The 56,739-nt window shown below is 72.0% G+C and carries 50 protein-coding genes and 2 tRNA genes (2 of these 52 only partly in view); 15 read left to right on the top strand and 37 right to left on the bottom strand.

The features are described 5' to 3' along the window. From mreC to HNR12_RS23730, 7 genes are all read right to left on the bottom strand, one after another. A protein-coding gene (gene mreC, locus HNR12_RS23760) for a rod shape-determining protein MreC (RefSeq protein ID WP_179769645.1) crosses the window boundary here: on the bottom strand, nt 1–908 show its 5' portion. The gene continues 76 nt to the left of window position 1, outside the view; the window shows 908 of its 984 coding nt (coding positions 1–908); its start codon is at nt 906–908; its stop codon lies off the left edge, out of view. Between the two features lies 1 nt (nt 909). Next, nucleotides 910–1,944, bottom strand: coding sequence for a rod shape-determining protein (locus HNR12_RS23755; protein ID WP_179769644.1), 1,035 nt, complete (start codon nt 1,942–1,944; stop codon nt 910–912). A gap of 201 nt (nt 1,945–2,145) precedes the next feature. Further along, complete coding sequence (ndk, locus tag HNR12_RS23750) at nt 2,146–2,556, bottom strand: nucleoside-diphosphate kinase (protein WP_179769643.1); 411 nt, start codon at nt 2,554–2,556, stop codon at nt 2,146–2,148. Nucleotides 2,557–2,690: 134 nt separating this feature from the next. Beyond that, nucleotides 2,691–3,038, bottom strand: coding sequence for a DUF4233 domain-containing protein (locus HNR12_RS23745; protein ID WP_179770862.1), 348 nt, complete (start codon nt 3,036–3,038; stop codon nt 2,691–2,693). A gap of 2 nt (nt 3,039–3,040) precedes the next feature. After that, entirely contained in the window at nt 3,041–4,387 is a 1,347-nt protein-coding gene (locus tag HNR12_RS23740; protein ID WP_179769642.1) for a bifunctional folylpolyglutamate synthase/dihydrofolate synthase, read from the bottom strand. Between the two features lie 211 nt (nt 4,388–4,598). Then, complete coding sequence (locus HNR12_RS23735) at nt 4,599–5,999, bottom strand: LVIVD repeat-containing protein (protein WP_179769641.1); 1,401 nt, start codon at nt 5,997–5,999, stop codon at nt 4,599–4,601. Nucleotides 6,000–6,178: 179 nt separating this feature from the next. Beyond that, the gene (locus tag HNR12_RS23730) at nt 6,179–7,606 is read right to left on the bottom strand and encodes an LVIVD repeat-containing protein (RefSeq protein ID WP_179769640.1); all 1,428 of its coding nucleotides are present in this window, start codon (nt 7,604–7,606) and stop codon (nt 6,179–6,181) included. 323 nt (nt 7,607–7,929) lie between these two features. Here HNR12_RS23730 and HNR12_RS23725 point away from each other — a divergent pair, with 323 nt between their 5' ends. Further along, entirely contained in the window at nt 7,930–8,634 is a 705-nt protein-coding gene (locus HNR12_RS23725; protein WP_179769639.1) for a DUF305 domain-containing protein, read from the top strand. 159 nt (nt 8,635–8,793) lie between these two features. Here HNR12_RS23725 and clpX read toward each other — a convergent pair whose 3' ends face one another. The 5 genes from clpX to HNR12_RS23700 form a co-directional block, all read right to left on the bottom strand. Then, entirely contained in the window at nt 8,794–10,062 is a 1,269-nt protein-coding gene (clpX, locus tag HNR12_RS23720; protein ID WP_179769638.1) for an ATP-dependent Clp protease ATP-binding subunit ClpX, read from the bottom strand. Between the two features lie 261 nt (nt 10,063–10,323). Next, nucleotides 10,324–10,992: an ATP-dependent Clp protease proteolytic subunit gene (locus HNR12_RS23715; protein ID WP_179769637.1), complete on the bottom strand. Its 669-nt coding sequence runs from the start codon at nt 10,990–10,992 to the stop codon at nt 10,324–10,326. 49 nt (nt 10,993–11,041) lie between these two features. Then, a complete protein-coding gene (locus HNR12_RS23710) occupies nt 11,042–11,647 on the bottom strand; it encodes an ATP-dependent Clp protease proteolytic subunit (RefSeq protein ID WP_179769636.1) in 606 nt (201 codons plus the stop codon). A gap of 243 nt (nt 11,648–11,890) precedes the next feature. After that, nucleotides 11,891–13,363, bottom strand: a complete 1,473-nt coding sequence (tig, locus tag HNR12_RS23705; RefSeq protein WP_179769635.1) for a trigger factor — start codon at nt 13,361–13,363, stop codon at nt 11,891–11,893. Between the two features lie 211 nt (nt 13,364–13,574). Then, nucleotides 13,575–13,649: transfer RNA gene (locus HNR12_RS23700), tRNA-Pro, on the bottom strand. A 112-nt stretch (nt 13,650–13,761) separates the two neighbouring features. On the opposite strand from HNR12_RS23700, the gene HNR12_RS23695 reads away from it, so the two are divergent. Continuing rightward, nucleotides 13,762–13,835: transfer RNA gene (locus HNR12_RS23695), tRNA-Gly, on the top strand. Nucleotides 13,836–13,939: 104 nt separating this feature from the next. Here the strand turns inward: HNR12_RS23695 and HNR12_RS23690 are convergent. The 11 genes from HNR12_RS23690 to HNR12_RS23640 form a co-directional block, all read right to left on the bottom strand. Further along, nucleotides 13,940–15,103 (bottom strand): site-specific integrase, encoded by a 1,164-nt coding sequence (locus tag HNR12_RS23690; protein ID WP_179769634.1) that lies wholly within the window; start codon nt 15,101–15,103, stop codon nt 13,940–13,942. Beyond that, the gene (locus HNR12_RS23685) at nt 15,103–15,327 is read right to left on the bottom strand and encodes a helix-turn-helix domain-containing protein (protein WP_179769633.1); all 225 of its coding nucleotides are present in this window, start codon (nt 15,325–15,327) and stop codon (nt 15,103–15,105) included. The genes HNR12_RS23690 and HNR12_RS23685 overlap by 1 nt, the downstream gene beginning before the upstream one ends. Then, entirely contained in the window at nt 15,327–17,000 is a 1,674-nt protein-coding gene (locus HNR12_RS23680) for a replication initiator (protein WP_179769632.1), read from the bottom strand. Before HNR12_RS23680 ends, HNR12_RS23685 begins: the two co-directional genes overlap by 1 nt. Then, nucleotides 17,000–18,418, bottom strand: coding sequence for an FtsK/SpoIIIE domain-containing protein (locus HNR12_RS23675; RefSeq protein WP_179769631.1), 1,419 nt, complete (start codon nt 18,416–18,418; stop codon nt 17,000–17,002). Before HNR12_RS23675 ends, HNR12_RS23680 begins: the two co-directional genes overlap by 1 nt. Further along, the gene (locus HNR12_RS23670) at nt 18,418–18,648 is read right to left on the bottom strand and encodes a hypothetical protein (RefSeq protein WP_179769630.1); all 231 of its coding nucleotides are present in this window, start codon (nt 18,646–18,648) and stop codon (nt 18,418–18,420) included. Before HNR12_RS23670 ends, HNR12_RS23675 begins: the two co-directional genes overlap by 1 nt. Before the next feature lie 114 nt (nt 18,649–18,762). Then, a complete protein-coding gene (locus tag HNR12_RS23665) occupies nt 18,763–19,179 on the bottom strand; it encodes a plasmid replication, integration and excision activator (RefSeq protein ID WP_179769629.1) in 417 nt (138 codons plus the stop codon). A 124-nt stretch (nt 19,180–19,303) separates the two neighbouring features. Then, on the bottom strand, nt 19,304–20,125 hold the full coding sequence (locus HNR12_RS23660) for a protein phosphatase 2C domain-containing protein (RefSeq protein WP_179769628.1): 822 nt from the start codon (nt 20,123–20,125) through the stop codon (nt 19,304–19,306). Continuing rightward, nucleotides 20,122–20,970, bottom strand: coding sequence for a sigma-70 family RNA polymerase sigma factor (locus HNR12_RS23655; protein WP_179769627.1), 849 nt, complete (start codon nt 20,968–20,970; stop codon nt 20,122–20,124). The genes HNR12_RS23660 and HNR12_RS23655 overlap by 4 nt, the downstream gene beginning before the upstream one ends. Before the next feature lie 134 nt (nt 20,971–21,104). After that, nucleotides 21,105–21,506, bottom strand: a complete 402-nt coding sequence (locus HNR12_RS23650; protein WP_179769626.1) for an ATP-binding protein — start codon at nt 21,504–21,506, stop codon at nt 21,105–21,107. A gap of 87 nt (nt 21,507–21,593) precedes the next feature. Beyond that, entirely contained in the window at nt 21,594–22,379 is a 786-nt protein-coding gene (locus tag HNR12_RS23645) for a Scr1 family TA system antitoxin-like transcriptional regulator (protein ID WP_179769625.1), read from the bottom strand. Between the two features lie 1,324 nt (nt 22,380–23,703). Further along, complete coding sequence (locus HNR12_RS23640) at nt 23,704–24,210, bottom strand: DNA-binding protein (RefSeq protein ID WP_179769624.1); 507 nt, start codon at nt 24,208–24,210, stop codon at nt 23,704–23,706. A gap of 166 nt (nt 24,211–24,376) precedes the next feature. Between HNR12_RS23640 and HNR12_RS23635 the strand changes: the two genes are divergently transcribed. The 4 genes from HNR12_RS23635 to HNR12_RS23620 all read left to right on the top strand — a co-directional run bounded on the left by HNR12_RS23635 (nt 24,377) and on the right by HNR12_RS23620 (nt 29,687). Further along, the gene (locus tag HNR12_RS23635) at nt 24,377–24,874 is read left to right on the top strand and encodes an adenylyltransferase/cytidyltransferase family protein (RefSeq protein ID WP_179769623.1); all 498 of its coding nucleotides are present in this window, start codon (nt 24,377–24,379) and stop codon (nt 24,872–24,874) included. 319 nt (nt 24,875–25,193) lie between these two features. After that, nucleotides 25,194–27,095, top strand: coding sequence for an ABC transporter ATP-binding protein (locus HNR12_RS23630; protein WP_179770861.1), 1,902 nt, complete (start codon nt 25,194–25,196; stop codon nt 27,093–27,095). A gap of 233 nt (nt 27,096–27,328) precedes the next feature. Continuing rightward, nucleotides 27,329–27,976, top strand: coding sequence for a TetR family transcriptional regulator (locus HNR12_RS23625; protein WP_179769622.1), 648 nt, complete (start codon nt 27,329–27,331; stop codon nt 27,974–27,976). Nucleotides 27,977–28,046: 70 nt separating this feature from the next. Next, nucleotides 28,047–29,687 (top strand): MDR family MFS transporter, encoded by a 1,641-nt coding sequence (locus HNR12_RS23620; RefSeq protein WP_179769621.1) that lies wholly within the window; start codon nt 28,047–28,049, stop codon nt 29,685–29,687. Between the two features lie 150 nt (nt 29,688–29,837). Here the strand turns inward: HNR12_RS23620 and HNR12_RS23615 are convergent, their stop codons facing one another. Continuing rightward, entirely contained in the window at nt 29,838–30,404 is a 567-nt protein-coding gene (locus HNR12_RS23615) for a (2Fe-2S) ferredoxin domain-containing protein (protein ID WP_308118948.1), read from the bottom strand. A 159-nt stretch (nt 30,405–30,563) separates the two neighbouring features. Here HNR12_RS23615 and HNR12_RS23610 point away from each other — a divergent pair, with 159 nt between their 5' ends. Then, nucleotides 30,564–31,382 (top strand): ABC transporter ATP-binding protein, encoded by an 819-nt coding sequence (locus HNR12_RS23610; RefSeq protein ID WP_308118949.1) that lies wholly within the window; start codon nt 30,564–30,566, stop codon nt 31,380–31,382. On the opposite strand, the gene HNR12_RS23605 is transcribed toward HNR12_RS23610, so the two are convergent. The 4 genes from HNR12_RS23605 to HNR12_RS23590 form a co-directional block, all read right to left on the bottom strand. Then, the gene (locus tag HNR12_RS23605) at nt 31,383–32,216 is read right to left on the bottom strand and encodes a peptidoglycan DD-metalloendopeptidase family protein (protein ID WP_308251249.1); all 834 of its coding nucleotides are present in this window, start codon (nt 32,214–32,216) and stop codon (nt 31,383–31,385) included. It lies immediately after the preceding gene. A 93-nt stretch (nt 32,217–32,309) separates the two neighbouring features. Beyond that, nucleotides 32,310–32,534 (bottom strand): antitoxin, encoded by a 225-nt coding sequence (locus tag HNR12_RS23600; protein WP_179769619.1) that lies wholly within the window; start codon nt 32,532–32,534, stop codon nt 32,310–32,312. A 119-nt stretch (nt 32,535–32,653) separates the two neighbouring features. Then, nucleotides 32,654–34,000: a magnesium transporter gene (gene mgtE, locus HNR12_RS23595; RefSeq protein ID WP_179770858.1), complete on the bottom strand. Its 1,347-nt coding sequence runs from the start codon at nt 33,998–34,000 to the stop codon at nt 32,654–32,656. Nucleotides 34,001–34,141: 141 nt separating this feature from the next. Beyond that, nucleotides 34,142–35,245, bottom strand: coding sequence for a PP2C family protein-serine/threonine phosphatase (locus tag HNR12_RS23590; protein WP_179769618.1), 1,104 nt, complete (start codon nt 35,243–35,245; stop codon nt 34,142–34,144). Between the two features lie 305 nt (nt 35,246–35,550). Here HNR12_RS23590 and HNR12_RS23585 point away from each other — a divergent pair, with 305 nt between their 5' ends. Then, on the top strand, nt 35,551–36,816 hold the full coding sequence (locus HNR12_RS23585; RefSeq protein ID WP_179769617.1) for a GNAT family N-acetyltransferase: 1,266 nt from the start codon (nt 35,551–35,553) through the stop codon (nt 36,814–36,816). 332 nt (nt 36,817–37,148) lie between these two features. Here HNR12_RS23585 and HNR12_RS23580 read toward each other — a convergent pair whose 3' ends face one another. The 5 genes from HNR12_RS23580 to HNR12_RS23560 form a co-directional block, all read right to left on the bottom strand. Further along, nucleotides 37,149–37,616: a ribose-5-phosphate isomerase gene (locus tag HNR12_RS23580; RefSeq protein WP_179769616.1), complete on the bottom strand. Its 468-nt coding sequence runs from the start codon at nt 37,614–37,616 to the stop codon at nt 37,149–37,151. A 91-nt stretch (nt 37,617–37,707) separates the two neighbouring features. Further along, nucleotides 37,708–37,860, bottom strand: a complete 153-nt coding sequence (locus HNR12_RS23575) for a hypothetical protein (RefSeq protein WP_179769615.1) — start codon at nt 37,858–37,860, stop codon at nt 37,708–37,710. A 101-nt stretch (nt 37,861–37,961) separates the two neighbouring features. Then, nucleotides 37,962–39,383: an aldehyde dehydrogenase family protein gene (locus tag HNR12_RS23570; RefSeq protein ID WP_179769614.1), complete on the bottom strand. Its 1,422-nt coding sequence runs from the start codon at nt 39,381–39,383 to the stop codon at nt 37,962–37,964. Between the two features lie 210 nt (nt 39,384–39,593). Continuing rightward, nucleotides 39,594–39,752: a hypothetical protein gene (locus tag HNR12_RS23565; protein WP_179769613.1), complete on the bottom strand. Its 159-nt coding sequence runs from the start codon at nt 39,750–39,752 to the stop codon at nt 39,594–39,596. 161 nt (nt 39,753–39,913) lie between these two features. Beyond that, complete coding sequence (locus tag HNR12_RS23560; protein ID WP_179769612.1) at nt 39,914–40,561, bottom strand: mycothiol-dependent nitroreductase Rv2466c family protein; 648 nt, start codon at nt 40,559–40,561, stop codon at nt 39,914–39,916. 280 nt (nt 40,562–40,841) lie between these two features. On the opposite strand from HNR12_RS23560, the gene pepN reads away from it, so the two are divergent. Then, nucleotides 40,842–43,391 (top strand): aminopeptidase N, encoded by a 2,550-nt coding sequence (pepN, locus tag HNR12_RS23555; RefSeq protein ID WP_179769611.1) that lies wholly within the window; start codon nt 40,842–40,844, stop codon nt 43,389–43,391. A gap of 797 nt (nt 43,392–44,188) precedes the next feature. Here pepN and malQ read toward each other — a convergent pair. Further along, a complete protein-coding gene (malQ, locus tag HNR12_RS23550; protein WP_179769610.1) occupies nt 44,189–46,393 on the bottom strand; it encodes a 4-alpha-glucanotransferase in 2,205 nt (734 codons plus the stop codon). A 157-nt stretch (nt 46,394–46,550) separates the two neighbouring features. Between malQ and HNR12_RS23545 the strand changes: the two genes are divergently transcribed. Next, nucleotides 46,551–48,005, top strand: a complete 1,455-nt coding sequence (locus HNR12_RS23545; protein ID WP_218902028.1) for an MFS transporter — start codon at nt 46,551–46,553, stop codon at nt 48,003–48,005. On the opposite strand, the gene HNR12_RS23540 is transcribed toward HNR12_RS23545, so the two are convergent. After that, entirely contained in the window at nt 47,926–49,350 is a 1,425-nt protein-coding gene (locus HNR12_RS23540) for an amidase (protein WP_179769609.1), read from the bottom strand. The two genes, HNR12_RS23545 and HNR12_RS23540, sit on opposite strands and share 80 nt — an antisense overlap. A 363-nt stretch (nt 49,351–49,713) precedes the next feature. Between HNR12_RS23540 and HNR12_RS23535 the strand changes: the two genes are divergently transcribed. Continuing rightward, nucleotides 49,714–50,358 carry a nuclease-related domain-containing protein gene (locus HNR12_RS23535; protein ID WP_246425161.1) on the top strand — a complete coding sequence of 215 codons (645 nt, stop codon included), beginning with the start codon at nt 49,714–49,716 and terminating at the stop codon, nt 50,356–50,358. Between the two features lie 236 nt (nt 50,359–50,594). Continuing rightward, the gene (gene ilvD / locus HNR12_RS23530) at nt 50,595–52,457 is read left to right on the top strand and encodes a dihydroxy-acid dehydratase (RefSeq protein WP_179769607.1); all 1,863 of its coding nucleotides are present in this window, start codon (nt 50,595–50,597) and stop codon (nt 52,455–52,457) included. Between the two features lie 112 nt (nt 52,458–52,569). On the opposite strand, the gene HNR12_RS23525 is transcribed toward ilvD, so the two are convergent. Then, on the bottom strand, nt 52,570–52,773 hold the full coding sequence (locus HNR12_RS23525; protein WP_179769606.1) for an FmdB family zinc ribbon protein: 204 nt from the start codon (nt 52,771–52,773) through the stop codon (nt 52,570–52,572). Between the two features lie 79 nt (nt 52,774–52,852). Further along, entirely contained in the window at nt 52,853–53,353 is a 501-nt protein-coding gene (locus HNR12_RS23520; RefSeq protein ID WP_179770856.1) for an HNH endonuclease, read from the bottom strand. Nucleotides 53,354–53,697: 344 nt separating this feature from the next. Between HNR12_RS23520 and HNR12_RS23515 the strand changes: the two genes are divergently transcribed. The 3 genes from HNR12_RS23515 to HNR12_RS29610 form a co-directional block, all read left to right on the top strand. Further along, nucleotides 53,698–55,794 carry a prolyl oligopeptidase family serine peptidase gene (locus HNR12_RS23515; protein ID WP_179769605.1) on the top strand — a complete coding sequence of 699 codons (2,097 nt, stop codon included), beginning with the start codon at nt 53,698–53,700 and terminating at the stop codon, nt 55,792–55,794. Nucleotides 55,795–56,044: 250 nt separating this feature from the next. Further along, complete coding sequence (locus tag HNR12_RS28750) at nt 56,045–56,716, top strand: hypothetical protein (protein WP_246425849.1); 672 nt, start codon at nt 56,045–56,047, stop codon at nt 56,714–56,716. Then, a protein-coding gene (locus tag HNR12_RS29610) for a DNA/RNA non-specific endonuclease (RefSeq protein WP_338119851.1) crosses the window boundary here: on the top strand, nt 56,686–56,739 show its 5' end (the start). 1,914 nt of this gene lie beyond the right edge of the window; the window shows 54 of its 1,968 coding nt (coding positions 1–54); its start codon is at nt 56,686–56,688; its stop codon lies off the right edge, out of view. Before HNR12_RS28750 ends, HNR12_RS29610 begins: the two co-directional genes overlap by 31 nt.

The following is a 56,739-nucleotide window of genomic DNA, read 5'->3' as shown; positions in this document are numbered from 1 at the left end:
TCGCCGGCCTTTTCGGGTTCCGGTGCCTCGCGGGGCGGGCCCGGAAGGAGGGAGTCGCGGGGGTCGTCCTGCGGTCCGGCCACAATGACCCCCACGACGTCGAGAGAACCGAAGTCAACGGCGGGCCGGGCGTGACCGGTGCGGGTCAGCGAGCCCGGGGTTTCGTTGACGGAGGTGATGGTGCCCACCGGCACCCCGGGGACGAACGGCGCGTTGTCGTGCGAGCCCAGGGTGACGATGCGCTGGCCGGGCTTCATCCGGGCGTCGGCGCTCATCAGCTCGAAGCTCATCGGCTTGGCGCCGCCGACGGCGCCGGTGCCCTCGGCCACGCCGATCTCCTGGGAGCCCTCCAGCCGGGCGCCCACCGCCGAGGCGCGGTCGACGGCCGGCAGCACGGTGGAGGTGTGCCGGCCGGCGTGGGTGACGCGGCCGACCAGGCCGTCGCCGTTGATGACGGTCATGTCCTCGCGGACGCCGTCCTCGCGGCCGACGTCGAGGGTGACGGCGTCGGAGAACCCGCGCGCGGTCACCCGGGTGACGGCCTGGGCGGGAACGATCTCGTAGCCGCCCATGCCCGAGAGCTGGAGGAGGTCGTCGAGCTTCTCGGCGCGGCGGGCGTCGCGGTCGCGCGCCGCCAGCTCGGTGCGCAGCTCGCGGTTGCGCTCCTCCAGTTCGGCGATGCGGTCGCGGGCGGCGGGCGCGGCGGCCAGCGCGGCGTAGGCGTCGTGCACCGGGGCGGTCGCGGCGCTCACCCCGGCCGACACCGGGCCGAAGGCGAGTTCGCCGGCGCCGCGGGCGGCGGCGGTGACGGGATCGGCGCCCTCGCGGGAGTCGAGCACGATCAGCGCGAGGGCGGCGGCGACGAGCAGCCCGACGACCAGCCGCGACCGGGAACTGTCGCGCCGCATGTCAGCGCCGCCGATCCGGGACGAGGACCTGGCTGAGCCGTTCGTAGTTCTCGACGCAGGTGCCCGAGCCCACGGCGACGGAGTCCAGGGCGTTCTCGGCGACGTGGATGGGCATGCCGGTCTCGTGGCGCAGGCGGTCGTCGAGCCCGTGCAGCAGGGCGCCGCCGCCGGTGACGGCGATGCCGCGGTCCATGATGTCGCCCGACAGCTCGGGCGGGCACTTGTCCAGGGTGGTGCGCACCGCGTCGATGATGGCGGTGACAGGCTCCTCGATGGCCTGGCGGACGTCGGCCGCCGACATGACCACGGTCTTGGGCAGGCCGCTGATGAGGTCGCGCCCGCGCACCTCGGCGTGCAGCTCCTCGCCGCCGGTGGGGTAGGCCGACCCGATGGCGACCTTCAGCTCCTCGGCGGTGCGCTCCCCGATCATCAGGGAGTACTCCTTCTTGACGAAGGTCATGACCGCCTGGTCGAGTTCGTCGCCGCCCACCCGGATGGACTGGGAGGTCACGATGCCGCCCATGGAGATCACCGCGACCTCGGTGGTGCCGCCGCCGATGTCGACCACCATGTTGCCGGTGGGCTCGTGCACGGGCAGGCCGGCGCCGATGGCCGCGGCCATGGGCTCCTCGATGATGTAGACCCGCCGCGCGCCGGCCTGGTAGCCGGCCTCCTTGACGGCGCGGTGCTCCACCGAGGTGATGCCGCTGGGCACGGCGACGATGATGCGGGGCTTGGCGAAGTGGCGGCGCCGGTGGATCTTCTGGATGAAGTAGCGCAGCATGCGCTCGGTGATCTCGAAGTCGGCGATGACGCCGTCCTTGAGGGGGCGCACGGCCGTGATGTTGCTGGGCGTGCGGCCGATCATCTGCTTGGCGTCGAGGCCGACCGCGACGATCTTTCCGGTGGAGGAGTTGAGCGCGACCACCGAGGGCTCGTTCAGCACGATGCCGCGACCGCGCACGTAGACCAGGGTGTTGGCGGTGCCGAGGTCGACCGCCATGTCGCGGCCCAGGAAGGCGAGGTTATTGGTCATAAAGCATCCTCAGCGGCCCCAAACGGGTGAGGCCCTCGCGGGGCGGTCAATACGGACTCGTTCCAGCACGGATGTGGATCCAGTACCCGTATCGTAACGCTGAGTGGCCGCCTGGCTACGCAAACACACCGGATCGATCCGGCGTGGGATGACCAAAAAAAGCGCCGGGCACAGCCCGGCGCGGCGGTGGGGCCCGGGGCCTCAGGCGGCGAGGTCCGGGAAGAACAGCTTGATCTCGCGCTCGGCGGAGTAGGTGGAGTCCGAGCCGTGCACGATGTTCTGCTGGACCTCCAGCGCGAAGTCGCCGCGGATGGTGCCCGGCGACGCCGAGACCGGGTCGGTGGCGCCGGCCAGCGCGCGGAACGCCTCGACGGCGCGCTCGCCCTCGACCACCATCGCCACCAGCGGGCCGCCGGTGATGAACTCCACCAGCGAGTCGAAGAACGGCCGCTGGGCGTGCTCCTCGTAGTGGGTCTTGGCGGTGTCGGCGTCGAGCGTGCGCAGGTCCATCGCGACGATCTTCAGGCCGCGCCGCTCGATGCGGGAGATGACCTCCCCGATGATGTTGCGCCGCACGCCGTCAGGCTTGATCAGGACAAGGGTGCGCTCCACGGTGCTGTGCTCCTCGGGAGTCGGGGCTGGTTGACGACCGGGGTCGGCACCGGGCGGCGCCCGACGCGCGGCGCAGGCCGCCCCTGGCCGAGGTAACTGTATCGCCTGCCATCGCCCCGGGTGGAACCGCCGGCTCAGGCCCCGCCCTCGGCGGCCGCCCGCTCCCGCTGGGCCTGCATGGCGTCGGTGCGCCGGCCCAGCACCACCGCCCACACCCACAGCCCGAAGAACACCACGCCCATCAGCGCCAGCCCCGGAACCAGGAACCCGGTGGCCACGAACGCCGCCTGCAGCGCCCAGCCGGCGTAGTAGGCCCAGCGGAACCGCTGGAGCGCGGCCAGCACGAGCGCGGCGGCGGCCAGGCCGCCCCACACCGCCCCGGCCACGGCCGGGGGGATCTGCACGATCTGCACGGCCACCGGTACGGCGAGGCCGATCACGACGACCTCGATGGCCAGGACCACGGCGCACAGCCTGCGCACGGTCACTCCCCCTTGATGAGATGGACGGCGTCGCCGGCGGTGACGACCGAGCCGGTGATGATGACGCCCGTTCCGGTGGGCTCCCCGTCGGCCTCGGCCAGGGCGATCGCCTGGTCGATGGCGTCGTCCAGGCGGTCGGCCCGGTGCACGCGCTCGGGACCGAACACCGGCTCGGCCACGGCGGCCAGCTCGGCCGGCGCGAGGCTGCGCGGCGAGGAGTTGCGGGTGACCACGACCTCGGTGAGCACCGGCTCCAGCGGCTCCAGGATGCCCTCGACGTCCTTGTCGCCCATGATCGCCACGACCCCGATCAGCCGGACGAACCCGAACTCCTCCTGGAGGGTCTCGACGGCCGCGCGCATGCCGGCGGGGTTGTGCGCGGCGTCCACGAGCACGGTGGGCGTGGTGCGCAGGATCTCCATCCGGCCCGGCGACTCCACCCCGGCCAGGGCCGTGGCCACGAGTTCCGGGTCGAGCCGGTCGTCGTTCTCGCCGGGGGCGGCGAACGCCTCGACGGCGGCGACCGCCACGGCGGCGTTGCCCGCCTGGTGGGCGCCGAACATGGGCAGGAAGAGGTCGTCGTAGCCGCCGCGCAGGCCCTTGAGCGAGAGCTGCTGGCCGCCCACGGCCAGGTCGCGGTGGACCACGCCGAACTCCAGGCCCTCGCGGGCCACCCGCGCGCCGACCTCGGCGACGCGGCGCATCAGCGCCTCGGCGGCGGGCAGCTGCTGCTGGGCGAGCACGGCGATGGAGCCGGGCTTGATGATGCCGCCCTTCTCCTCGGCGATGCCCTCGACGGTGTCGGGCAGGAACTCGGTGTGGTCGATGGCGATCGGGGTGATCACCGCGACGTCGGCGTCGACCACGTTGGTGGCGTCCCAGGTGCCGCCGATGCCGACCTCGACCACGGCGACGTCCACCGGGGTGTCGGCGAACAGGGCGTAGGCCATGCCGGTCAGCACCTCGAAGAACGACATCGGCACGCCGTGGGAGGCGTCCACCATCTCCAGGTAGGGCCGGATGTCGTTGTAGGCGGCGACGAACCGCTCCTCCGACACCGGCTCGCCGTCGATGACGATGCGCTCGCGCGCGGTGCGCAGGTGCGGGCTGGTGTAGCGGCCCACACGCAGCTGGCGCTCGCGCAGCAGCGCGTCGATCATGCGCGCGGTGGAGGTCTTGCCGTTGGTGCCGGTGATGTGGATGACCCGGAAGCCCCGCTGGGGCTGCCCGAGCAGGTCCATCAGCGCGCTGATCCGCTCGGTGGAGGGGTCGATGTCGGTCTCGACCCGGCGGGCGGTGATCTCCGCGACGACCTGGGCGTAGGCGTCGTGGATACCGGGGTCACTCACGGGCGTCCTTCACTTGCACGGCGGGACGTGGGCAGCGGGTGGGCACCTCGGCGCGGCGACGGGCGTCGCCCGACGGCGCGGCGCTGGGTTCGCACCCGATTCCACCCTACTCACCGCCGCGCGCGGCCCGTCCCCGGCACACGCGCGGCGGCCCGCCCGCCCCCTGGCCTGCGGGGACGGACGGGCCGCCGGTTCGGCGCGGGTCGACCGGTCAGCGGCGCCCGGGCCGGTAGAAGGGCTGGCTCTGCGGGTTGAACTCGTCGTAGGTGACGCGCTCGGCCGGTTCGAGCCTGGGGTCGTTGAGCTTCAGCACGTCCAGGCCCCGCACGATGTCGGAGGAGTAGACGTAGCCGTTGTAGTAGTAGGTCGACCAGGTGTCGTTGCCGGTGACACCGGCCTCCTCGTCGGCGGAGATGTCGAAGTAGCCGATCTCGCGGGGCTTGCGCGGGTTGTTGAAGTCGATCACCGACACGCCGCCCTCGTACCAGGACTGCACGAAGTAGTCCTTGCCGGGCACCGGGATCAGCGAGCCGTTGTGCGCGACGCAGACCTGCTCGCCCTGGTGGCGCGGCAGCTTGTAGTAGCTGGCGAAGTCGAGGTCGGGGTTCTTCTTGCCGCCCTTGAGGGTGTAGATGGCGTTGGCGCCGTGCTCGGGGCCGATCTCCTCGGTGCAGGTCGGCGCGCCGCCGCCGCCCAGCTCGTCGGTGAACAGCACCGCGTTGGCCTCGTTGGTGAAGGTGGCCGAGTGCCAGAACGCGAAATTCTCGTCGCGGACGGTCTCGGTGATGCGCGGCTTGACCGGGTTGCTGATGTCCATGATCACGCCGTCGCCCATGCACGCGCCGGCGGCGATGTCGCGCTTGGGGTAGACGGTGATGTCGTGGCAGCCCTCGGTCGGGCGCAGCAGGTTCTCCTGGTCGTGGTTGCCGCCCCGCGGGAACAGCACCGGCTCGCTGACGACCGCGGCCGAGGCGGGGTCGTCCTTGGGGACCTCGATGATCGAGATCTTGTCGTGCGGCGGCCGGCAGTTGGGGTAGTTCTCCGAGGGCGCGTAGGAGGACACGTAGACGTAGTCGGTGTCGCGGTCGCCGGGCACCAGGGTGTTGGTGTGGGAGCCGCAGTCGGTGGGCACCGCGGCCACGTACTCCGGAGCCGACTTGTCGGAGATGTCGAAAATCCGGATGCCCTCGAACGCGTTCGCGTCGGCCGGGGTGCTGGCCGGGGCGCCGCACTCGTCACTGGCGCGCGGGGAGTCCACGGAGTAGTACAGCAGGTCGCCGCTGACGCTGACGTCGCCCTGCCCGCCGGGGCACAGCACCTGGCTGACGACCTTCGGCGACTCCGGCTCGGAGATGTCGTAGACGATGAAGCCGTTGTAGTTGCCGTCGATGGCGTAGTCGCCGCTGAAGGCGAGGTCGGTGCCCGTGCCGTCGAGCGGGGCGCTCAGCGGCACGTTGGCGACGTGCTCGACGTTGGGGCTGGTGTCGGCGACGGCCGCGGGGCTGAGCGCCGTGCCGGCGACCAGGGCCGCCAGCAGCGCGCCGGTGACGGCGGCGAGGCGGCGGCGCAGGGCGGTTCTGCGCCGGGTCGGGGGTGCGGGGGACTTCGGCATGTATCACTCCTCGGTAGCACACCGAATGAACCCGCCGGGCGGTTGCCCGTCGGGGGTGCGGGGGCGGGGGCGGGGTGGCGCGGTGCGGCCGGGTCAGCCCCCGCTACGGCGAGCGCGGCCCGCCGGGTGGGCGGGCCGCGCTGGGGGTGGTGGGTGGGGTGCGGCGGGGCCGGTGGCCGCTAGCCGCGTCCGGGCCGGTAGACGGGCTGGCTCTGCGGGTTGAACTCGTCGTAGGTGACGCGCTCGGCGGGCCGCAGGCGGCGGTCGTCCAGCTTCAGGACGTCGAAGCCCTGCTGGATGTCAGAGGAGTAGACGTAGCCGTTGTAGTAGTAGGCCGACCAGGAGCCGCCCAGCACCAGCTCCTCCTCGCTGAGGGGGCCGCGGTCGAAGTAGCCGATCTCGCGGGGCTTGCGCGGGTTGTTGAAGTCGATCACCGACACGCCGCCCTGGTACCAGGACTGCACGAAGTAGTCCTTGCCGGGCACCGGGATCAGCGAGCCGTTGTGCGCGACGCAGTTCTCGGTGTCGCCCTGGTGGCGCGGGAGCTTGAAGTAGCTCGCGAAGTCCAGGTCGGGGTGCTTCTTGCCGCCCGAGAGGGAGTAGACCGCGTTGGCGCCGCGCTCGGGGCCGATCTCCTCGTTGCAGGTGGCGGCTCCGCCGCCGCCCAGCTCGTCGGTGAAGATGACGGTGCGGGCGGTGTTGCTGAAAGTCGCCGAGTGCCAGAACGCGAAATTCTCGTCGCGGACGGTCTCGGTCACCCGCGGCTTGGCCGGGTCGCTGATGTCCATGATCACGCCGTCACCCATGCAGGCGCCGGCCGCGATGTCGCGGTGCGGCAGCACGGTGATGTCGTGGCAGCCCTCGGTCGGGCGCAGCAGGCCGCCGCCCTCGTTGCCGCCGTCGGGGAAGAGCACCGGCTCGCTGACCACCGAGGCCGAGGCGGGGTCGTCCTTGGGGACCTCGATGATCGAGATCTTGTCGTGCGGGGTCTGGCAGTTGGGGTAGTTGTCCGACGGCGCGTAGGACGAGACGTAGACGTACTCGGTGTCGCGGTCGCCGGGCACCAGGGTGTTGGTGTGGGAGCCGCAGTCGGTGGGCACCGCGGCCACGTACTCCGGAGCCGACTTGTCGGAGATGTCGAAGATCCGGATGCCCTCGAACGCGTCGGCGTCGGCCGGGGTGCTGGCCGGGGCGCCGCACTCGTCGCTCTCGCGGGGGTAGTCCACGGAGAAGTAGAGCAGGTCGCCGCTGACGCTGACGTCGCCCTGCCCGCCCTGGCACAGCACCTGGCTCACGACCTGCGGCGACTCCGGGTCGGAGATGTCGTAGATGACGAAGCCGTTGTAGTTGCCGTCGATGGCGTAGTCGCCGATGAAAGCCAGGTCGGAATTGTAGGCGCTGGTGTTGGCGAACGGGCCTTCCTTGGGGAGATTGGCCACGTGCTCGACATTGCTGCTGGTCATCACGTCGCCGTCGGCCGAGTCCGCGAGCGCCGCCGGCGCGAGGGCGGTGGCGGCCAGGAGGGCCGCCGCGGCGCCCGCCAGGGACGCGGCGATTCCTCGGAGCCGGAAGTGTCTCGACCGGAAAGGCCCGGGGGATGTCGACATGTGGACTCCTTATCCGAAGCACCCGAAACAGGAGAAAACTACCGACATCCCCCCGCGATTGTACAGGGGAGTTTCTCGAAGAAACGCAAGCTCAACATTCCGTGACGAAGTTGGGCCTTTCACTACACACCATGACAATGAAGTCTGGGAATTCTGGGCTGACGTCGGTGAACACCGGAGTCCGGGCGTCCGCCGCGCCCGCGCCCGCGCCCGCGGAGGAGCGGGCGCACTCGGGCCGATACTGGACAAACCGTCACCACAGTGAGTAGACAGGCCCCCAGAGCGGCCCCCGAGGCCGCCTCCCCCGTTGGAAGGAGCCCCCTGTGCGGAAGTGGGTCGTGGCGGTCGGAGCCGCCATCATGCTGACCGGTGTCTCCGCCTGCAGCGGAGACGGAGCCGACTCAGCCGACGGCCCGCCCGTGCTCGCCCCCGGGGCGCCCGGGGAGTCGGCGTCGCCGGCCTCCCAGGAGCAGATCGACGAGGCCGTCGAGGCCACCGAGCACAACGAGGCCGACGTCGAGTACATCCTGAAGATGATCGAGCACCACGGCCAGGCGCTGGTCATGACCGACCTCGCCGAGGACCGCATGGCCAACGACGACCTGGCCAAGATCGCCGACCGCATCGCCGCGGCGCAGGGCCCCGAGGTCGAGGCCATGGAGGCGTGGATGGAGGAGAACGTCTACGGCCCGGCCGAGGAGAACCCCAACCACCAGGGCTTTTGCGCCAACGGCCCCGACAGCGGCGGCGGCCACCACGGCGGCGGGGGCGAGTGCCCGGTCAACCTCGACCACTCCGACATGCCCGGCATGGCGTCGGAGGCGCAGCTGGACGAGTTGCGCGCCGCCGAGGGCGAGGAGTTCGACGAGCTGTTCGTGGAGCTGATGACCGCTCACCACGAGGGCGCCATCGAGATGGCCGAGGAGGCCACGATGGAGGGCAAGGACCCCACGGTGCTGAAGATGGCCAACGACGTGATCGCCGAGCAGCGGGCCGACATCGAGCGCATGGAAGAGGTCATGGGCTAGCCACGGTCCGGCGGCGGGCGGTCCCCGGCGCCGGGCGCCCTGCGGCCGCCCCGGCCCCGCGCCCCTTCCGCCCTCGGACCCCGGCGTAAACCGCCGCGGGCCGCACCCTGGGGGTGCGGCCCGCGGCGGTGTGCTGTCCGGGTGCGGGAGGGGCGCCGCTCAGGCGCTCTTCTCCTCGCGCTCGGGCCCGCGCTTGGTGCGCGGCACGATCGTGGGGTTGACGTGCTCCAGGACGGCCTCGCGGGTGATGATGACCTGGCCGACGTCCTCGCGGCTGGGGACCTCGTACATCACCGACAGCAGGACCTCCTCGATGATGGCGCGCAGCCCGCGCGCGCCGGTACCGCGGATGATGCCCTGCTCGGCGATGGCGTCGAGGGCGTCGTCGGTGAAGTGCAGCTCGACGTTGTCCAGCTCGAACAGCCGCTGGTACTGCTTGACCAGCGCGTTGCGCGGCTCGGTCAGGATGCGGATCAGCGCCTCGCGGTCGAGGTTGTGCACGCTGGTGATGACCGGCAGCCGGCCCACGAACTCCGGGATCATGCCGAACTTCAGCAGGTCCTCGGGCATGACCTCGGCGAAGCCCTCGGGGGTCTCGCCGGCCGGCCGCAGCACGGCGTTGAAGCCCATGCCCTGGCGGCCGGTGCGGGACTCGATGATCTTCTCCAGGCCGGCGAACGCGCCGCCGCAGATGAACAGCACGTTGGTGGTGTCGATCTGGATGAACTCCTGGTGGGGGTGCTTGCGCCCGCCCTGCGGCGGCACGCTGGCGGTGGTGCCCTCCAGGATCTTCAGCAGGGCCTGCTGCACGCCCTCGCCGGAGACGTCGCGGGTGATCGAGGGGTTCTCGCTCTTGCGCGCGACCTTGTCGACCTCGTCGATGTAGATGATCCCGGTCTCGGCCTTCTTGACGTCGTAGTCGGCCGCCTGGATCAGCTTCAGCAGGATGTTCTCGACGTCCTCGCCCACGTAGCCGGCCTCGGTCAGCGCGGTGGCGTCGGCGATGGCGAAGGGCACGTTGAGGATGCGGGCGAGGGTCTGGGCGAGCAGGGTCTTGCCCGAGCCCGTGGGGCCCAGCAGCAGGATGTTGGACTTGGCGATCTCCACGTCCTCCTCGCGCGGGCGGTCGTTCTCGGAGCGCACGCGCTTGTAGTGGTTGTAGACCGCCACCGACAGCGCCTTCTTGGCCTGCTCCTGCCCGATCACGTAGGAGTCGAGGAACTCGTAGATCTCCCGGGGCTTGGGCAGGCTGTCCCACTTCAGCTCGGTGGAGTCGGCGAGTTCCTCTTCGATGATCTCGTTGCACAGATCAATGCACTCGTCGCAGATGTAGACGCCGGGGCCGGCAATGAGCTTCTTCACCTGCTTCTGGCTCTTGCCGCAGAACGAGCACTTCAGCAGGTCTCCACCGTCGCCGATGCGTGCCACCCAGCCACTCCTTAAAACGTAGGCCACCCCGTCATCGGCCACCCGGCGGCGCCGCGAAGGCGGATGACGTGCCCCTGTGTCGAGCAAGCTACCGCTTCTGCAGGATATGCGCTCCCGGGAGGCCGTGGGCGGAGCGATCTGTGCGTCGTTCCTCCGAGACTAAGCGAAGTTGCGGACCGGCTTCACCACACCGTCGGGGACGGCGTGTGGTGCGGCCGGTCCGCCGATTCGACGCCTCGGTCGACCGCCCTGCTCAGGGATTCAGGACGAGGTCTTGAGGGAGGTCTTGCGGTACGGGAGGACGTAGTCGACGATCCCGTACTCCTTGGCGCCCTCGGCCGTCAGGATCTTGTCGCGCTCGATGTCGCGCGAGATCTGCTCCTGGCTCTGGCCGGTGTGGCGGGCGAGCGTGACCTCCATCTGCTCGCGGATGCGCATGATCTCGTTGGCCTGGATCTCGATGTCGCTGGCCTGGCCGTGGGTGCCCTCGGTCGCGGGCTGGTGGATCAGCACGCGGGCGTTGGGCAGGCAGCCGCGCTTGCCCTTGGTGCCGCCGGCCAGGAGCACGGCGGCGGCCGAGGCGGCCTGGCCGATGCACACCGTCTGGATGTCGGGGCGCACGAACTGCATGGTGTCGTAGATCGCCATCAGCGAGGTGAAGGAGCCGCCCGGGGAGTTGATGTACATCTGGATGTCCCGGTCGGCGTCGATCTGCTCAAGGGTGATGAGCTGCGCCATGATGTCGTTGGCGGAGGTGTCGTCGATCTGCACCCCCACGAAGATGATCCGCTCCTCGAAGAGCTTGTTGTACGGATTCATCTCCTTGACGCCGTAGGACGTGCGCTCGACGTAGGAGGGCAGGATGTAGCGGCTCTGGGGGCTCATCGGCGCCATACCGCCGCCATAGGGGCTGGGGTTGTACTCGGTCATGTTCTGGCCTTCCACACTGCACCTGTCGACACGGACGGGAGGACTCCGGCTACCTGCTCTGCTCGCCGGTCACGTCGAGAGTGCCTTCGAGCACCTCGTCGATGAAGCCGTAGTCCTTGGCCTCCTGCGCGGTGAACCAGCGGTCGCGGTCGGCGTCCTTCTCGATCTGCTCCTGGGCCTGGCCCGTGTGCAGCGAGACGCGCTCGAAGAACATCCGCTTCACGTAGAGGAGCTGGTCGGCCAGGATGCGGATGTCGGAGGCGGTTCCCCCGATCCCGCCCGAGGGCTGGTGCATCATGACGCGGGTGTGCGGCAGCGCGTAGCGCTTGCCGGCGGCGCCGGCGCACAGCAGGAGCTGGCCCATGGAGGCGGCCATGCCCATGCCCACGGTGCGGACGTCGTTGGGGATGTACTGCATGACGTCATAGATCGCCATGCCGGCGGTCACCGAACCACCGGGGGAGTTGATGTAGAGCGTGATGTCCCTGTTGCGGTCCTCGGCGGACAGCAGCAGCAGCTCACCCACGATGCGGTTGGCGATCTCGTCGTCGACCTGCTGGCCGAGGAAGACGATGCGCTGGCGCAGCAGGCGCTGCGACGTCTGCTCGTACATCGAGGGAATAGGCGACTCGGCCGTACGGGCATCGATTCGCATGGACTCGTTGAAGGTCGGCGGCACTCTCGTCACCTGCTCCGGAATCGAAACGGTTGCGACGCTTGCGACACTAACGCGCGGCGGGGACCTGCTCGCACGGAACAACGGCCTGTTCGCTTTGAGCGCAGGTCCACCGGCCCCGACCAGGGGCGCCGTGAGCACGCGAGCCCCGCACCCGGAAAGCCGGGGGTGCGGGGCTCGGTCGGGGCCGTCGCGGCGCGCGGCCGCGGACGTCCTGGCGTGCTACTTGCGGTCGGCCTCGGCGGACTCCGCCTCGGCGGCGGGGGCGTCGGCGGCGGCCGGCTCGGCGGCGGTGTCGTCGCCGTCCAGCTCCTCGGCGCCCGCGGCGGTGGCGGCCTCGACGTCCTCGACGGTCTCGGCCTCCTCGCCGTCCTCGGCGTCGGAGTCGGCCTTCGGCGACTCGATCACGTTGCCGGACTCGTCGGTGATGACGGCCTTGCTGAGCACGAGGTCCATGGCCTTGGAGCGCACGACCTCGGTGTAGGCCACCCGGATCTGGTTGGTCTCAACCAGGTGCTGGGCGAGCTGGTCGGGCGAGACGCCCATGCGCTGGGCCTGCTCGACCACGTACTGGCTCAGCTCGCTGTTGTCGGCCGACAGCTCCTCCTGGATGGCGAGCTGGTCGAGGATGAAGCCGGCCTTCACGGCCGAGGCGGCGCCCTTGGCGAGCTCCTCCTCGAACTCCTCCTCGGTCTGCTCCTGGGTCTCCAGGTAGGCCTCCTTGGTCAGCCCGCTCTGGGCGAGCTGCTGCTCCAGGCTGTCGCGGCGGCGCTTCAGCTCCTCCTCGACGACCGACTCCGGCAGCGGGATGTCGATGGAGTCGACGAGCTTCTCCAGCGCGCGGTCGCGGCCCTGGGCGAGCTGCTGGAGGCGGCGCACCTGCTCCATGCGCGAGCGGATGTCGGCGCGCAGCTCCTCGATGGTGTCGAACTCGCTCGCCAGCTGGGCGAACTCGTCGTCGAGCTCGGGAAGCTCCTTGACCTTGACGCTGTGCACGGTGACGGTGACGTCGGCCTCGCGGCCCTCGTACTCGCCGCCGACCAGCTTGGTGGCGAAGGTGGCGGAGTCGCCCGCGGACATCCCCTGGAGGGTGTCGTCGAGCCCTTCGAGGACGGTGTTGGTGCCGACCTCGTAGGACAGGCCGCTGGTCTGGACGTCCTCCAGCGGCTCGCCGTCGGCGGCGGCGGAGAGGTCGATCGAGACGTGGTCGCCGACCTCGACCGGGCGGTCCACGCCCACGAGGGTGGAGAAGCGCTCGCGCAGGTTGTTGACCTGGTCCTCGACCTGCTCCTCGGTGGGCTCGGCGTCGTCGACCGTGACCTCGAGGCCCTCGTACCCGGTGACCTCGAACTTGGGGCGGACGTCGACCTCGGCCGTGAAGGCGAGTTCGGCGTTGTCCTCCAGCTTGGTGACCTCCACGTCGGGCTGGCCGAGCGCGAAGATCTCCTCCTTCTGGATGGCCTCGTTGTACAGCTCGGGAACGGCGTGGTTCACCGCTTCGCTGATCACCGCTCCGCGCCCGACGTGCCGATCGATCAGCCGAGCCGGCGCCTTACCCGGGCGGAAGCCCTTGATCCGGACCTGCTTGGCGAGCGACTTGTAGGTCACGTCGAAGGCATGCTCAAGTTCCTCGAAGGGAACCTCGATGGTCAGCTTGACCCGGGTCGGGCTGAGCTCCTCGACATCGGTCTTCACGGGGCGGTACTCCTAGATTTCCGGCAGTTTTCCGGGACGACCCGGCACGCATGGCGCACTCCCGACCCGTACGCGGAGGTACCGGCGGGCCGGCGCAGGCTGAGGCACCGAGCTGTGGGCCTGACACTGGCTTTGACGTTTTCCTGCTGATCGTGCCAAGTCTAGGGCAGTCAGCCGGACCATGACCGCGCACAGCCGCCCGGGCATCTCGTCGGGGAGGCGGGATTCGAACCCGCGGCCTCATGCTCCCAAAGCATGCGCGCTAACCAAGCTGCGCTACTCCCCGTGGACCTGGCGCCGATACCCGCGAAATCAGTGCACAACCCGCGCTGCGGAGACTGTAGTCTGTCCCTGTCGGCCCCAAGAGTCTAGAGGAAACTCCGGGCCGTCGGCGCCATGCGGGCGTAGTTCAATGGTAGAACTCCAGCCTTCCAAGCTGGCCGTGCGGGTTCGATTCCCGTCGCCCGCTCCACAGAGCAAGGGGCCAGGTCAGCCCGGAGCATCCGGAGACCTGGCCCTCATTCATGCCGGGAGGCGGCGCACCCGCCGTGCCACACACGTGCCACAACCGCCGGTTCAGCCCCCGCCTGAGGCCGCTTCCGGCCCTCCGGAGCCCTCTCGTTGCTCCCGCTCACGCGCCTCTGCCAACTCCCGCGCCGCCCGTTCGCCGAGACTGTCCGCCAGCGCGCGGGCGCGGTCGTCCCTAGCGTGCAGGTAGATGAGCGCGGCACGGGTGCTGGAGTGGCCCATCCTGGTCATCAACTCCCGCAGCGAGGCCCCCGCTTCGGCGGAGTACGTGTTGCCCGCGTGCCGGAGGTCGTGGAAGCGGACTCCCGCGAGCCCGACCGACGCACGTGCCCTCACCCACAACTGTGAGAAGTTCGACCGCAGCAGCGGGTTGCCCCGCTCTCCCACAAAGACGAGTCCGTCCGGTCCCGGAGCGGCGAAGGTGTCGAGATGTGCGCGGAGGTCGGCCACGATCAGCTTGGGGAGCTGTACGGTCCGCCGACTGGCCTTCGACTTGGGCGGCCCGAAGCGCACGCCCTTGAGCTCATAGGCCACCTCACGGACGGTGACGGTACGCCCGTCGAGATCGAGACAGCGACGCCGCAGCCCGGCCAGCTCGCCCCACCGCAGACTGCCGAACGCGGCGAGGAGCACGAGCGCGCGGTAGCGCGGTGGAACGGCGTCGGCGAGTTTGTACACCTCGGCCACGGACAGTGCCGGGCGCTCCTCGCTCTCCTCCTGACCGGCGCCCTCGATCCGACAGGGATTGTCCTTGACCAGGCGGTCGCGGACGGCGGTGTTCATCACAGCCCGCATCAGGCGGTACGCCTTGGCCACCGTCACTTTTCCGACGTTGGCCCGGCGGCGGGAGGCCCGCCACGCGCGGACGTGCGACTCCCGGATGTCCTTGAGGAGCGCGTCTCCGAAGGTCGGGTCCAGATGGAGGCGAAGAAGACTTCGGTAGAGGTCCGCCGTGCGCGGAGCGAGGTCCCGTTCCGCCACCCATTGCTCGGCGTACTCGGCGAAGCGGACGGCCCCGGCGTCCGGATCGAACCAGTCGCCTTGGACGATCTCGGCTTCCTTGAGCGTCAGCCAACGTTCCGCCGCCTTCTTCGTGGCGAACGTCATCGGAGCGTTACGGAGGCGTCCGTCCGGCCCGCGATACCGTGCCTGGAAGCGCCCTGAGGCGAGCACCCGCACGTTGCCGAAAGACCGCTTTTTCTCCCCTGGCATTACGCTGCCCTCCTCATCCGCAGCCGCACCGGCTCAACCAGACCGGCGGCTATGAACTCGTCCAGCGCCGTTTCAGGGATGCGCACGTGGCGCCCCAGCTTGACAAAGGTGATGCGTCGCTCCTCAATGAGGCGGCGGGGATAGCGCTCACTGGTGTTGAGCCGTTCGGCCACCTGCGCCACCGTCAGCAGCCGCCCAGAAGGGTGCTTGTCTTTGCCGGTCATCACGCTGCCCTCTCAGTTGCCGAAAGACTGCCGTGCCGTGCCGCGTCGAGTTGGGCGCGGCGTTTGAGGGCTTCTCCGACCGCGCGCAGCAGGCGGTGTTCGCGGGGCGGGACGTCGGGGTCGGTGGGCCGTGCCAGCTCCCAGGCGTGGTTGCCCGAGGCCACCGGCGCGAGCGCCGGCGGTTGGGCGGCATGGTCCTGGCCCTCCTCGCCGGGACGGACGCCCAGCGCGTTCAGCACCCAGGTCAGGCGGTCGGCCTTGTGGTCGGCCATGGTCTTTCCCGACCACTTGCGCGAGACCAGCACCCGGCGCCCGGCGTAGCCGAGGTGTTCGCGGCGATGCGCCTTGGACCGGCAGAACCCCGGCACCATCCCCGGCTTGGGGTTGTCGGGCTGGACGCCGTAGCGCAGCCAGTTCGCGCAGCGGGGCGAGCAGGGCTCGAACCGCAGGGTTTCGACGAGCCGTTCGATGTGGCGCTCTTGTGCGTCGGTCTCCACGGCGTGGCATTCGGCGATGTCCTTGGTCAGGTACTTCGCCAGGTAGCGAACACACCGATCGGCGTCGGGAGAACCGGCGAGCACGCCTTTGGCTTCCACCTGCGGCCCGAAGCGGACCACGTGCAGGGGTTGGGCGTGGGGGTCGGCGTCGAGGGCGTCCAGCGCCTCATCCCAGGTGGGCAGCACCTCCCCCGTGCGGGGATCGACGTAGGTGGTGGCGTCTTCGTCCCAGACGGGCAGGTTCGCGCCGTCGTAGGCCACGGTGTCGGCCGGGGGCCACCAGACCTGGTGGTAGGTGGCGGCGGCGATCTGGCGCAGCTCCGCGCGCGGAATCGTGCCGCGCGTGGCCATGTGCAGGTGCGGCGCGAGACGCCGTTGGGGTTCGACGGTGGCGAAGTACTGGATGTCGAACCCCGCCACCCGGCGGAGGTTCTGCACGAAGCGGTCGATGAGCTTGGAGAAGTGCAGTGCGTCGCGCGCGGCACGCCGGTAGTCATACGTCGAGGGATCGACCGGGGTACCGTCCGAGCGCACGCGGCCGTAGGTGTCGCAGGTCAGGGTGATGAACAGCGACGGCCGGAACGTCTTGCCCGTGGCCGGGTCCTCGAAGGTCCGGCCCACGGTGGTGGGTGCCTTTTGCCGCTTGGGCAGCTCGGGGGCGTCCTGGCGGCGTCTGGTGGAGCGCACCCGCCGGGAGCGCCCCGAGGCCGAGGTGTTCCGGGTGACCGAGCCGCGCAGGCCGGAGGCGGTGATCTCGGCGTCCAGGTCGGCGATGGCCGCATCCAGCGCGGCCACCTCATTGGGAGTGGCGCGGCCGGCCGCCACGAGGCGGTCCCGCTCGGCGGTGACCATCGCCCGGCGTTCGACCCAGGCGCGTTGCACCTCGCTGGCGGGATCGGGAGCGATGGTCGGGTCTTCGGTGAGGTGCCAGCCCTCTTCGCACTGGGTGCGGCGGATCGATCGCTTCCGGCGGGCACACGCCGGGCACCGCGACTCCAGCGTGGAGTTGCAGGGCACGTCGATGATCTCGGTCCGGCCGGTGGTGATGTCGGTGCGGCGCAGCGCCACCGGCCGGATGCACACCCCCTTCTCGGCCGCGATGGTCTCGGCTACCTCCCGCGCGAGCGGCTGTGCGAGGCGTTCGGCCCGCGTGCTCTTACCGGTCGGGGTGGGCATCAGCCCTCCACCCCGGTCGGTGCCGCCTCAGCGGTCATGTGGTCGATATCGGCATCGGAGACGAACGCGGCACGTACCCGGACGGGGACCGGTGAGCCCTCCAGCTTCACAAACCCCACCCCGGGTAGTTCGGGGTCGATGAGGTGGGCGTTGGCGCCCCGGTCGCGGGCTCCCTCACCGAGCACCATGTCCACCTGGGAAGCTTCGTCCAGACGCAGGGCGATCTTGTCGGGGAACAGGTTGCGCAGGTTCAACACCTCCTTTCGGGGGTCCTGGAGCGCGGCCAGGACGCAGAACCCCACCGACCGGCCCTGGCTGGTCAGGGTGGCGATGGCGTTCTCGGCGCGGCGGCGGATGTCGCGGTCGGGGTGGTAGGCGGTCAGGAACGCCACCTCATCCAGCACCACCACCGTGAACGGGTCGCGGACGGTCGGCACGTGCACGCGTTGGCGTCCGGCGTAGCGTTCGGCCCGCTCCTGCATGGCGGCGACCGCCGCTTCCAGGAGGGCCACCGCGGTCTCGGCGTCGGCCGCGTAGTGGGCGAACAGGGCAAGCCCGTATGACAGCTCCATGCGCTTGGGGTCGATGGCCCACACCTCGGCGATACCGGCCGTGATCGCTGAGGACATCGCCCGGATGGCCGACCACAGCACCGACCCCTTGCCCGCCCCGGTGACACCCACGGTTAGGACGTGGGTTCCGTGCAGCCGCAGCAGCCAGGGTTCCCCGTCCTCACAGATCCCCACGGGCAGGGCCGCCAGGTCCGGGACCTCGGGGATCGGGAGGGCGTCGATGGGGTCGGCGAGGGTGTCATAGCGAGGGAACTCCAACACCACATCCCTGGGTCCGCGCACCTCGATGCGGCAGGAGGGGGCGCCGAAGCCGTGCGCCAGCTCGGTCACGCGCTTTTCGAAGTCGGCCGGGGACGTGCCGGCCACGATCCTCACCCGCACCCGATCGGCCCACGCCGAGCAGGACACCCCGCGAATCTGGGGCAGGTACTGGCGTTCGAGGTAGCTCTCGGCCAGGCCCGACACGACGAGGACGGGTTGCCAGTGGCGGCGGTAGACCCACAGTCGGCGCCAGGTCGCCAGCGCCCGCAGCGCCACCACCTCGCGGAACGAGCGCGGCCAGCGCCGCCACCACACCAGCAGCACCACGTCAACGACCGACCAGAGCACGGCGAGGCTGATCCAGCCGCCGAAGTGGTAGGCCGCGATCGAGGCGCCCAGGGCGCTCACCGCGACGGGGAACTGGGCGGGCAGCAGCATCAGGGCGCGCAGGAAGCGCCAGAGCCACCCGGTGAGGATGAAGATCCCCGGCGTCTCAACGACCGGGGTGGTGAAGCGGATGGTGCGCGCCGGAACCGGCGCGGTCGGCTGCACCTGCGCGGCGCCAGCACTCTTGCGGCCCAGCATCAGAAACCACCCGCCTCAACATCGTCGGTGGAGCGGGCGGCGGCCAGTTCGGCGCGCGCCGCCTCAGCAACCGCGTGCGTCTCCGGATCGGCCGTGGACTGGGCGATGCGGTCGAGCAGGGAGGACTTCCAGGCCAGCAGCGCCACGCCGTCACCGGTCGAGCGGGAGCGCAGCGCGGCCAGGAAGTCGGCGATCTCACGCGGACTCACCCGCGCGGTTCGGTCGGACATACTGAAGACACCTCTTCTGCCATCACGTGATTGGGAAGTCGCGGATCAGAGGGGTTGAAGGGGCGGCCGGGTGCGCCAACACCAACGGCCGCCCCGCTTGGGTTCAGCGGCTGGTTAGGCGGCGTCCTTGGCGCCCGCAGCCGCCGGGGCCTTGCGCGGGGCCGGGGTGCCGGGGGTCTTCACGCCCCGCGCCCGCAGCGAGTACGCCACCCGAGGACGGCGGCCGGACTCGTCCACGTAGGGCATGACCGACATGGCCTCGAACTCGATCGGGCGGAACGGCAGACCCGGCACCTCCGCAGGCAGCACCGGGCAGTGCTCGGCGGCCACCTTGACCTTCACCGACTTGGCCTTGCCACGCGCGTCCGGATCGGCGTCGATCACGTCCACCGCCCACAGCGGCAGCCCCGTCGCCTTGTCGAGCTGCGGGCGCTTGGTCTCGAAGTCGGTCACCGGCTCCACCCCCAGCGCGTAGGCACCACGCGGGAACACCGTCCCGAACTCGATCGGCAGCGCACCCTGAATCGCCATCTCATAGCCCTTTCACTCGGCTGTACACCCCCCTAGACAATGTGGACCGGCCGCCACAGCAAGTGCTGTCTAGGGGTATGGACAGAAGATAGCTTGCGGCGCCCGCGATTGTCTAGGGGGGTACTCAGTCTTCGGCGTGTCCGTAGACCACGGTGGCGTCGTCATGTGCCTTACCGCGCGGCCAGCGGAGCCCGTCCGGATCGCTGTCTTCGGCGCGGCGCACCTGGCGGATCAGACCGGCCGGACCCTCAGCGGAGAGGGTGTCGAGAGTGTCACGCCAGGTGGCCAGGCCGAACCGGTCGGCCAGGCGGCTCGCGCCGTCGCTGAGCAGCGCCATTGAGGCCACCTCGTCACGGCGCACGCGGCCGGTGATCGCCTCGTCAGCGGCGGCCGGATCGGTGTTGGCGACCCAGAACCCGCCCGGCCGGTTGCGGTGGTCGGCCAGCGCGGCGACGTAGTCGCGAAGGGCGCGCGCGTGCTCGGGCGTACCGGTCGCGAGCGCGTCCATGGGCTTGCGCAGCTCCCGGCCGACCATGGCCTCCCGGTCGTCGGTGACCACCTCGGGGGCGTCGCCGACGCGGTCGAAGACCAGCACGGAATCGGCGAGCACCAGGTACTCGATGTCGGTCGTACCCCACCGCACGGCGACCACGGTCGCCGATGGGGTGTCGGAGTGCTTCAAGTCGCAGGTGTCGGCGTGCAGGCGGTTCACCCGCTCGATGCTGGCGCCCAGCGCCCCGGACAAGGTGGCATCGGCGCCAAGGGCACCCAGCAGCAGCCCGCCCAGCGTCCGCGCGAACCAGGCGACGCCGTGAAGGCATCCGGATTCCGTGCCCGGAGGAGTACCGGCGCCGTCCAGGAGCACGGCGGCGTTCGCCCCCACGGCGGCGAAGTCCTCGTTGGGGCGGTCGGGCTTGCCGGGGACGGTGGCCAGGCGGAAGCTCACGCCGTGTCCCCGTCGTGGCGGTACAGCGGGGTCGCCATCTCGGTTTTCACTGGTTCGTTGGTGTCGGGGTCGTACTCGGTGCGGATCAGGACGGAGAACCGCCCGTCGCCGACCTGGCCCCACAGGGTCGCGATGTCGGTCGTCAGCCAGTGCGCCACGCCCAGCGACCCGGCCGGGTGGATGCCCGCGATCGCCAGCAGCGAGCCCGCGCCGTCCGGCCGGGGAAGGCGGCCGAGATAGCCGAGGTCGCTGGGCGAGGGCGGTGTCTCATCAGAGCCCGCGAAGTGCACTTCCCCGGTGCGGGTGTCGCGAAGGCACCAGGGGCGGCCTTCCTCACGCTCCCACCGGAACACCGGGTCCTGGGCGTAGGTGTCGCGCATGGCTTCCGACATCCGAGGCCCGCACACGACCACGAGCCCGGGACGGTTCAGGTCCACCGAGCCGTCAACGCCGACGTGGTCGTCCCGCACAGTGAGGTCGTAGGAGCGCGCGAGGTCTTCCAGCCGCTTGCCGGTGTTGACGTCGTCCAACGACACGGCCGCGCGAGGCTTGCCCGGCTCGGGCCGCAGTGGCGTGATGACCGTGACGGTCCCCGAGCCGAAGAACGCGCCTTCGGGCGCCGGGCCGGTGTGGCGGATCTGGTGGATGCGCCCCCGGCTTAGACCCGCCTGCGCGGCGATCTGGGCATAGGACAGGCCTTGCGCGTGCAGCTCCTGAATCGTGCGGCGGCGCAGCCGGGCGAGGTCGGTCACCTCCTGCTGGGCTTCCCCCAGGCGTTCGGTGGCGGCGCGTAGCAGAGCGAACGGATCCTCGATCGCGGCGATACGTTCATACTCGCTGGACATCGGCCCTCTTTCATCGTCTGCGCCAGGCGCTGACAACGAGTCTAGGTCCCTAGACAAAGAGGGCTCTATGACCTGGCCGGACGTTGAGCTGACGGCGTTGAACAGCCGTCGGCGCCGAGGAATGCGCGGTCCGGTCATGAAGGCGCGTCAGTGACCAGCTTCGCCCAGACGCGCAGCCCGAACGTATCCGGCTCAAAGCCCCATTCCTTGGATACGGCGGCGACGATGCCCAGCCCGCGCCCGCTGTCGTCGCGGATGTCGATGGTGCCCAGCGGGCGGGCGTAGGGCTTGGTGTCCGAGGAGCCGAGATCGACCACGGCCACGTGCGCCATGTCGGGTTCGCTGTCCACGAAGACGATGAAGGGTCCGCACCACGCCCCGCTGAGGGAGTGCCGGACGGCGTTACTCGCCAGCTCGCTCACGACCAGTTCGGCGTCTTCGGCAAGAGGGTGGTCGTCCAAGACCGCGCGGGTGAACGCCCGCGCCTGAGCCACCTCGGCGGGCATGCCGGGGAACATGCGGGACCAGCTGACCATCGCAACCACCACCGTCTAGAGGGCTATACACCGCAGTGATGTGCAGAGTAAGCCACCAGTGGCCGTCTATTCAACGCATACGGAAAATCATCCTGTCAGCTTTGCCAGGTCCCGGCGGATCCGGCGCAGCAGTTCGCGCATTGGCTCTCCCGTGATCGCCGCCTCTTCGAGCCGGGCGTGGGCGTCGCGGTAGGAGGCAACGACACCGGGTTTGGTGAGGGTCATCACGGCCGTGTAGGTCTCCACCACCACCGCTTCGTCGCCGAAGACGGTGAAGCCGTGCGGTGGAACGACGGGGACCGGTGCCTGCCACGGGATGACGCCCAGGTGGACGCTGGGCAGGTCGTCGGCCGCAAGGATCCGATCAAGCTGTCCCGGCATCGCGGTCCCGGAATCCGGCCAGGTGCGCAGAGCGCCTTCCGTGATGACGCAGCGGAATACGCGCGTGGAACCCGGGGCCGGTTGCGCCAACGGCGACTCGGCCAGGCCCGCGGCGCGGGCGTACTCCGGTGAGCGCAGCGCGCGGGGGATCACCGCCGACTGGAACTCCCGCACGGGCGCCGTGCCCCGCTCCCACCGCCGGGGAGCGTTCGGCTTCAAGGAGACACCGACGTCAACACGGTGGTCGGCCAATGCCGCATAGGCGTCCCGCACGCGCGTGCGGAGTCCGTCAGCGACCTCGGGAGCGATCGGCAGCGCGGCCACGAACTTCTCAACGATCGCCGGAGTGCCCACACGCTGGCCGTTCTCCACGCGAGACACCGCCGACTGCGCGATCCCAGCGCGGCGCGCCAGCTCCCGACCGGACAGACCCGCAGCCGTCCGCATCGCGCGCAGTTCGCCACCAAGTTCCCGAAGCCGTTCGTCACCCATACTCGACGGTTCTACAGGATCGCCCGGCTCACTCGCTCCGCGTGGCAGCACGTCATGATCATTGCCGAATTGGGCTGTACGGGATCAAGGCGACGGCGCTTCGCGCCGTCGCTCCCGGCGCGCCGCCCGCCGCTCGGGCTGCGGGCTGCCGCCCGGTCCCGAGCGGCGGGCGGGGCCAACGGAAGCCCACCCGCGTGTAAGCTGATTTCGCAGGGCCTTGTGCAGCCCTGCACAATTGCTCAGAACACAAACTAAAGCGGGTACAGCCCCGACATCCGGCACCGAACCAGCGTCGGGGCTGCACCCATCCCACAGCTAGACCGGCCTCCTTAAGGCCGGTCTAGCCATTTCTGATGGCGTCCACCAGGATTTTGATCAGTGTCTCGAGGAACCTCCAGAAAACTGGCGATTCCCAGAACTGACCCTGGCGCTTGCGACTCACCCCGGCCCCTCTCTGTGGTTACTACCCAGCCCCGGCAGATCGCCGGGACAGGGCAGCAGCCACCGCCAGGACCTAGACCTCACAGCGCCTGTACAAATCTAGCGCCTCCGCACCTCTACCGAATTTCTGAATCTGAAATTACCTGGTCAGAGATTCTGGGCCGCAAAACTTGCAACTTCGAAAGGGCCACGTCATCGAGCATGAAGGAGGAGAACACCGACACTTTGGATAGAACCACTGTGCCCTTAGTCACACATGGACGATTCCCGCCGCGTCGACCTCACCTTGTGGCCCTGGCGTCCTCGGTCCCGAGGCACTTGGTCGCGCGACCCTGACTGTCTGGGGTGCCGGCCCCGGCGCGACCAAGCACCTCGGACCGGGACCGTGGTTTCTCACCCCTCGGGTGGCCGTGTAGTGGCCGAGGAAGCCCTGTCAGGCTGAGGCCGACCCGGCCCTCACCACCCTCTCGCTGCATCGTCAGGACGTGCCACACTCGTGCCACACAGGACGGTGACCGAGGGGGAACCACAGGCAACAGCGTCCACCGTGGGTGCTTCCGGCGCAGGTGAGAGGAGCTTGGAAAAGCCCGCTACACCACGCGCGATCTTCCAAGCTGGCCGTGCGGGTTCGATTCCCGTCGCCCGCTCCACAGAGCGAAGGCCCGGGCGGCCGGTGCGGACCGGCCGCCCGGGCCTTTTTCGCGCGCGGAGCCGGAGCCCGCCGTGGCCGTCACACGCACCACGCTCTCTACCGCGATCCCGTCCCGGAATACGTGGTCCGTTCGTGATCGCCGCGGTGTCGGCGTGGCCGGGTGCGGCCGTCTTCCTTTTCCTCTTCTTCCCTCTCATCGGCTTCCGGTCCGCGCCGTGCGCGGGCGGGCCGCTATTCGGTCGGCGGGGTGCGGGTGCTGAGGCGTTCGTGGCGCTGGCGGGCGGCCTGGGGGGTGCCCAGGCCGAGGCCGAAGGCGATCTCCTGCCAGGTCATCTCGCGGCCGCGGGCCATGGTGAGCAGGCCGGACTCCAGGGCGTCGATGTCGGCGCGCATGCGGGGGGCCAGGGTCAGGGCCGCGCTGATGTCGGCGGTGTCGAGCGGGGGTTCGCCGGGTTCGGGCAGGGCGGAGCCGGCGGCGAGGTCGTGGACGCGGCGGACGGCGTCGACCGGTTCGAGGAAGGTGCCGTTCTCGTCCCAGCGCCGGCGGGCCTCGCCCGCGGCGTGGCGTTCGGTGATGCGGTGGAGAGCGGTGTACTCGCGGTGCCGCCGGGCGGTGTCGGGGTCGGGCGGGGTGAAGGGGTCGTCCGCACCCGGGCGGACGCCGGGGCGCTCGGCCGGCTCCTGCCGGGCGTGCCGCTCGGGGGTGCCGGGGGCGGTGGACCGCTGGTTGTCGGGCATGAGCCCAGTGTGCCCGGAAGAACGGGATGTTGCAAACGATTTGTTCAACACGACATGTGTTGAACACGGTGGCGTCCGCTGCGGAATAGTCGAGGCAGGCGGATATGTTGTCCGTGCGGCCGGATACGGCCGACCGAGCGACGCGGGCCGGTTGTGAAGGTGAGTGATGACGAGTCCTGATCCGCTGCACCTGCCCCCCCTGACGATGCGCTGGTACTCGCGGCCGGACTCCTCGGCCGCGCCCGTCGTGGTCACCGGGGCCTTTGACGTCCTCCACGTCGGCCATGTGCGCTTCCTCTCCGACGTGCGCGGCCGCCACTCCCCCCTGATCGTCGGCGTCGAGGACGACACCCGCGTGCGCGGCTGGAAGGGCCCCACCCGGCCGGTGAACCCCGCCGAGGAGCGCGCCGAGATGCTGGCGGCGCTGCGCTGCGTCGACGGCGTGTTCGTCATCTCCGGGCCGGCCGAGGTCGCCGACTGGGACTCCTACGCCGACCTGCTGCGCCCGCTGGGCATGGCCGCGCTGGCCTTCACCACCGGCGACCCCTACACCGAGGAGAAGCGGCGCGGCGCCGAGGCGCTGGGCGCCGACGCGTGGGTGCTGCCCCTCACCGAGGGGCGGTCCACGAGCGCGGCGCTGAACCGCCTGGCGCGCTCCCTCTGATCCGGCCCCGGAGCCGGTACCGGTCGGCTTCGGCCCTCTCCCCTGCGGACCGCGCGCTCCGGCGCGGCGCCGCCCTCCCGCCTCCCGCCGCCGGCGGGTCCGGGCGGATTGTCAGCGGGGCGTGGTTTGCTGGTTCCGCGTCGCCGTGACCGCTCCGTATGCGACCGCCGCGATTTCGCTCTGGGCGTGGAACCCGCGTGTCGGCGGGCCTCGGGGAAGCACGCACCGGGCGGTGGTGTTGAGGCATCCGAACGGGAGGGGTTATGGCAGTGCCTGAGCAGGCCCAGCACATTCACCGGAACGGGGTGGCGCGATGATGATGTCGGGCGGTCCGCCCATCTACAGGTCCCTCGTCAACGACGGCAGCGCCCGCCGGTCCAGTCTCACGCCGGGCACCGTGCGCCGCATCGTCGGTTACGCCCGGCCGCACTGGCGCGCGATCCTGCTGTTCCTGGTCACGACCTCGATCAGTTCGGGGATCGTGATCGCCAACCCGCTGCTGCTCAAGACCATCATCGACGAGGGCGTCGCGCAGCGCGACACCCGGCTCATCGCCGTGCTCGCGGCCGGGGTGGGCCTGCTCGCCGTGGTCGAGGCCGGGTTGGGGCTCACCAGCCGGTGGCTGTCCGCGCGCATCGGCGAGGGCGTCATCTACCTGCTGCGCACCCAGGTGTTCCGGCACGTCCAGCGCATGCCGCTCGCGTTCTTCACCCGCACCCAGACCGGCTCCCTCATCAGCCGGCTCAACACCGACGTCGTGGGCGCCCAGCGCGCCATCACCTCGGTGCTGCAGTCGGTGGTGTCCAACCTCATCAGCGTGGTCGCCGTGGTCACCACCATGGTGGTGCTCTCCTGGCAGATCACGCTGATCGCGCTGGCGCTGGTGCCGCTGTTCGTGCTGCCCGCCAAGTTCATCGGCCGCAAGGTCGCCAACATCTCCCGCGACGGCATGAACGTCAACGCCGACATGAGTTCGCTGATGACCGAGCGGTTCAACGTCGGCGGCGCGATGCTGGTGAAGCTCTACGGCCGCCCCGACGAGGAGGCCGACGGATTCGCCGACCGCGCGGCCCGGGTCCGCGACATCGGCGTCTCCCAGGCGGTGTTCGGCGGGCTGCTGTTCACCATGATCGGGCTCATCACCTCGCTGGCCACGGCCGTGGTCTACGGGGTGGGCGGCACCCTGGTCGTCGGCGGCGCCTTCGAGCTGGGCACGCTCGTGGCCATGACCACCCTGCTCACCCGCCTCTACGCGCCCATCACCGCGCTGTCCAACGTGCACGTGGAGGTCATGACCGCGCTGGTCAGCTTCGACCGGGTCTTCGAGGTCCTCGACCTCAAGCCCATGATCGACGACCGGCCCGACGCCCGCGACCTCCCCGACGGCCCCCTGGAGGTGCGGTTCGACAACGTGTCGTTCCGCTACCCCACCGCCGCCGAGGCGTCGCTGGAATCGCTGGAGCTGACCCCCCAGGCGGAGTCCGCCGACGACACCCAGGTGCTCAGCGACGTCTCGTTCACGGCGCGGCCCGGACAGCTCGTGGCGCTGGTCGGCCCCTCGGGCGCGGGCAAGACCACGCTGACCCACCTGGTGTCGCGCCTGTACGACCCGGTCGAGGGCGAGGTCCGGATCGGCGGTGTGGACCTGCGCGAGACCCGGGGGCAGTCGCTGCGCGACGCCGTGGGGGTCGTCACCCAGGACGCCCAGCTCTTCCACGACACCGTCGGGGCCAACCTCCGCTACGCGCGGCCTGACGCCACCGACGACGAACTCGTGGCGGCCATGCGCGCCGCCCAGCTCGGCTCCCTGCTGGAGAGCCTGCCCGACGGCCTCGACACCATGGTCGGCGACCGCGGCTACCGCCTGTCGGGCGGCGAGAAGCAGCGGCTGGCCATCGCCCGGCTGCTGCTGAAGGCGCCCCGCGTGGTGGTGCTGGACGAGGCGACGGCGCACCTGGACTCCGAGTCCGAGGCAGCGGTCCAGGAGGCGCTGCGCACCGCGCTGGCCGGGCGCACCTCGCTGGTCATCGCGCACCGGCTGGCCACCGTCCGCGAGGCCGACCAGATCCTGGTCCTGGAGGACGGCCGCATTCTGGAGCACGGCACCCACGACCAACTCCTGGCGGCCGGCGGGCTCTACACCGCGCTGTACCGCACCCAGTTCGCCTCCCAGGAGCGCGAGTCCGCCCGGCGCACGCCCGCGGCCGAGGTCGGCGCCTGACCCCGCGCGCCCGGCCGCCGGGCGCGCGGGACCACCCCGCAGCCGCGCCCGCGCGCCCGCGGCGGCGCCGGGCCGTCCGCGCTCCGCGTCGGGCACTCCGACGCACCGAACGGTTGCACGCCGTGAAGAGATTCATGTCACGCATTAATTCGTTTGGTGCATTTTTTCATGGAGTGCAATGATTTGAGCAACGCAGGACGCGACCGGTCGGAGGGGGTGGTGGAGTGGAGCCCATGGGACTGCGCGAGCGCAAGAAACTGGCCACCCGCCGCACCCTCCAGCACGAGGCGCTGCGGCTGGCCATCGAGCACGGCTCGGAGAACGTCACCGTGGACGACATCGCCGCCGCGGCGAACGTCTCCACAAGGACGTTCTTCAACTACTTCTCCTCCAAGGACGAGGCGATCATCGGCGACGGCCCGCCCCGCCCCACCGAGGAGGCCACCGCGGTCTTCGTGGCCAACGGCCCCACCGGCGACCTGCTGGACGACCTCAAGCACTTCATCCTCTCCCCCATGCTCGACCTGAGCGCGGAGGAGCTGGGCTACTCCTTCACCGACTTTCTGGCCCGCAAGCAGCTCATGCACCGGGAACCCCACCTGGTCACGCGCATGATGGCCACCTTCGCCGCCACCGAGCGGCAGGTCGTGGAGGGTGTGGCCGCCCGGCTGGACGAGGAGCCCGAGGCCATCCGGCCGCAGATCGTCGCGGCGCTGGGCATGACCGCGCTGCGGTTCGCCCTGCGCCACCTGCACAACCACGGGGACGGCGCCGAGGGCGCGGGGGCCGAGGGCGTGCGGGCCGCGGAGATCGCCGAACTCCGCGACCTGCTCGACGAGGCGTTCGACGCGCTCCGGCGCACATTCGACACGGCCCGCTGAGGCGGGCCGCCAGCACACGCGCCGCGCCCGCTCGGCCCGTGTACCGATCAGGGGAAGCGAGCAGTAATCCATGACCTCCACACGCGCGCAGTCGCCGTTACCCGAACCCGCACCCGCGGCCGCCGACCCCTCCGGCACGCTGCCGCGCCGCCGGGTCCTCTGGGTGTTCGTCGGCGTGATGCTGACGATGCTGCTGGGAGCCCTCGACCAGACCATCGTCTCCACTGCGCTGCCCACCATCGTGGGCGAACTCCACGGCCTGGAGCAGCTGTCCTGGGTGGTCACCGCCTACATGCTGGCGGCCACCGTGGGCATGCCGATCTACGGCAAGGCCGGCGACCTGTTCGGCCGCAAGATCGTCTTCCAGTTCGCCATCGTCACCTTCCTGCTGGGCTCGGTGCTCTCGGGCGCCGCGCAGGACATGACACAGCTCATCCTGTTCCGCGCGCTCCAGGGCATCGGCGGCGGCGGGCTGATGATCAGCGCGCAGGCCATCGTGGCCGACATCGTCCCGCCCCGCGAGCGCGGCCGCTACATGGGCCTCATCGGCGGCGTCTTCGGCCTGGCCTCGGTCGCCGGGCCGCTGCTGGGCGGGCTGTTCACCGACCACCTGTCGTGGCGGTGGATCTTCTACATCAACCTGCCGCTGGGCGCGCTCTCGCTCATCGTGGTCACCGCGGCGCTGAACCTGCCCCGCCCCGAGGGCCCCCGCCCCCGGCTGGACTACCTCGGCACGCTGCTGCTGGCCGCGGCCAGCGTCTGCCTGGTGCTGGTCACCAGCTGGGGCGGCACGGAGTACGACTGGACCAGCCCCGTCATCATCGGGCTGGCCGCCGCCGCCGTGATCGCCGCCGTGCTGTTCGTGGTGGCCGAGCGGTTCGCGGCCGAGCCGGTCATCCCGCTGAGCCTGTTCCGCGACCGCGACTTCGTGCTGACCTCCCTGGTGGGCATCACCGTGGGCATCGCGATGTTCTCGACGGTGTCCTACCTGCCGACCTTCCTGCAGATGGTCAACGGGGCCAGCGCCACCGAGTCGGGCCTGCGGATGATCCCGATGGTGGTGGGCATGCTCACCGCCACCATCACCACCGGCCGGCTGATCAGCAGCAGCGGCCGCTACAAGATCTGGCCGATCGCGGGCACCGCGGTGATCGTGCTGGGCCTGCTCCTGCTGTCGCGGATGGACGCCGACTCCAGCTACCTGTTCAACGCCACGGGCATGCTGGTGCTGGGCCTGGGCGTCGGCATGGTGATGCAGAACCTGATCCTCATCGTGCAGAACTCCGCGCCGCCGCGCCATCTGGGCACCGCCACCTCGGCCACGAACTACTTCCGCCAGATCGGCGCGTCCTTCGGTATCGCGGTCTTCGGTTCGATCTTCGTCAACCGCCTCAACGACCAGGTGGCCGACCTGCCGGCGGGCGCGGCGCAGAGCATGCAGTTCGAGGGCGGCGAGGCCGGTCTCAGCTCGCTGACCCCCGAGATGCTGGCCGCGCTCGATCCGCAGGTCCGCGACTTCCTGGTGCGGGCGTTCGCCGAGGCGCTGCCGCCGATCTTCGTCTACGCCGTGCCGATCGTGCTCGCGGGGTTCGTGCTGACCTTCTTCATCACCGAGCGCCCGCTGGCCACGCGGCTCGGCGAGAACGCGGCCGACGTCGAGGCCGACGCCGCGCAGGGCCGCCCCGCCGCGCCGGCGGGGGTGGGCGACTGAGCCACCCGTCCCCGCGGCCGGCGGCGGCCCGGCTTCGCCCGGCCGGACCGCCGCCGGCCGCGGGGACGGGTGTGCGGCGGCGCGGGGCACGCGGCCGCCGCACACCGCGTCCCTCGCGGCGCGCGGAGCGCCGGAGTACGGACCGCCGGGCTACCGGCGGTCCTTCTTCTTGCGCTTCTTGTCCTTTTTGTCTTTCCTGTCCTTCTTTGTGCCGCCGGGCGCGCCGGGCGCGGGGCGCTGCCCCGACCGCCGCCGCTCCTTCTCCGCCTTCGCGGCCTTCTTGGCCTTCTTGGCCTTGCGGTCCTTCTTCGCCGTCTTGTCCTTGGCCTTCTTCTTGGCCTTCTTCGGCTTCTTGGCGTCCTTGGACGTGAGGTGGCCGGCCAGCGCCTCGGGCAGCGGCGCGGCCCCCGGACCGCCCTCGGCGATCCAGTCCTGGAGGTCGTCGACCATCCGGTCCTCGGTGAACTCCCCCAGCCACACCGGGCGCCCGCCGCGCGCCCGCCCCTCGCTGGAGGGCTGCACCACCACGACGTTGGCCTGGAAGCAGACGCCCAGGCAGGTGCTGGTGCGCACCGGGACGTCACGGCCCAGGCCGTCGCGCAGGCCGCGCAACCGCGCCAGCTGCGCGGCGTGGTCCACGCCGGGCACCTTCTTGCGGGTGCCGCAGCAGCAGCCGCGGCACACCACCAGCCGGCACGGGCGTCCTGCGGGCTCCACGGGGATCGGGGCCTCCTCCTCGCTATGGCGGCGCGGCGGCGCCCTGCCCGGCCGCCGGTCCTGCCCTCCTCAACGGTATCCACCGGTCCCCAACGCTCCGACCTGCGGCTTCGCACCCGCGTCGCACGAGCCGCCGCAGCGCGGCGCTACCGTGGACGCGTGACCCTCGACTCTGCGGAGGCCGCCGCCTCCCCCCTGCTCAGCGCGGACCGCGTCGACCTCGTCCGGTCCGGCAAGACCCTTCTGGACCAGGTGAGCCTGGTGGTGCGCCCCGGAGAGCACTGGGCGCTGCTGGGACCCAACGGCGCGGGCAAGAGCACTCTGCTCAGCCTCCTGGGCGCCGTGCAGCACCCCACGCGCGGCACCGTGGAGATCCTGGGCCGCCGGCTGGGCCGCACCGACATCCGCGAACTCCGCCGCTTCATCGGCCACGTCAACCCGCGCCACGATCTGCGCTCGGCGCTGCGCGGCCGCGACATCGTGCTCACCGGCGCCACCGGCAGCATCGAGATCCCGCCGCGCTGGCGGCCCGCGCCCGAGGAGGAGGCGCGCGCCGACCACCTCATGGCCATGCTGGGTGTGACCGCGCTGCGCGAGGAGACCTGGCCCACCCTGTCCCAGGGCGAGCGCGGGCGGCTCCTCATCGCCCGCGCGCTGATGCCCGTCCCGCGCCTGCTGCTGCTCGACGAGCCGGCCACCGGCCTGGACGTCGCCGCCCGCGAGCAGCTGCTGACCAGCATCGACCAGCTGCGCGCCGAGCACCCCGACCTGGCCACGGTGCTGGTCACCCACCACCTGGAGGAGCTGCCCGCCTCCACCACCCACGCCATGCTGCTGCGCGGCGGCCAGGTGGTGGCGGCCGGCGAGGCCGGGGCCACGCTCACCACCAAGCTGGTGACCGCGTGCTTCGACCACCCGATCGAGATCGAGCGGCGCGGGGGCCGCTGGAGCGCCCGCACCGCCGCGCCGGGCGCCTGATCAGGCGGTGAACGGCCGCCAGGCGCGCGGCACGCCGTCGCGGTGGGGGCCGGTGAAGGAGCCCGGCGCGAACCGCAGCGGCAGGCCGGCCGCCACGAGCGGCCGGCGGTGGTCCATCAGCTGCAGGCGCAGCTGCGGCTCGGCGCAGCTGCCCGAGCTGCCGCAGTCGGCGACGTGCTGCCCGGCCGCCACCCGCTCCCCCGGCGCGACCGCGACCGAGCCCCGGCGCAGGTGGCCCAGCAGCAGGTAGCCGCCCCCGTCCGCCTCGATGACGACGTGGTTGCCCAGCAGCCCGGCGGGGCCCCGCAGCTCGCGCAGCGCGGTCTCGGCGACCATCGCCACCAGCCACGGCCACGACGTGCGGCTGCGGTGGTCGCGCGCCCGCTGGTGGACGGTGACCACGGTGCCGGCCAGGGGCGCGTGGACGGGTTCGCCGAAGGCGGGGAACTCCTCGGGCGGTCGGCTCAGCGGGCGCCAGGCGACGTCGGGGCGGGAGCCGTCGGCGGGCTCGGCGGCCAGGGCCAGGGCGTAGGTCTGGCCGTAGGCGTGGGCGCCCTGGCTGGGCACGGCGTCGGCCGGGCCGGTCAGCGCCATCCAGCGCCCCCGCACCGGCGGCAGGACCGTCCGGGGCTCGCACCGCACCCGGCCCAGCCGCAGGTAGACGAGTAGGCCGAGCGCGAACAGGGGGCCGCGCACCCACCAGGACAGCCCCGCGAACCCGCCGAAGGCCAGCGCCGCGGTGCCGGCCCACATCAGCGGCATGCGCACCCGCGCCAGCAGGATCGGGAGCGGGGACAGGCGGCGGGCGCGGTCGGGCGGCGCGGCAGGGGGCACGCCCCCATCATGGCGCACCAAGCACGGAAAAGGGCGGCCGCGGACCGTGCCCCCGGTCCGCGGCCGCCCCTCGGGTTCACGCCGTGCGCGGGGTCAGGAGCCCCCGCCCCCGCGCTCCTCGCCGGCGTTGCCGCGGGCGCGGTCCTGCTCGGCCTGGCGGCGCAGGTACTCGGTGGCGGAGCCGCCGGCCTTGTCGATCTGGTCGTCGTACTTGCCGCCGGTGCGGTCCTTGGCGAACTCCTCGGCCTTGTCGACGCCCTTGGCGACCTGGTCGCCGTGGTCCCCGGCCGCGTCCTTGAACTTGTCGAAGGCACCCATGCCTTCCACCTCCTGCTCGCAGCGACGACGTTCGTCGGTCGTCTGGGCATACCCGCCGCGACCACCGGCTACTCCGATGCGTAGCACCACGGTCGCGTAAAGCGACGCACGGAGCGGGGCTAGACGCCCAGGATGAGGCGGGCGATGGAGAAGTAGATCAGCAGGCCGGTGGCGTCGACCAGGGTGGAGACCAGGGGCGCGGAGACCACGGCGGGGTCCACCCCGACCCGGCGGGCGAGGATGGGCATGGTGCTGCCGATGACCGCCGCCCACGTGCAGATGGCGATCACCGCCACCGCCACCACGGCCGCGATGCGCAGGCCCACCAGCGCCGTGCCCACCACCAGCGCCACACCGGCCAGCATGAGGCCCAGCAGCACGCCGACCCGCGACTCCTTCCACGCCACCATGGGCAGGTCGCGCAGCCGCACCTCGCCCACGGCCAGGGCGCGCACGATCGCGGTGGCCGACTGGGAGCCGACGTTGCCGCCGGTGCCGGTGAGCATCGGGACGAACAGGGCCAGCGCCGTGACCTGCTCCAGGGTGGCCTCGAAGACCTGCATCACGTTGACGGTGAGGGTGGCGGCGACGATGAGCAGCAGCAGCCACACCGACCGGGCGCGCGCCAGGCGCACCACGCCCGCGGCGACGTAGTGGCCCGAGACCGGGCTCGCACCGGACTGGCGGGCGATGTCCTCGGTGTCGGCGGCCTCGATCAGCTCCAGGGCGTCGTCGAAGGTGAGCAGGCCGACGAACCGCTCCTCGGAGTCCACCACCGGCAGCGCCACCAGGTTGGCCTGCTGCATCAGCCGCGCGGCGTCCTCGGCGGGCTCGGTGGCGCGCACCCGGGGCACCAGGACGTCCACGATGTCCTTGATCAGCTCGAAGTCGTCGCTGACCACCAGGTCGCTGAGCTGGACCGTGCCGGCCAGGCGGCGGCCGTCGTCCACCACCGGCAGGGTGTAGACGGTCTCGGCGTCGGCGCCCTTGGCCCGCACCACCTCCAGCGCCCGGCCCACGGTGAGGTCGCGGTGCAGGATGACGGTCTCGGGGGTCATGTACCGGCCCACCGAGCCCTCGGGGTAGCCCAGCAGCGCCGCCGTCATCTTGCGCTCGGCCGGGCTGAGCCCGGCCAGCGCCCGGGTGGCGATCTTGGCCGGGGCCTCCCCGATCAGCCGCGCGCGGTTGTCGGGGTCCATCTCCTCCAGCAGCGCGCGGAACGCGGAGTCGCGCAGGCCCAGCAGGATCTGGTGCTGGTGGTGGGGGTCGAGCTCCTCGAAGACCTCCAGCTCGCGGTCCTTGTCCAGCAGCCGGAAGGGCACCAGCGCGAGGTGGACGTCCATCCGCGACAGCTCGTCGGCGATCTCGTAGGGCTGGTGCTCGGCCAGCCACAGCCGGATCCCGGTGAGGTCGTTGCGTTCGACCAGCGAGGTGAGTTCGATCTCGCGCTCGTCGTCGTCGGCCATGCTGAGCACCCCCTTGTCGATCGCGTGTGGGGCGCGGGGGCCTCTGGACACGGCAACGAGGCACCTCTCGTCTGCCCGGGGAACATGACGACCCTACCGGCACCCGTGGCGGGCCCGGCACGCCGCGCCGCGCCGCCGGGCTCAGTCGCGCCAGATCACAACGAGGGCGGTGTCGTCGTTCTTGCCCTTGCTGAGGGAGTCGACGATCGCCACGGCGCCCTGCTCGAACCCCTTGGCCGAGGCGCCCTCGGCCTCCTGCAGCAGGTGGTCGACCCCGGAGTCGAGGTCCTCGCCGGGGGTCTCGATGAGGCCGTCGGTGTAGAGCATGATGGCGTCGCCGCGCCGCAGCCGGCCTTTGACCGGCGTGTAGGCGGTGTCGGGCAGCACGCCCAGCACCATGCCGCGGGCGTCGGTGGGGGTCCACTTGCCGGTGGCGGACTCGTACTGCACGGCGGGCGGGTGGCCGGCCGAGGCGAGGATGTAGTCGCCGGTCTCCAGGTCCAGGCTGAGGTGGACGGCGGTGACGAACCCCTCGCCCAGGGAGGTGCGGATCAGGTGGTCGTTGCACCGGGAGAGGAACTCCCCGCTGGGCACGGCGGCGATCAGCCCGCGGAAGGCGCCCGAGAGCAGGAGCGCGCGGGTTCCGGCGTCCATGCCCTTGCCCGAGACGTCGACCACCGCCACCTCCAGGCGGTCGTCCTGGCGCATCGAGACGACGAAGTCGCCGCCGAAGGAGGACCCGCCGGCCTGGCGCAGCACCGAGGTGCCGCTCCAGCCGGGCGGCAGGTCGGGGAGTTCGCCCTGGGAGCGCAGGCGGTCGCGCAGCTCCAGCAGCATGCGCTCGCCGCTGAGGCCCTGCACGCCCAGGCGCTCGCGCACGCCCGAGAGCAGGTAGGCCACCACGGCGGTGACGCCGATGGTGACGAGCAGACCGGGCCCGACCTGGCCGAAGTCCAGCCTGAAGGCGGTGAACAGCAGGACGGCGGCGTCGACGGCCAGCAGGAACGCCAGGCTCTTGCGCTTGAGCAGCAGCCCGCCGGCGACCACGGTGACGATGACGGAGCTGGGCGGGAACCACCCGGGCGGGCCCCACACCGCGCCCACGCCGATGCCCACGGCCAGCAGGACCAGCGTGATCAGCACCAGGCGGTAGCGGAACAGCACCTTGCGCCGCAGCAGCGCGGCCGCGCGCTGCCACAGCGAGCGCGCGCGGCGCAGGAGTCGGGCGGTCGGCGTGGCGTTCATCGTGCCCGCACTGTAGCGCGCGCGGCAGGGGCGGGCACGCGGCCCGCCGGGCGCCTCTCCGCGCACCCCGTGTATCGGCTGAGCCGATATCTTGCCTGCATACGCACCGAAAATCGCGTCGAACTCCGCATGATCCAGTATGTGCCGAGAATCGCGTGCTCGTCAGTCCAGACGGGCGCCCGGGGCGGAATCCCGGCAAATTCACAGACGCGGGCCGTCGTCAACCCGGTCTTCGGACAGGGCGCAATCCGTACCGGGCGAAAAACCGTTCGCGTCGCCGCGCGCGGGGGTGGTAGGCACGGACCATGTCCATTCCCGCAGATGGTGCCGCTGAGGCGGACCCGGGGCAGGCCGCGCGGTGGAGCCCGCGGGTGCCCGAAGAATCCGAGTTCCCCGCCATCGTCCGCGTCGTCGGCGAGGCCCTGCTCGGCGGCAAGAACGACGCCGAGTTCTACCGCGGTCTCACCGACCTCGACCGCACGCTGACCGTCTTCGACGGCCCCCAGCCGGTGGGCAGCACCACCTCCCACGGCTTCACCATGACCCTGCCCGGCGGCCCGCGCCCGGTCGCCGCCGTCTCGGCGGTGGGCGTGTGGCCCACCCACCGGCGGCGCGGCATCCTCAGCGCGCTGATGCGCCGCCAGTTGGCCGACATCCGCGCACGCGGCGAGGACGTCGCCGCCCTCTTCGCCAGCGAGGGCGGGATCTACGGACGCTTCGGCTACGGACCGGCGGCCGCCGCCGTCTCCTTCACCCTGCCCACGCGCGACGCCGCGCTGCGCCCCGACGCCCCGCGCGACCCCGCGCTGCGCCTGCGGCTGCTCGACGCCGCCGACGCCCGCAAGGAGATCGCCGTGGTGCACCAGGCGGCGGCGCCGCAGCGCGTCGGCGAGTTCCAGCGCGGTGACGCGTGGTGGACCCGCGTGCTGCGCAACCCGCCGGGCAACCCGTTCAGCGACCTCCGGTGCGCCGTGGCCGAGGACGACGCCGGCCCGCTGGGCTACGTGCTCTACCGCACCCGCCAGACGTGGGACGACCACGGCGTCGCCGACTGCGCGCTGCGGGTCGAGGAGCTGTACGCCACCGCGCCGGCCGCCCACACCCTGCTGTGGGAGCACGTGCTCACCCGCGACCTGGTCACCACGGTCACCTGCGACATGGCCGCGCCCGACGACCCGCTGTTCCACCTGCTGGCCGACCCCTACCGGGCGCGGCGCCGGCACGTGGACAATTTGTGGATCCGGCTGGTCGACCTGCCCTCGGCGCTGGAGCGGCGCTCCTACGCGGCGCCGGTGGACGTGGTGCTGGAGGTCGCCGACCGCCACTGCCCGTGGAACGCGGGCCGCTGGCGGCTGACGGCCGACACCGCGGCCGCCCGCTGCCGGCCCACCGACCAGGAGCCCGACATCCGACTGGACACGGCGCACCTGGGCGCGGCCTACCTGGGCGGCACCCGCCTCGGCGGCTACCTGGCGGCCGGGTTGCTGACCGAGGTCGCGCCGGGCGCGGTCCAGCGGCTGGACACCGCGCTGCACCGCGCCGATCTGCCCTACTGCGGCAACGTCTTCTAGGCCGCGCACCCCGGGATCCGGAGCGGCGCGCGTGCGGGGCGGGCACGCCCGCTCCGCACCGCGCCGGGCGTTCGCGGGGTTCTCAGCTCAGCCGATCCGTATTACCGTCACGGCAGAGCGTCAACGGCCGGCGGCGGCCGCGGCGGGGCCGGAGCGCACCGCCGCGCACCCGCCGCGCCGCGCGCTCACCGGACCCGGCGGATCCGCGCACCGGCAGCGCCGCGGATCCGCCGGGCCGGGCCGCACCCCCGCGATGGCGGCGGGGGCGGGCCGCACCTGCGCGCGGTGGCGGTGGGGCGGGCCGGGGCGGCCCCGGCTCCGATCCGGCCCCGCTAGGGCAGCGGCGGCAGTTCGCCCGACTCCTCGTAGCGCGACAGCATGCCGATGCGCCGGCTGTGCCGGTCCTCGCCGCTGTAGGGGGTGGCCAGGAAGACCGCGACGAACGACGTGGCCTCCTCGGCCGTGTGCATCCGGGCGCCCAGGCTGAGCACGTTGGCGTCGTTGTGCTCGCGCGCCAGCCGGGCGGTCTCCTCGCTCCAGGCCAGCGCCGCGCGCACGCCCTTCACCTTGTTGGCGGCGATCTGCTCGCCGTTGCCCGAGCCGCCCAGCACCACCCCCAGCGACCCGGGGTCGCCGGCGACGCCCTCGGCGGCGCGCAGCACGAAGGGCGGGTAGTCGTCGGCGGGGTCGAGCGCGGCGGGGCCGGCGTCGACGACCTCGTGGCCCTGCTCCTTGAGCCAGGTCACCAGATGTTCTTTGAGATCGAATCCGGCATGATCGGATCCAAGGTAAACACGCACGTCGTTCAGTTTCCCATGGCACGCGCCCGCCCCCGGCGCGCAGCACCGGGGGCGGGCGTAACGGATTGGCGGGGCCGCTGCGGCGCGGGCGCTAGATCAGGGGGACGCCGGTGGCGATCGAGGCGATGGCCATCCCCATGGCGGCGAACAGGGCCAGCGACAGCACCGCGACGACGTTCACCAGGACGATGGCCTTGATGTCCTTGCTCAGCGGGCCGGCCTTGGACTCCGTCGGCTTGCTCAACTCACACCTCGGGTATCGGGGTACGGACACGGCGCGGGCGCACCACGCCACTGCACGCCGATCCTGCCATACGTCCGCGCGTGCCCCGCGCCGGGGCGGCGCTAGCGCTGGATGCCCTTGATCTCGCAGAACTCCTCGATGCCGGGCAGGCCCCACTCGCGGCCCACGCCGGACTGCTTGTAGCCGCCGAAGGGCAGCAGGGGCTGCGTGCGGGCGCCGTTGACCTGGACCTGGCCGGCGCGCAGGCGCCGGGCCACGCGCAGCGCGCGGTCGGGGTCGCCCGACCACACCGCGGCGGCCAGTCCGTAGTCGGTGTCGTTGGCGATGGCCACGGCCTCGTCCTCGGTGTCGTAGGGGATGAGCGCGACCACGGGGCCGAAGATCTCCTCACGCGCGATACGCATGCCGTTGTCGACGTCGGCGAAGACGGTCGGGCGGACGTAGTAGCCGCGCTCGCGCCCGGCGGGGGGCTCGGAGCCGCCCACGACGATGCGGGCGCCCTCCTTGACCCCGGTGTCGATGTAGTCGCGCACCCGGTCCAATTGGGCGCGCGAGACCAGCGGGCCCATGCGCACGCCCTCCTCGAAGGGGTCGCCCGGCTCGAACCGGGACGCGGCCTCGGCGGCCAGCCGCTGGGCCTCGGCGTAGTGGTCGCGGTGCACGAGCATGCGGGTGAGGGCGTTGCAGCTCTGCCCGGTGTTGCGCATGACGTCGGCGACCCCGGCGGCCACGGCGGCGGTGAGGTCGGCGTCGGGCAGGATCACGTTGGGCGACTTGCCGCCGAGTTCCAGGGCGACCTTCTTGACGGTGGCGGCGCCGACCTCGGCGACCCGCTTCCCGGCGCGGCCCGAACCGGTGAAGGACACCATGTCCACGCCGGGGTGGGCGGCGACGGCCTCGCCCACGACCGGGCCGGTGCCCGAGACGAGGTTGAACACGCCCGGCGGCAGGCCGGCGTCGTGCAGGGCCTCGGTGAGGGCGTAGGCGGCGAGCGGGGCGACCTCGGTGGGCTTGAGCACCACGGTGTTGCCGACAGCCATGGCCGGCACGGCCTTCAGCACGATCTGGTGGAGGGGGTAGTTCCAGGGGGTGATGGCGCCGACGACGCCGAAGGGCTCGCGGACGACGAGGGAGTCGCCGACCGGTTCGCCGCCGAACAGCCGCTCGTGGTGGGTGTCGAGGAGGTCCAGGAAGGTCTGGAACATCAGCAGCGGGAACCCGGTCTGCACGCCGTTGGCGAACCGCAGGGGGGCGCCCATGTCGGTGGCGATGGCGGCGGCGATGTCGGTGGAGCGCTGCCGCAGCAGCTCCAGCGCGCGGGCGAGGACGGCGCGGCGCTGGGGGTAGGGCAGGGCGGACCAGGCGGGGAAGGCCGCACGGGCGGCGTCGACCGCGCGGTCGACGTCGGCGGGGTCGCCGGCCGGGACGGAGTCGACGACCTCCTCCGTGGCGGGGTTGACGACGTCGATGGCGGCGCTCGACACCGACTCGGTCCAGGTGCCGTTGAGGTAAAGGGATCGCATAGGAACCACGTTCCCAGAACGGGATTCTATTACTCCGCCGAACCCCGGAAGTGGGGCGGACCGGGACACCCGATCGGGGTGGCGGTGGGTGCGGCGGGCGGGACCGGCCGCAAGGGCCGCCACGGACGCGGCGCGGGCGCGGCGCGGGCGCACGGAAAGGGGGACGGCCCTGCCTCGCCGGGCCGTCCCCGCCTCCCGGAGGCCGCCGGACTACCAGTGCGGCGGGCGCTCCTCCAGCAGCCGTTCGATGTTGTTGTCGCGGTCGGGGTCGCCCCAGCCCGGCCCGCGCTCGTCGCTGGTGGTGTCGGGCAGGATCTCCAGCCCGTCCTCGAAGAGGTCGACCGGGCGGTCGTCCTCGGGTCCGCTCATCGCTGCCGCCTTCCTTGCGTGCTCTGCCTGCCCGTTTCTACCGGTGGCCGCGCCCCTGTGTCCGGTGGCCGCGCCCCGTGTCGCGGTGCGCGGCGGTGCGGCGGCGCGCCGCCGCGGCGCTCCGCCGCCGGCCGGACGCGGCACGACGGCCGGGCCAAGCCCTAGGGCCGCCCGGCCTCGTCGTCGAAGACGGGTTCGCGCGTGCGGCTGCGCTTCAGCTCGAAGAAGCCGTCGGTGCCGGCGACCAGCCGCACACCGTCCCACAGCCGGCCCGCGGCCTCGCCCTTGGGCGCGGGCGAGACGACCGGGCCGAAGAACGACATGCCCTCGACCGAGATCACCGGGGTGCCGACGTCGTAGCCCACACGGTCCATGCCGTCGTGGTGGGAGCGGCGCAGCGCCTCGTCGAACTCGTCGGTGCGGGCCGCCTCGGCGAGGTCCTCGGGGAGTCCCGCCTCGCGCAGCGCCGCCCGGACGGTGTCGTCGGAGCGCGGCTCCTTCCGATTGTGCAGGCGGGTGCCCAGTGCCGTGTAGAGGGGGCCCAGAACGTCGGACCCGAACCGCTGCTCGGCGGCGATGGCCACCCGCACCGGTCCCCACGCGTCGTCCAGCAGCGCGCGGTAGTCGTCGGGGAGGTCGCGCCCCTCGTTGAGGACGCTGAGGCTCATCACGTGCCAGCGCGGCGTGATCGGCCGCACCTTCTCGACCTCCAGCAGCCACCGCGAGGCCATCCACGCCCACGGGCACACCGGGTCGAACCAGAAGTCGACGGGGACGACGTCGCCGTCCCGCTCCTCGCCAGCACTCACGTGCGTCTCCTTTTCGATCCTCGCTGGTCGCCGCGGCGGCGGCCGCCGGGGGGGCACGCGCCGCGGCGCGGCGGCCTCCACCGCCGGCATGCCGCGGCCAAGGGCCCGGCCCGCACCCTGCTGCAACCTTCGCGCCGGGTTCCGCATTCCGGCGCCGGGCGTGGCAGGATCGGACCGGCAAAGCATTGCACCCCCTGCGCAGGTCCCGGCGGCAACGCGGCTGTTCGCGGGGGACGACAGCGATAGAGGCCGACGAGGACGCCGGCCCGAAGGGAGCGACGTGGCGGGCAACCTGACACGCGACGAGGCGCGCGAACGCGCGCGCATCCTCAGCGTGGGCTCCTACACCGTGGAGCTGGACCTCACGGCAGGCGACCAGACCTTCCCCTCCCAGACGGTGGTGGAGTTCGAGTGCGCCGAGCCGGGCGCCGAGACGTTCATCGACCTGGTGGCGCCCTCGGTGTCCTCCGTGGTGCTCAACGGCGAGGAGCTGGACCCGGCCGAGGTGTTCGACGGCGGCCGCATCCGGCTGCCCGGCCTCAAGGCGCGCAACGAGCTGCGGGTGCTGGCCGAGTGCGCCTACATGCGCACCGGCGAGGGCCTGCACCGGTTCGTCGACCCGGTCGACGGCGGCACCTACCTCTACACGCAGTTCGAGACGGCCGACGCGCACCGCATGTACGCGTGCTTCGACCAGCCCGACCTCAAGGCGACGTTCGAGCTGACCGTGTTCGCGCCCGCCGACTTCCAGGTGGTGTCCAACAGCGCCCCCGACGTGGCGGGCACGGCGGTGGAGGACCCGGCCGGGCCGAAGTCGCGCTGGCACTTCCCGGCGACCAAGCCGATGTCGACCTACATCACCGCGCTGATCGCCGGCCCCTACCACGTGGTCCGCGACGAGCACGACGGGATCCCGCTGGGCGTCTACTGCCGGGCCTCGCTGGCCGAGCACCTCGACGCCGACGCGATCCTCGAGGTCACCAAGCAGGGCTTCGACTTCTACCACCGGCTGTTCGGGGTGCGGTACCCGTTCGGCAAGTACGACCAGCTGTTCGTGCCGGAGTTCAACGCCGGGGCGATGGAGAACGCCGGCGCGGTGACCTTCCTGGAGGACTACGTCTTCCGCTCCCGGGTCACCGACGCCCGCTACGAGCGCCGCGCCGAGACCATCCTGCACGAGATGGCGCACATGTGGTTCGGCGACCTGGTCACCATGCGCTGGTGGGACGACCTGTGGCTGAACGAGTCGTTCGCGACCTTCGCCAGCGTCTACTGCCAGGCGCAGGCCACCAAGTGGACCGACGCCTGGACCACCTTCGCCAACATCGAGAAGGCGTGGGCGCTGCGCCAGGACCAGCTCCCCTCCACCCACCCCATCGCCGCCGACATCCCCGACATGCAGGCGGTGGAGGTCAACTTCGACGGCATCACCTACGCCAAGGGCGCCTCGGTGCTCAAGCAGCTGGTGGCCTACGTGGGTGTGGACGCCTTCTTCGCGGGCGTGCGGGCCTACTTCGCCGAGCACGCGTGGGGCAACACCGAGCTGTCGGACCTGTTGCGCCACCTGGAGGCCGCCTCCGGGCGGGACCTGTCGGCGTGGTCGCGGGAGTGGCTGGAGACCGCCGGCGTCAACACGATGCGACCGGAGTTCGAGGTCGGCGAGGACGGCGCTTTCACGTCCTTCGCGGTGCTTCAGCAGGCGGCCGAGGACTACCCGACGCTGCGCTCGCACCGGCTGGCGATCGGCCTCTACGACCGCACCGACAAGGGGATCGTGCGGCGCCACCGGGTCGAGCTGGACGTGTCGGGGCCGCGCACGGAGGTGCCGGAGCTGGTCGGCCAGGCCCAGCCGGACCTCATGCTGATCAACGACGACGACCTCACCTTCACCAAGATCCGGCTGGACGAGCGCTCGCTGCGCACCGTGGTGGAGGGCGCGGGCGACATCACCGAGTCGCTGCCGCGGGCGCTGTGCTTCGCCGCCGCCTGGGACATGACCCGCGACGCTGAGATGGCGGCCCGCGACTACGTCAAGCTCGTCGTGTCGGGCATCGGCGGGGTCAGCGACGTGGCGGTGGTGCAGATGCTGCTGCGCCAGGCCGTCTCGGCGCTGCACAACTACACCGACCCCGCCTGGCGCGAGACCGGCTTCGACCTGGTCGCCGGACGCCTGCGCGACCTGCTGACCGCCGCCGAGCCGGGCGGCGACCTGCAGCTCGCCTACGCCCACGGCTTCGCCGACGCGGCCGTGAGCAACGAGCACCTGTCGCTGCTGCAGGGCCTCTACGACGGCGCGATCACGGTCGACGGGCTCACCATCGACACCGACCTGCGCTGGACCCTGCTCCGCCGGCTGGTGGCGGCCGGGCGCGCCGACGAGAAGGAGATCGCGGCCGAGCTGGACCTCGACCCCACCGCCACGGGCGAGCGCCAGGCGGCGGCCTGCCGGGCGGCGATCCCCACCTCCGAGGCCAAGGCCGCGGCGTGGGACCGCATCGTCTCGGGCAGCATGGCCAACGCCGAGTTCCGCGCCACCCTGGCCGGGTTCACCGAGCCCGGCCAGCGCGAGCTGTACCGGCCCTACGTGGACCGCTACTTCGACCAGCTCGAAAAGGCGTGGCGCGACTGGACCGGCGAGTTCGCCCAGACCTTCGCGGAGATGGCCTACCCCAGCCACCTCATCGAGGAGGAGACGATCGCGCGGACCGAGTCCTACATCGCCGACCGGTCCCCCGCCCCGGCCCTGCGCCGCCTGCTGGTGGAGGGCGAGGCGGGCGTCCGCCGCGCCCTGGAGGCCCGCCGCCGGGACGCCGAGGCGGCGGCTGAGTAGAGCACGGCTCGACCGCTGAGGGCCTGGGCCGGTGGCCGACCGTTCGGTCGGCCACCGGCCCGAAGCCTGTTCCGAGGGGGGACGGCCGAGGGCGGCGGATGCCAAGGCTCGCGGTCACCGGTGCTCCGGGCGCATGGCCAAGGTCCGCGACGGGGCGGCGACGGCAGCGAGCGGCCGGGGCAGGCGGCCTTGGGGATCGAGGCGGGGGGCGCGGGCTCAAACGAGGCGGCGGGAGCGGGGGTGTTCCCGGGTTGGGGAAGACCGGCCCCCGCCAGTCCTGATTCGGGTGGGCCCGGCACGCCGGACCGCCCGAATTGTCGTCAATGCACCCTCGGCCGTCTCGTCATATGAGACACAGAGGCGTCTTTCACGAGGATCTAGCATTCTCGACACTCGTTTCGGCGAAAAACCATGACTCACCGCTTCAAGAAACGGACATAGGACCCAAAATGGGTGGCCATATGCGAGAGTCATCTCACATCATGGACAAACAGCGGCCTTTCACGCCGGAAGGCCGGCCTTTTCCCGCCCAACACAGAGGACAATGCGGACAATAGGCCGCAAATGTCTTAGTTGAAAGTAGACCTGTTGCGGGTTCTGGTCGCCCGCCCCCTCGAAAGAGCGATCCCACCTGCGGAGCGGGCGCCGGACCGGGCGGCGCCCAACCGGCCGACCCAGCCGGCGCGCACCCCTCGATAGCCCGTTGCCAAACGAAAAGCGCTTGCCCGACCGCCCACGTCACGGCCGCAACCACACTCCCCCGGAACCGACTGTTCGCCCGGCTCAGGTGAGTGACGCTACATCTCCAGTCCGGTCTCCAGCTCCGAACTCAACCGCAGCCCCGGCTCCGCCTCCCCCGACCGGGAATCCGCCCCGGCCCCTGCCGCAGATCCCGCCTCGGTTCCGGTCCCCGCGCCCGGCCCCCTCCCCGCCTCCGCGTCGGTGCTCGCCCCCGGCCCTCTGTACGCGGGGTCGGTCAGAGGGCGGAGCACGCGGCGGGCGGTCTCGGCCAGGCGGGGGTCGGCGATCAGTTCGTCCAGCAGGACGGGTTCGCCCTCGGCGCTGGTCAGCGGGATGCGCCAGTTGGGGTAGGCGTCGCTCGTCCCCGGCTGGTTCTGCATGCGGCGGTCGCCGACCACGTCCGTCAGCGCCACGCCGATCAGCCTGGCCGGGGTCTGGGCGAGGTAGGCGTGCAGGGCCGTCACCACCGTCGCGGGCTCGGAAAGCGGGTCCACGCCGGGGTCCAGCAGTCCCAGGCCCACCAGGCGGTCGCGCCAGGCGGCCACGGCCGCCTCGGCGTCGGCGCGCTCGTCGGCCGCCGGGCGGCTCAGCAGTCCCAGCCGGTCGCGCAGCTCGACGTGCTCGGCGGACAAGTAGGAGGCCACCGGCGGCAGGTCGTGGGTGGCGACCGTGGCCAGGCAGTCGGCGCGCCACTCCTCGGGTCGGCGGGGGCTGCCGTCGTCGCGGCGCTCGAACCACAGCACCGAGGTGCCCAGCACGCCGCGCTCGCCCAGGTGGTCGCGCACCCACGGCTCGACCGTGCCCAGGTCCTCGCCGATGACGGCGGCGCCGTGGGCCTGGGCAGCCAGCAGCAGGCTGCCGACCATGCCCTCGTGGTCGTAGCGCACGTAGGTGCCCTCCGCCGGGGACGCCCCCTCGGGCACCCACCACAGCCGGAACAGCCCCATGATGTGGTCCATCCGTACGCCGCCGGCGTGCCGCAGCACCTGCCCGAGGACCTGGCGGAAGGGGTCGTAGCCCAGTTCGGCCAGCCGCACCGGGTGCCACGGCGGCTGGCCCCAGTCCTGGCCCTGCTGGTTGAACTCGTCGGGCGGGGCGCCCACGCTCACGCCCGGCGCGATGGCGTCGCCGAACATCCAGGCGTCGGCGCCGCCCGGCTGCACGCCGATGGCGAGGTCGTGCACGATCCCGATGGACATGCCGGCCGCGCGGGCGCCCGCCTGCGCCGCCGCCAACTGCTCGTCGAGGACCCACTGGAGCCACCGGTGGAACTCCACGGCGGGCCAGCGGCGCAGCGCCTCGGTGCCGACGGCGTGCGCGCGGACGTCGCGCAGCTCGAACGGCCAGGCGCGGTAGTCGCGCCCGTGCTCCTCGGCCAGCGCGCACCAGGTGGCGAACTCCACCAGCGAGGCGCCCTCGCGCTCCAGGTACGCCTGGAAGGCGGCCTCGCGCGCGGGCGGGCGCGGCACCGCGAACAGCATGCCCAGCGCCGTCCGCTTGGCCTCCCAGATGGCGTCGCGGTCGAGCAGGTCGGCGGTGCGGGCGTGCTCGCGCAGCGGGCGGGCCAGGCGCTGGATGGTCTCGCGCTGCGTGGGCTCCAGGGCGGCGTACTCGGGGATGTCCTCGATGCGGATGGACAGGGCCCCGGCGTAGCGGCGGCTCACCGGCAGGTAGGGCGAGGGCTCGACGGGCGTGACGGGCTCGGTGGCGTGCAGCGGGTTGACGATGGTGAAGTCCGCGCCGAGGTCGCGCGCGCTCCAGTCGGCGAGTTCGGCGAGGTCGCGCAGGTCGCCCATGCCCCACGAGGCGCGGGAGCGCACCGAGTAGAGCTGCGCCATCAGCCCCCAGACGCGGCCGTGCTCGGCCACGGGCGGCAGGCGGTCGGGCACCACCAGCAGGGGCGCCTGCTGGCGCACGGCACCGTGCTCGACGTGCAGGGTGTGGACTCCCAGCGGAAGCTGGGGGCCGGGTTCGGCCCAGCCGCCGCCCGCTTTCTCGACCCAGCAGCGGGAGCCGTCGGGCAGCGGGATCTGGGGGGTGCGCCCCGCGCGGGTGACCACGCAGGGCGGCAGCAGCCGGGTGGCCTGGTCGGCCCAGTGGGCCTCCAGGGCCGCGCGCGGCCCCGACGCGTCGACGCCGAGGGACCCCAGCACGTGGCGGAGCGTGTCGACGGCGACGGGCACGCGGCGGCCGCGCCAGTCCTCGTAGGTCGTCGCGACACCGTACTCTTCGGCCAGCCGGGCCAGGTCCGCATCACTCACAGATACTGATAATGCCGTACGGGAACGTTCCGTGGCGGGTGCGCCATGCCCGCGTGGCGCCGCCGACCGCGACACACCCGTTTTCGGACTGTCCACCGCCCCCTAAACCGGAAATATCCCTTATCGCTATTCCGGGCTGTTCTGTACGATTCGGTCAATGCAGCCAGCCCAGCCCGACCCGCCGCAGGAGCCGACGCGACCGGCAGAGGCGGCGCAGGCGGCGCCGACGGGCGCGGCGCGGTCCGTGCTCGACTCCTACCGCCGCCTCTTCGCGATCCCCCACGTTCCCGGCCTGCTCTTCTGGTCGCTGTTCGCGCGGGTGCACATCGGCGGCCTGCCGATCGCCGTCACGTTCCTGGTGGCCGGGTGGACCGGCTCCTACGCCCTCTCGGGGCTGGTGGCGGGCGGGCTGACGGTGGGCACGGCGCTGGCCGGGCCGATCCGGGGCCGCATGTCCGACCTCCGCGCCAAGGACCGGCTGCTCACGTCCTCGGCACTCTGCTACGGAGCGGGTCTGGCCGTGCTGGCGCTACTGCCGGGGGCGCTGTGGTGGGTCGCGCTGCCGCTGGCCCTGGCCACCGGCCTGTTCCTGCCCCCGGCCAACCAGATCGCCCGCGCCATCTGGCCGCGCGTCACCTCCGGCCCGACCCGCCAGACCATGTACGCGGCCGAGGCGACGCTGCAGGAGCTGCTGTTCATCGTCGGCCCCCTGCTGGCGGCGGCCGTCGTCGGCCTGACCAACGGGCGCGTCGGCGTGGCGGTCATGGCGGTGCTGTCGGTGGTGGGCGCCCTGGGGTTCGCCTGGTCGCTGCGCCGCGCCGGCCTGGCGGCGCCCGAGTCCCCCGAGGCCGGCACCGGCGCGCCCGCCGGTCCCCGGCGCACCCTGCTGCTGGACCCCCGGATTCTGCTGATCCTGCTGATGTCCATGCTGATGGTGGCCGGACTGGGCGGGGTGGACCTCACCTCGGTCGCCTGGTCCCGGGAACTGGGCACGCCCGGCTACGCCGGAGCGCTGATGGCGGTGTACGCGGCCGGCTCGGCCGTAGGCGGGCTGCTGGCGGGCACGTTCCCCGGCCGCCCCCGCCTGGCCCGGCGGGCGTTCGCCGCCGCGGCGGGCCCGCTGCTGCTGGTGCCGCTGCTGCCGCCGGTCTTCCACCTGCCCTCGCCGTGGCTGATCACGCCGGTGCTGTTCGTGGCCGGGCTGGGCATCGCGCCCACGATCGCCGCGGTCACCGAGCGGGTGGGCGAGATCGCGCCGGCGCACCGGCGCGGCGAGGCCTACGGCTGGCTGTCCTCGGCGATCACCGGCGGCATCTCGGTCGCGGCGCCGCTGACCGGCTGGCTGATCGACCTCGGGGGCGCGGCGGCCGGGGCCGCGGGCTCCGCGGCCTTGGCGGTGGCCGCGGCCCTGGTGGCGCCGGCCCTGCGCCACGGTGCCGCGGGCGGCCCGGCAGCCGCGGACCCCCCGGCGGCCCTGGACGCCCCCGCCGTACCGGGGGTCCCGGCCGTTCCGGACGCCGGAGCCGACGCGCCTACTCCGCCCAGATCGGCGGTTGGCGACCCGCCCACGGGCGCGCCGCCTCCAGCTGAGCCGACAGGGCGAGCAGAGTAGGCTCGCCGCCCGGCCGGCCGCTGAGCATGGCGCCGATGGGCAGGCCCTCGGCGCTCCAGTGCAGCGGCACGCTGACCGAGGGCTGGCCGGTGATGTTGAACAGCGAGGTGAACGGCGTGAACGCGGTCATCCGCCGGAACTCCTCCTCCGGGTCGGCGCCGAAGTGGCCCACCGGCACCGGCGGCAGTGCCAGGGTGGGGGTGAGCACGGCGTCGTAGGGCAGCATCCGCTGCAGCGCCGTCCGCATGGCGCCCTGGAGCCGGGCCGTGGCGCCCATGTAGGCCGCGATCGAGGAGTCGGCGGCGCGCTGCCGCAGCCACCGGGTGAGCGGGCGCAGCCGGTGCTCGTCCTCGGGCCGCACCGGGTTGGCCGCCGCCATGGCCGCCCACACCAGGCTGAAGTCCTCGACGGTGTCGGCGCCGTAGGGGGCGTCGATGTCCTCGACGTCGTGGCCGAGGTCGATGAGCAGCTTGGTGGCGGCCTCGTGGGCGGCCGCGACCTCGGGGTCGATCCGCAGGCCGGGCACCGGCGCGGTGCCGAACCGGGCGATGCGCAGGCGGCCGGGGTCGCGCAGCGCGTAGCCCAGGAAGGTCTCGCCGGCGGGCAGCGCGGGAGCGGTGTAGTAGTCGCCGGGGCGGTTGACGGAGATGATGTCGAGGATGAGCGCGGCGTCGGCGACCGTGCGGGCGATGGGCCCGGAGGTGGACAGTCCGATGTAGTCGGGCTTGAGCGGCCCGGAGGTCACCCGGCCGCGCGTGGGCTTGAGGCCGAACAGCCCGCAGGCGCTCGCCGGGATCCGGATGGAGCCGCCGCCGTCGCCGGCGTGGGCCACCGGCGCGAACCCGGCGGCCACCGCCGCCGCGGCGCCGCCGCTGGAGCCGCCGGCCGAGCGGGTGAGGTCCCAGGGGGTGCGGGCCGGCGGGGCGATGTCGTTCTCGGTGTGGCAGGGCAGCCCGAACTCGGGGGTGTTGGTCTTGCCGGTGATCACCGCTCCGGCCGCGCGCAGCTCGGCCACCACGTCGCAGTCGGTGCCGGCGACGCGGTCGGCGTGGACGGCCGAGCCGGAGGTGTGGCGCAGCCCGGCCACGGGTTCGAGGTCCTTGACGGGCACGGGCACGCCCAGGAGCGGCGGGGGCTCGCCCGGGGTGGCCGAGAGCGCCTCGCGCTCGGCGGCGCGGGCCTGCTCGCGGGCGGTGTCGGCGGCGACGGTGATGAAGGCGCCGACCTGGTGGTCCAGGCGCGCGATGCGGTCGAGGTAGTGCTCGGTGATCTCGACGGGGGACACCTCGCGGCGCCGGACGGCCTCAGCCTGCTGGACCGCGGTGAGGTCGTGAATCTCGGCCATGGGCAGGAAGGGTAGTCCAAACGGGTGTCAGGACGGTCCGCGAGGGGGATCTCTCTAGAGAACCCTGGCAAAGATATGCCTTCCCGGCGGGCAACCCTGTGGACACCGTGATAACGCCGTTTATGGCGGGCAAGTAAAGTGTGAGATTCAATGTACTAGGACTCGCATATGGATCGAACTACTCTTTCCAGCGTGCAACCGGCAAGCAGAGTCAACGGCGCCCCCGCCGACACTGCCCAGCAGCAGAAACGCGGCGGCTCGCCCTTCAGTATCTCCCGCACCGCGAATTCACGCGGTTCCCAGGGCTCCAATGGAGCAGCCCGAAAAACATACGGCGCGCTGGCCTCCGCCACGGGGCGGCGCATGCTCATCCGCGGGGCGGTCGCCGTCGCGGTGGGCGTGGCCGCCGGCCTCCTCACAGCCGACTGGCGCATCGGCGCCACCCTGGGCATCGGCACGCTCGTCGCCTTCGTGGTCCACGCCTCGCGCCGCTACTCCGAGGTTCCGCGCTGGCGCCGGCCCAACGCCGCCCAGCGCCGCACCGAGGCCCAGCTGCGCCTGATGAAGCGGCTGGGCTACCGCGTGCTGCACGCGCGCGGGATCCCCGGCGGCAACGGCCAGATCGACCACTTCGTGGTCGGCCGGCGCGGCGCGTTCGCCATCGACTCCGAGTCGTGGGACAAGCGGCTCCCGCTGCGCAACAAGCTGGAGAAGCTCTACCACGGCAAGTTCTCCAAGAACGAGCGCATCGACGAGGCGCTTGAGGAGGCCCGCACCGCCCAGAAGCTGATCAGCGAGCGCCTCGGCCGCGAGATCGACATCCGGGCGTCGCTGGCCATCTACGGCCCGAGCATGCCCTGGGACAGCCACAACCTGCGCGGTGTCGACGTGATCACCGGCACCAAGGTCCGCAAGTGGCTGCGCAGCGGCAAGTCCCAGAACCTCAGCGAGAAGGAGATCGAGGAGATCTACAAGGCGGCCGAGGAGGTGCTGCCCGCCCGGTACTAAGCGGTGGGGGCACCCCGCCACCGCCCACCGGCACTCCGGCGCGCGGCCCGGCCCCGGGCCGCCGCACCCCCTTCGGCCCCTCTCCCCCGTCCAGGCGATGGGCGGCCCACCGCCGCCCATCTCACTATGCGGACATCCGGTCTTCCGGGTCGAGACACGGACAGGTCCGCCGCAGCGCTACCATCGAACGAGAACCACACGTCTTCCACGCCTCCCGGCGTCGATGGGAGCACCCCATGCCCGCGCTGCGCTCACGAACGGTCACCCACGGCAGGAACATGGCGGGCGCGCGCGCCCTTATGCGCGCCTCCGGTGTCGAACGCGAGGACTTCGGCAAGCCCATCGTGGCCATCGCCAACAGCTTCACCCAGTTCGTCCCCGGCCACGTCCACCTCCGCGAGGTCGCCGACGTGGTGGCCGCCGCCGTGCGCGAGGCCGGCGGGGTGCCGCGCGAGTTCAACACCATCGCGGTGGACGACGGCATCGCCATGGGACACGGCGGCATGCTGTACTCCCTGCCCAGCCGCGAGCTGATCGCCGACGCGGTGGAGTACATGGTCAACGCCCACTGCGCCGACGCGCTGGTGTGCGTCTCCAACTGCGACAAGATCACCCCGGGCATGCTGCTGGCCGCGATGCGGCTGAACATCCCCACGGTGTTCGTCTCGGGCGGGCCCATGGAGGCCGGCAAGGTCACCGTGGTCAACGGCAACGCCACCACGGTCCGCAAGCTCGACCTGATCGACTCCATGATCGCCTCGGCCGACGAGTCGGTCTCCCAGGAGGAACTGGACGCCATCGAGGAGGCCGCCTGCCCCACCTGCGGCTCCTGCTCGGGCATGTTCACCGCCAACTCGATGAACTGCCTGACCGAGGCCCTGGGCCTGGCGCTGCCGGGCAACGGCACGGTCCTGGCCACCCACGTGGCGCGCAAGCGGCTGCACGAGGACGCCGGCCGCCTGGTGGTCGACGTCGCCCGGCGCTACTACGACGAGGACGACTCCTCGGTCCTGCCGCTGTCGATCGCCACCCCCGCCGCGTTCGCCAACGCCATGGCGCTGGACATCGCCATGGGCGGGTCCACCAACACCATCCTGCACCTGCTGGCGGCGGCCACCGAGGCCGGCGTCAAGTACGGCCTGCCCGAGATCGACGAGCTGTCGCGCCGGGTGCCGTGCCTGTGCAAGGTCGCGCCCAACAGCGCCAAGTACCACATCGAGGACGTGCACCGGGCGGGCGGGATCCCCGCCCTGCTGGGCGAGCTGGCCCGCGGCGGCCTGCTGGACACCTCGGTGCCCACCGTCCACGGCGCCACGCTGGGCGAGTACCTCGCCAAGTGGGACATCGCCGCCGACACCTGCACCGACGACGCCCGCGAGCTGTTCCACGCGGCGCCCGGCGGCAAGCGCACCACCCAGGCCTACTCCCAGGACACCCGCTGGGAGTCCCTCGACACCGACCGCGCCGAGGGCTGCATCCGCGACATCGAGCACGCCTACACCGCCGACGGCGGCCTGGCGGTGCTCTACGGCAACCTCGCGCCCGACGGCGCCATCGTCAAGACCGCCGGCGTCAACGAGGAGCTGCACACCTTCACCGGCCCGGCCAAGGTGTTCGAGAGCCAGGAGGACGCCGTCGACGGCATCCTCAACAAGAGTGTGCAGCCCGGCGACGTGGTCGTCATCCGCTACGAGGGCCCCAAGGGCGGTCCCGGCATGCAGGAGATGCTCTACCCCACGAGCTTCCTCAAGGGCCGCGGCCTGGGCAAGGCGTGCGCGCTGGTCACCGACGGCCGGTTCTCCGGCGGGACCTCGGGGCTGAGCATCGGGCACGCCTCACCCGAGGCCGCCCAGGGCGGCGACATCGCGCTGGTGCGCGACGGCGACACCGTGGTGATCGACATCCCCAACCGGGTGCTGCGCCTGGACGTCGCCGACGACGAGCTTGAGGCCCGCCGCGCCGCCCTGCTGGCGGAGCTGGGCGGGTTCCGTCCGCGCGACCGGCAGCGGCCGGTGTCGGCGGCGCTGCGCGCCTACGCGGCCATGGCGACGTCGGCCTCCACCGGCGCGGCCCGCGACGTGTCGCAGGTGGAGCGCTAGCCCGGCGCGGCCCACGCGGTCCGGCCGGTGCCGTGCGGTGGGCTTCGGTGCGCCCGGCCGGCGCCCCGGAGGTCGGGGGGCCCGGCCGGGCGCACCGGCGCCCGTGCGGGGGTCAGCCGCAGCAGCCCCCGCCGCAGCAGCCGCCCCCGGCGGGTGCGGGCGCGGCGGCCACGCCGCCCACGGCCACGGTCGACAGCAGTTTGACGGTGTCGTCGTGGCCGCCGGGGCAGACCGCCGGGGCGTCGGACTCCGCCATGGGACGCGACAGCTCGAAGGTGTCGCCGCATTCGCGGCACCGGTAGTCGTAACGAGGCATGGCACAAGAATAGGCGCCCGGAGGCGGATGGGACGTGGAGTCCGCTCCGGGCGCCCGGCCGTGCCGGGGTGTCGGCGCGCTAGGCCGCCACCCGTGCCATGTAGGGCGCCCACTGGGGGTCGCCGTGGCTCTCACCGTTGATGAGCCGCCAGTGCAGGCCGCGCGGAACGGTCGGGGTGACGTTCAGCGTCCAGCCCAGCTCGTCGAGCAGGCGGTCGGCCTTGCGGTGGTTGCACGTCTTGCAGGAGGCCACGACGTTCTCCCAGACGTGTCCGCCGCCCCGGCTGCGCGGGATAACATGGTCGATGGTCTCGGCCCGCTTCCCGCAGTAGGCGCAGCGGTTGCCGTCGCGGCGCATCAGTGCCACCCGTGTCAGCGGCACCCGGCGCCGGTAGGGCACTCTGATGTAGCGCCGGAGCCGGATCACCGACGGCACCGAGAGCGCGGTGGTTGCGGAGTGCAGGGCCTTGCCGGCGGAGTCGCCGTGCACGACCTCGGCCTTCTCGCGCAGCACGAGCAGGATCGCGCGGCGCATGGGCAGCGTGGTCAGCGGCTCGTAACTGGCGTTGAGCAGCAGCACGTGGCGGTGGATTGTGTCGCCCTCCGTACTGCGCGCGGTGCTCACGGCGTCTCCCGGACCGGCGTAGCGCACGGCCGTGTCTCATCCCCGGCCAGCCGATCGGCCAGCCAGGAGACCTCCTTGTCAACCGGTCGGACGGCGACCGGCACTGTTCGCGTTGCCACACGGACCTCCCGTGGGTGGTTCCCGCCGAGTAACGTCCCGCATTCAGTGTGCTCGCTCGACCGGCTCCGCCGCCACCCTAATTATGCGTAGGCAGCGAAAACCGGCGGGAAACTCATGATCGTCGGCGGGCCCGCGCACGGCGCCAAGGCGCGCCGGAAGCGCCGGATAGAGTTCTGGTCATGCCTGAACCTCGCTACCCCGCCGCCGAACGCGTGCACTGCCGGGAGGATCTGCACGGCCATGTGGTCGACGACCCCTACCGCTGGCTTGAGGACCCGCGCTCGCCCCAGACCAAGGAGTGGTCCGACGCCCAGGACGCGCTGTTCGCGGCGGAGTCGGAGCGGTGGAGCGGGCGCGAGGAGCTGGGCCGGCGGGTCCAGGCCCTGCTGGGCGCCGGCACGGTCGGGGTGCCGGTCTGGCGGGGCGGGCGGTACCTGTTCATGCGGCGCGCGCCCGAGCAGGAGCACGGTGTGCTCTACCTGGCCGAGCCGGACGGGGTGGAGCGCCCGCTGATCGACCCGGTGGCGCTCGACCCCACCGGCGGCACCACCCTGGACTCCTGGCGCCCCGACCACGAGGGGCGGCTGCTGGCCTACCAGGTGTCCGAGGGCGGCGACGAGGAGTCGCTGCTGCGGGTCATGGACGTCGCCACCGGCGAGGTCGTGGACGGCCCGATCGACCGGTGCCGCTACTCCCCCGTGGCCTGGCTGCCCGGCGGCGAGGCGTTCTACTACGTGCGCCGGCTGGCCCCGGGCGCGGTCCCCGAGGGCGAGGAGCAGTACCACCGGCGCGTCTACCTGCACCGGGTGGGCACCTCGCCCGACGAGGACGTGCTGGTGTTCGGCGAGGGCCGCGACAAGACCGAGTACTACGGGGTCGGGGTCAGCCGCGACGGCCGGTGGCTGGTGCTGACCGCCACCAAGGGCACCTCCTCGCGCAACGACGCCTGGATCGCCGACCTCGCCGAGACCGGGCCCGGGCGGCCCCGCTTCCGCGTCGTGCAGGAGGGCGTGGACGCCGAGGTCGCGCCGCACGTGGGGCGCGACGGCCGGCTGTACCTGGTGACCGACCGCGACGCGCCGCGCGGCCGGCTGTGCGTGGCCGACCCGCGCACGCCCGGCTACGAGCACTGGACCACGCTGGTGGCGGCCGGCCCCGACGCGGTGTTCGGCGGCTACGCGGTGCTGGACGGCCCGGAGCTCGCCGAGCCCCGGCTGCTGGTGTCGTGGCGGCGGCACGCCGTCAGCGAGGTCAGCGTGCACGCGCTTGCCGACGGCCGGCGCACGGGCGCGGTGGAGATGCCCGGCATCGGCTCGATCGGCGGGCTGTCGGCGCGTCCCGAGGGCGGGCACGAGGCGTGGTTCCGCTACAGCGACAGCACAACGCCGGGGGCGGTGTACCGCTTCGACGCCCGCACGGGCGAGGTGGCGCTGTGGGCCTCGGCGCCGGGCGCGCCGGAGGTGCCCGAGGTGCGCACCGAGCAGGTGACCTTCACCTCGCGCGACGGCACCCCGGTGCGCATGCTGGTGGTCTCGCCCCCCGGCGAGGTCCGGCCGCGCCCGGCCATCCTCTACGGCTACGGCGGGTTCTCGATCTCGATGACCCCCGACTACTCCGCGACCGCGCTGGCCTGGGTGCGCTCGGGCGGCGTCTACGCGGTGGCCAACCTGCGCGGCGGCCTGGAGGAGGGCGAGGAGTGGCATCGGGGCGGGATGCTGGGCGACAAGCAGAACGTGTTCGACGACTGCGTCGCGGCGGCCGAGCACCTGGTGGCCACCGGCCGCACCACGCCCGGGCGGTTGGCGGTGATGGGCGGCAGCAACGGCGGCCTGCTGGTGGGTGCGGTGATCACGCAGCGCCCCGACCTGTTCGCGGCGGCGGTGTGCTCGGCGCCGCTGCTGGACATGGTGCGCTACGAGCGGTTCGGGCTGGGCGAGCTGTGGAACGTGGAGTACGGCAGCGCCGAGGACCCCGAGGCGCTGGGGTGGCTGCTGGCGTACTCGCCCTACCACAACGTGCGTGAGGGCGTGCGCTACCCGGCGACGCTGTTCACGGTCTTCGACAACGACACCCGGGTCGACCCGCTGCACGCCCGCAAGATGTGCGCGGCCATGCAGCACGCCACGTCGGCGCCCGTTCGGGAGCGCCCCGTCCTGCTGCGCCGCGAGGCGGAGGTGGGCCACAGCGCCCGGTCGGTCAGCCGCACGGTCCGGCTGAGCGCCGACCAGCTGGCGTTCCTGGCCCACCACACCGGCCTGGAGGTGGCGAAGGACTGACCCGGGCGGCCTGCGACGCATCGCGGCGGGCGCCGGTTTCGCCGTGACCAATCCCGGTCACGGCGCCGGCGCCCGCCGCGTCCTCTTTTCCACCCGTTACATGCGAAGACGCGGGCACACGGATTCGTTTTTCGGTCCGGCGCGAATTACCACCAGCACCAAATTAGACAAATCACCCATTAATCCAAGTAAAGCGTCGCTAAAGTAATTGGCGTTCCACTCTGGGTGAAACGTCAACGAGGTGACGGGAATGGGTGAGGACGACCTTCCCCCGGGTCTTTCGGACGGAATCGACCCGTCCGCGATCACGATCCCGCCGGTGCGGCCCGACGACGTCGAGGAGGCCGGCCGCGCCCTCAAGGGCGCCGGCGGCGACATCCTCGACCTGGGCGAGGACATCAAGGCCGGCTGGAACGGCCTGCGCGGCATCTACTCCGCGCCCGAGGCCGAAACCCTCCTCTCGGCCGTGGACGAGGTGCCCGGCTGGGGCGAGGAGGTCAACGACGCGGCGACCACCGCCGGCGACGCCCTCATCCAGTTCGCCGCCGACGTGCGCCCCATTCTTGAGCGCTGGCGCGGCCTCAAGGCCGACGCCGTGGCCATGCAGGCCCACATCCAGGGCAACGACGACTGGCGCAAGGACGAGGACAAGGTCGAGGAGTTCAACACCCTCAACAACGACCTGATCAAGGTCCAGAACGACTACATGCGGCCGAACGCACCTGCGCCAACGCCATCACCGCCCTGTTCAACGGCACCCGGTTCGTGGCCACCGACCCCGGCTCCCAGCCCGGCCTCGGCCCCAACCAGGTCGCCTACGGCTACACCCGGCCCCCGGAGAACGTGGCGACACCGTGGGCGGTCCCCCAGGAGCACGACGCGCCCTGGTACATGGACGTCGGCTCGGCCCTGGTGGACCTGACCTGGGGATCGCTCAAGGACACC

It is taken from the genome of Streptomonospora nanhaiensis, assembly GCF_013410565.1.
In the GTDB taxonomy this organism is placed as follows: domain Bacteria; phylum Actinomycetota; class Actinomycetes; order Streptosporangiales; family Streptosporangiaceae; genus Streptomonospora; species Streptomonospora nanhaiensis.
The sequence above is the reverse complement of the archived record's forward strand: the minus strand, read 5'-3'. Positions and strand labels throughout refer to the sequence as shown.

Bases quoted from the DNA above. Each gene is read 5' to 3' on its own strand.
- HNR12_RS23670 (WP_179769630.1), bottom strand. From the start codon at position 18,648: ATGTCCGACCGAACCGCGCGGGTGAGTCCGCGTGAGATCGCCGACTTC.
- HNR12_RS23620 (WP_179769621.1), top strand. From the start codon at position 28,047: ATGACCTCCACACGCGCGCAGTCGCCGTTACCCGAACCCGCACCCGCG.
- HNR12_RS23640 (WP_179769624.1), bottom strand. From the start codon at position 24,210: ATGCCCGACAACCAGCGGTCCACCGCCCCCGGCACCCCCGAGCGGCAC.
- HNR12_RS23565 (WP_179769613.1), bottom strand. From the start codon at position 39,752: ATGAGCGGACCCGAGGACGACCGCCCGGTCGACCTCTTCGAGGACGGG.
- HNR12_RS23645 (WP_179769625.1), bottom strand. From the start codon at position 22,379: ATGGGTGACGAACGGCTTCGGGAACTTGGTGGCGAACTGCGCGCGATG.
- HNR12_RS23755 (WP_179769644.1), bottom strand. From the start codon at position 1,944: ATGACCAATAACCTCGCCTTCCTGGGCCGCGACATGGCGGTCGACCTC.
- HNR12_RS23535 (WP_246425161.1), top strand. From the start codon at position 49,714: ATGCTCATCCGCGGGGCGGTCGCCGTCGCGGTGGGCGTGGCCGCCGGC.
- HNR12_RS23525 (WP_179769606.1), bottom strand. From the start codon at position 52,773: ATGCCTCGTTACGACTACCGGTGCCGCGAATGCGGCGACACCTTCGAG.
- HNR12_RS23710 (WP_179769636.1), bottom strand. From the start codon at position 11,647: ATGCGAATCGATGCCCGTACGGCCGAGTCGCCTATTCCCTCGATGTAC.
- mgtE (WP_179770858.1), bottom strand. From the start codon at position 34,000: ATGGCCGACGACGACGAGCGCGAGATCGAACTCACCTCGCTGGTCGAA.
- HNR12_RS23680 (WP_179769632.1), bottom strand. From the start codon at position 17,000: ATGCCCACCCCGACCGGTAAGAGCACGCGGGCCGAACGCCTCGCACAG.
- HNR12_RS23570 (WP_179769614.1), bottom strand. From the start codon at position 39,383: ATGCGATCCCTTTACCTCAACGGCACCTGGACCGAGTCGGTGTCGAGC.
- HNR12_RS23690 (WP_179769634.1), bottom strand. From the start codon at position 15,103: ATGCCAGGGGAGAAAAAGCGGTCTTTCGGCAACGTGCGGGTGCTCGCC.
- ilvD (WP_179769607.1), top strand. From the start codon at position 50,595: ATGCCCGCGCTGCGCTCACGAACGGTCACCCACGGCAGGAACATGGCG.
- HNR12_RS28750 (WP_246425849.1), top strand. From the start codon at position 56,045: ATGGGTGAGGACGACCTTCCCCCGGGTCTTTCGGACGGAATCGACCCG.
- HNR12_RS23650 (WP_179769626.1), bottom strand. From the start codon at position 21,506: ATGGTCAGCTGGTCCCGCATGTTCCCCGGCATGCCCGCCGAGGTGGCT.
- HNR12_RS23715 (WP_179769637.1), bottom strand. From the start codon at position 10,992: ATGACCGAGTACAACCCCAGCCCCTATGGCGGCGGTATGGCGCCGATG.
- HNR12_RS23665 (WP_179769629.1), bottom strand. From the start codon at position 19,179: ATGGCGATTCAGGGTGCGCTGCCGATCGAGTTCGGGACGGTGTTCCCG.
- HNR12_RS23515 (WP_179769605.1), top strand. From the start codon at position 53,698: ATGCCTGAACCTCGCTACCCCGCCGCCGAACGCGTGCACTGCCGGGAG.
- HNR12_RS23675 (WP_179769631.1), bottom strand. From the start codon at position 18,418: ATGCTGGGCCGCAAGAGTGCTGGCGCCGCGCAGGTGCAGCCGACCGCG.
- HNR12_RS23540 (WP_179769609.1), bottom strand. From the start codon at position 49,350: ATGGCCGAGATTCACGACCTCACCGCGGTCCAGCAGGCTGAGGCCGTC.
- HNR12_RS23585 (WP_179769617.1), top strand. From the start codon at position 35,551: ATGTCCATTCCCGCAGATGGTGCCGCTGAGGCGGACCCGGGGCAGGCC.
- HNR12_RS23730 (WP_179769640.1), bottom strand. From the start codon at position 7,606: ATGTCGACATCCCCCGGGCCTTTCCGGTCGAGACACTTCCGGCTCCGA.
- HNR12_RS23685 (WP_179769633.1), bottom strand. From the start codon at position 15,327: ATGACCGGCAAAGACAAGCACCCTTCTGGGCGGCTGCTGACGGTGGCG.
- HNR12_RS23600 (WP_179769619.1), bottom strand. From the start codon at position 32,534: ATGGGTGCCTTCGACAAGTTCAAGGACGCGGCCGGGGACCACGGCGAC.
- HNR12_RS23625 (WP_179769622.1), top strand. From the start codon at position 27,329: ATGGGACTGCGCGAGCGCAAGAAACTGGCCACCCGCCGCACCCTCCAG.
- HNR12_RS23545 (WP_218902028.1), top strand. From the start codon at position 46,551: ATGCAGCCAGCCCAGCCCGACCCGCCGCAGGAGCCGACGCGACCGGCA.
- HNR12_RS23590 (WP_179769618.1), bottom strand. From the start codon at position 35,245: ATGAACGCCACGCCGACCGCCCGACTCCTGCGCCGCGCGCGCTCGCTG.
- HNR12_RS23635 (WP_179769623.1), top strand. From the start codon at position 24,377: ATGACGAGTCCTGATCCGCTGCACCTGCCCCCCCTGACGATGCGCTGG.
- HNR12_RS23735 (WP_179769641.1), bottom strand. From the start codon at position 5,999: ATGCCGAAGTCCCCCGCACCCCCGACCCGGCGCAGAACCGCCCTGCGC.
- HNR12_RS23630 (WP_179770861.1), top strand. From the start codon at position 25,194: ATGTCGGGCGGTCCGCCCATCTACAGGTCCCTCGTCAACGACGGCAGC.
- HNR12_RS23655 (WP_179769627.1), bottom strand. From the start codon at position 20,970: ATGTCCAGCGAGTATGAACGTATCGCCGCGATCGAGGATCCGTTCGCT.